Annotated in this window: 35 protein-coding genes and 2 tRNA genes (1 of these 37 cut by a window edge); 21 read left to right on the top strand and 16 right to left on the bottom strand. The window is 44.3% G+C overall.

Annotation, left to right across the window (positions count from 1 at the left end):
• Window positions 1-111: 111 nt before the first annotated feature.
• Complete coding sequence (locus Xenpb_RS00915; protein ID WP_187652673.1) at window positions 112-960, bottom strand: DMT family transporter; 849 nt, start codon at window positions 958-960, stop codon at window positions 112-114.
• A gap of 206 nt (window positions 961-1,166) precedes the next feature.
• Between Xenpb_RS00915 and nhaA the strand changes: the two genes are divergently transcribed.
• From nhaA to Xenpb_RS00895, 4 genes are all read left to right on the top strand, one after another.
• Entirely contained in the window at window positions 1,167-2,336 is a 1,170-nt protein-coding gene (gene nhaA, locus Xenpb_RS00910) for a Na+/H+ antiporter NhaA (RefSeq protein WP_187652672.1), read from the top strand.
• A gap of 207 nt (window positions 2,337-2,543) precedes the next feature.
• The gene (nhaR, locus tag Xenpb_RS00905) at window positions 2,544-3,485 is read left to right on the top strand and encodes a transcriptional activator NhaR (RefSeq protein WP_187652671.1); all 942 of its coding nucleotides are present in this window, start codon (window positions 2,544-2,546) and stop codon (window positions 3,483-3,485) included.
• Between the two features lie 735 nt (window positions 3,486-4,220).
• A complete protein-coding gene (locus Xenpb_RS00900) occupies window positions 4,221-8,321 on the top strand; it encodes a non-ribosomal peptide synthetase (RefSeq protein ID WP_187652670.1) in 4,101 nt (1,366 codons plus the stop codon).
• On the top strand, window positions 8,318-14,320 hold the full coding sequence (locus Xenpb_RS00895; RefSeq protein ID WP_187652669.1) for a non-ribosomal peptide synthetase: 6,003 nt from the start codon (window positions 8,318-8,320) through the stop codon (window positions 14,318-14,320). Before Xenpb_RS00900 ends, Xenpb_RS00895 begins: the two co-directional genes overlap by 4 nt.
• 209 nt (window positions 14,321-14,529) lie before the next feature.
• On the opposite strand, the gene rpsT is transcribed toward Xenpb_RS00895, so the two are convergent.
• Entirely contained in the window at window positions 14,530-14,790 is a 261-nt protein-coding gene (rpsT, locus tag Xenpb_RS00890) for a 30S ribosomal protein S20 (protein WP_045968728.1), read from the bottom strand.
• A gap of 348 nt (window positions 14,791-15,138) precedes the next feature.
• On the opposite strand from rpsT, the gene ribF reads away from it, so the two are divergent.
• The 5 genes from ribF to ispH all read left to right on the top strand — a co-directional run bounded on the left by ribF (window position 15,139) and on the right by ispH (window position 20,980).
• Window positions 15,139-16,083: a bifunctional riboflavin kinase/FAD synthetase gene (gene ribF, locus Xenpb_RS00885; protein ID WP_187652668.1), complete on the top strand. Its 945-nt coding sequence runs from the start codon at window positions 15,139-15,141 to the stop codon at window positions 16,081-16,083.
• A gap of 26 nt (window positions 16,084-16,109) precedes the next feature.
• Window positions 16,110-18,923, top strand: coding sequence for an isoleucine--tRNA ligase (ileS, locus tag Xenpb_RS00880; protein ID WP_187652667.1), 2,814 nt, complete (start codon window positions 16,110-16,112; stop codon window positions 18,921-18,923).
• A complete protein-coding gene (gene lspA, locus Xenpb_RS00875) occupies window positions 18,923-19,429 on the top strand; it encodes a signal peptidase II (RefSeq protein ID WP_187652666.1) in 507 nt (168 codons plus the stop codon). Before ileS ends, lspA begins: the two co-directional genes overlap by 1 nt.
• A 146-nt stretch (window positions 19,430-19,575) precedes the next feature.
• Window positions 19,576-20,046, top strand: coding sequence for an FKBP-type peptidyl-prolyl cis-trans isomerase (gene fkpB, locus Xenpb_RS00870; protein WP_187652665.1), 471 nt, complete (start codon window positions 19,576-19,578; stop codon window positions 20,044-20,046).
• Entirely contained in the window at window positions 20,027-20,980 is a 954-nt protein-coding gene (gene ispH / locus Xenpb_RS00865; protein WP_187652664.1) for a 4-hydroxy-3-methylbut-2-enyl diphosphate reductase, read from the top strand. The genes fkpB and ispH overlap by 20 nt, the downstream gene beginning before the upstream one ends.
• A gap of 149 nt (window positions 20,981-21,129) precedes the next feature.
• On the opposite strand, the gene Xenpb_RS00860 is transcribed toward ispH, so the two are convergent.
• On the bottom strand, window positions 21,130-21,786 hold the full coding sequence (locus Xenpb_RS00860) for a GNAT family N-acetyltransferase (RefSeq protein WP_187652663.1): 657 nt from the start codon (window positions 21,784-21,786) through the stop codon (window positions 21,130-21,132).
• A 448-nt stretch (window positions 21,787-22,234) separates the two neighbouring features.
• On the opposite strand from Xenpb_RS00860, the gene dapB reads away from it, so the two are divergent.
• The gene (gene dapB, locus Xenpb_RS00855) at window positions 22,235-23,056 is read left to right on the top strand and encodes a 4-hydroxy-tetrahydrodipicolinate reductase (protein ID WP_187652662.1); all 822 of its coding nucleotides are present in this window, start codon (window positions 22,235-22,237) and stop codon (window positions 23,054-23,056) included.
• 113 nt (window positions 23,057-23,169) lie between these two features.
• Here dapB and Xenpb_RS19815 read toward each other — a convergent pair whose 3' ends face one another.
• Window positions 23,170-23,295, bottom strand: a complete 126-nt coding sequence (locus Xenpb_RS19815) for a hypothetical protein (protein WP_255522983.1) — start codon at window positions 23,293-23,295, stop codon at window positions 23,170-23,172.
• A gap of 197 nt (window positions 23,296-23,492) precedes the next feature.
• Between Xenpb_RS19815 and carA the strand changes: the two genes are divergently transcribed.
• From carA to Xenpb_RS00840, 3 genes are all read left to right on the top strand, one after another.
• The gene (gene carA / locus Xenpb_RS00850; protein ID WP_187652661.1) at window positions 23,493-24,653 is read left to right on the top strand and encodes a glutamine-hydrolyzing carbamoyl-phosphate synthase small subunit; all 1,161 of its coding nucleotides are present in this window, start codon (window positions 23,493-23,495) and stop codon (window positions 24,651-24,653) included.
• An 18-nt stretch (window positions 24,654-24,671) separates the two neighbouring features.
• Window positions 24,672-27,896 (top strand): carbamoyl-phosphate synthase large subunit, encoded by a 3,225-nt coding sequence (gene carB, locus Xenpb_RS00845; RefSeq protein ID WP_187652660.1) that lies wholly within the window; start codon window positions 24,672-24,674, stop codon window positions 27,894-27,896.
• A gap of 193 nt (window positions 27,897-28,089) precedes the next feature.
• On the top strand, window positions 28,090-28,770 hold the full coding sequence (locus Xenpb_RS00840) for a tyrosine-type DNA invertase (protein WP_145956913.1): 681 nt from the start codon (window positions 28,090-28,092) through the stop codon (window positions 28,768-28,770).
• A gap of 374 nt (window positions 28,771-29,144) precedes the next feature.
• On the opposite strand, the gene Xenpb_RS00835 is transcribed toward Xenpb_RS00840, so the two are convergent.
• The 5 genes from Xenpb_RS00835 to Xenpb_RS00815 all read right to left on the bottom strand — a co-directional run bounded on the left by Xenpb_RS00835 (window position 29,145) and on the right by Xenpb_RS00815 (window position 33,122).
• Window positions 29,145-29,723 (bottom strand): TerD family protein, encoded by a 579-nt coding sequence (locus tag Xenpb_RS00835; RefSeq protein WP_187652659.1) that lies wholly within the window; start codon window positions 29,721-29,723, stop codon window positions 29,145-29,147.
• A gap of 80 nt (window positions 29,724-29,803) precedes the next feature.
• On the bottom strand, window positions 29,804-30,832 hold the full coding sequence (locus tag Xenpb_RS00830) for a TerC/Alx family metal homeostasis membrane protein (protein WP_187652658.1): 1,029 nt from the start codon (window positions 30,830-30,832) through the stop codon (window positions 29,804-29,806).
• A gap of 27 nt (window positions 30,833-30,859) precedes the next feature.
• Window positions 30,860-31,315: a tellurite resistance TerB family protein gene (locus Xenpb_RS00825; RefSeq protein WP_187652657.1), complete on the bottom strand. Its 456-nt coding sequence runs from the start codon at window positions 31,313-31,315 to the stop codon at window positions 30,860-30,862.
• 65 nt (window positions 31,316-31,380) lie between these two features.
• On the bottom strand, window positions 31,381-32,538 hold the full coding sequence (locus Xenpb_RS00820; RefSeq protein WP_187652656.1) for a TerD family protein: 1,158 nt from the start codon (window positions 32,536-32,538) through the stop codon (window positions 31,381-31,383).
• A complete protein-coding gene (locus tag Xenpb_RS00815; RefSeq protein ID WP_187652655.1) occupies window positions 32,538-33,122 on the bottom strand; it encodes a TerD family protein in 585 nt (194 codons plus the stop codon). Before Xenpb_RS00815 ends, Xenpb_RS00820 begins: the two co-directional genes overlap by 1 nt.
• 444 nt (window positions 33,123-33,566) lie before the next feature.
• On the opposite strand from Xenpb_RS00815, the gene Xenpb_RS00810 reads away from it, so the two are divergent.
• The 5 genes from Xenpb_RS00810 (at window position 33,567) to Xenpb_RS00790 (ending at window position 38,156) form a co-directional block, all read left to right on the top strand.
• Entirely contained in the window at window positions 33,567-34,736 is a 1,170-nt protein-coding gene (locus Xenpb_RS00810) for a phosphoribosyltransferase domain-containing protein (protein ID WP_187652654.1), read from the top strand.
• The gene (locus Xenpb_RS00805) at window positions 34,729-35,517 is read left to right on the top strand and encodes a hypothetical protein (RefSeq protein ID WP_187652653.1); all 789 of its coding nucleotides are present in this window, start codon (window positions 34,729-34,731) and stop codon (window positions 35,515-35,517) included. Before Xenpb_RS00810 ends, Xenpb_RS00805 begins: the two co-directional genes overlap by 8 nt.
• Complete coding sequence (locus Xenpb_RS00800) at window positions 35,514-36,593, top strand: cysteine protease StiP family protein (RefSeq protein WP_187652652.1); 1,080 nt, start codon at window positions 35,514-35,516, stop codon at window positions 36,591-36,593. Before Xenpb_RS00805 ends, Xenpb_RS00800 begins: the two co-directional genes overlap by 4 nt.
• Complete coding sequence (locus Xenpb_RS00795; RefSeq protein ID WP_187652651.1) at window positions 36,593-37,531, top strand: HpcH/HpaI aldolase/citrate lyase family protein; 939 nt, start codon at window positions 36,593-36,595, stop codon at window positions 37,529-37,531. Before Xenpb_RS00800 ends, Xenpb_RS00795 begins: the two co-directional genes overlap by 1 nt.
• A gap of 139 nt (window positions 37,532-37,670) precedes the next feature.
• A complete protein-coding gene (locus Xenpb_RS00790) occupies window positions 37,671-38,156 on the top strand; it encodes a tellurium resistance protein TerW (RefSeq protein ID WP_187652650.1) in 486 nt (161 codons plus the stop codon).
• A gap of 58 nt (window positions 38,157-38,214) precedes the next feature.
• On the opposite strand, the gene Xenpb_RS00785 is transcribed toward Xenpb_RS00790, so the two are convergent.
• The 3 genes from Xenpb_RS00785 to Xenpb_RS00775 all read right to left on the bottom strand — a co-directional run bounded on the left by Xenpb_RS00785 (window position 38,215) and on the right by Xenpb_RS00775 (window position 39,744).
• Window positions 38,215-38,709: a TIGR00645 family protein gene (locus Xenpb_RS00785; protein ID WP_187652649.1), complete on the bottom strand. Its 495-nt coding sequence runs from the start codon at window positions 38,707-38,709 to the stop codon at window positions 38,215-38,217.
• Between the two features lie 200 nt (window positions 38,710-38,909).
• A complete protein-coding gene (rimI, locus tag Xenpb_RS00780) occupies window positions 38,910-39,365 on the bottom strand; it encodes a ribosomal protein S18-alanine N-acetyltransferase (protein ID WP_187652648.1) in 456 nt (151 codons plus the stop codon).
• Window positions 39,334-39,744 (bottom strand): DNA polymerase III subunit psi, encoded by a 411-nt coding sequence (locus tag Xenpb_RS00775; RefSeq protein ID WP_187652647.1) that lies wholly within the window; start codon window positions 39,742-39,744, stop codon window positions 39,334-39,336. Before Xenpb_RS00775 ends, rimI begins: the two co-directional genes overlap by 32 nt.
• Window positions 39,745-39,886: 142 nt before the next feature.
• Here Xenpb_RS00775 and rsmC point away from each other — a divergent pair, with 142 nt between their 5' ends.
• The 3 genes from rsmC (at window position 39,887) to Xenpb_RS00760 (ending at window position 41,307) form a co-directional block, all read left to right on the top strand.
• Entirely contained in the window at window positions 39,887-40,900 is a 1,014-nt protein-coding gene (rsmC, locus tag Xenpb_RS00770; RefSeq protein ID WP_187652646.1) for a 16S rRNA (guanine(1207)-N(2))-methyltransferase RsmC, read from the top strand.
• Between the two features lie 187 nt (window positions 40,901-41,087).
• Window positions 41,088-41,174, top strand: a tRNA-Leu gene (locus Xenpb_RS00765).
• Window positions 41,175-41,220: 46 nt separating this feature from the next.
• Window positions 41,221-41,307, top strand: a tRNA-Leu gene (locus Xenpb_RS00760).
• A 125-nt stretch (window positions 41,308-41,432) separates the two neighbouring features.
• Here the strand turns inward: Xenpb_RS00760 and phoA are convergent.
• From phoA to Xenpb_RS00740, 4 genes are all read right to left on the bottom strand, one after another.
• Window positions 41,433-42,869 carry an alkaline phosphatase gene (phoA, locus tag Xenpb_RS00755; protein WP_187652645.1) on the bottom strand — a complete coding sequence of 479 codons (1,437 nt, stop codon included), beginning with the start codon at window positions 42,867-42,869 and terminating at the stop codon, window positions 41,433-41,435.
• 238 nt (window positions 42,870-43,107) lie between these two features.
• A complete protein-coding gene (locus Xenpb_RS00750) occupies window positions 43,108-44,601 on the bottom strand; it encodes an aldehyde dehydrogenase family protein (RefSeq protein ID WP_187652838.1) in 1,494 nt (497 codons plus the stop codon).
• Between the two features lie 15 nt (window positions 44,602-44,616).
• Window positions 44,617-44,997: a cupin domain-containing protein gene (locus Xenpb_RS00745; protein WP_187652644.1), complete on the bottom strand. Its 381-nt coding sequence runs from the start codon at window positions 44,995-44,997 to the stop codon at window positions 44,617-44,619.
• Between the two features lie 65 nt (window positions 44,998-45,062).
• On the bottom strand, window positions 45,063-46,355 hold the 3' portion of the coding sequence (locus tag Xenpb_RS00740) for an FAD-binding oxidoreductase (protein WP_187652643.1). The gene runs 12 nt beyond the window's last position; the window shows 1,293 of its 1,305 coding nt (coding positions 13-1,305); its start codon lies off the right edge, out of view — the gene reads right to left on this strand; the stop codon is at window positions 45,063-45,065.

Here is a 46,355-nt window from a genome sequence, read left to right as displayed (position 1 = left end):
AGTTGTTGCAATGTAATTCGTTCAGGCTCAGAAAGTGTTATCTTCGATTTCATAAGAACAGGTGGAAAATCGGGTTATCGGGTTATTGATTATAACAGTAATGCAGATAATTTATCTTATTAACTTAGTACTAATAATTCCAATAATAATCACAACACAGGCCAATAATCGCATTTTGCTAAACGGTTCCCGCAAGATAAAAACTGACAATAACATGGCAAACAGCACACTGGTTTCACGCAATGCAGCCACCTGCACAATAGGAGCATGGCTCATTGCCCAAATAACAATGCCATAACTCAATAATTGCATCAGCCCTCCCATCAAACCCTGCTTCCAGTATTGACGAATACTTTTTCCAGCCGTATTCCAATACTTGAAATACATAATCACACCCATTACCCAACCATTAATAGTAAATAGCCACAAAATATAGGTTAAGGCATTATCGCTGGTACGGGAGCCGACACCATCAGACAGGGTATAACCAGCAGTAAATGCTGATGTAATAATTGCTGCAACCAATGTCTTGCGATCCAAGTGAAAAGATTTTTTCCCTTGTGGAAACGCAATCAAAATGATCCCTACAATGATTAACCCTACCCCTAACATGGTGATGGGAGGTAACGCTTCCCGCAGAATTAACCAACTCAATAAGGCAGCCATGAGCGGTGCACACCCTCTGGCAATCGGATATACCTGGCTTAGATCGCCTGAGGCATAAGAACGGCTTAAAAACAGACAATAACCGGTATGCAGAATGGCGGATAATATCAACCACGGTAGAGATGAGAATGCCGGCAACCCTACCCAAAATAATCCTGATGTTGAAATCAACCCGGCAAAAAAGACGATAATTGAAATACCCAAAAATCGATCAGCGCTAATCTTCACTAAAGCATTCCAACTAGCATGCAATAAAGCTGCGCAAAGGACAAACAAGAAAAGTACAGTCGTCATGAAGTATTTTGTTTAATTATTAACATAACAGGTGATAAAAACATCATCTATTATCTAATGCAATTTATCAATATTGAAAAGTATGTTACTTTCACAAAGTTATGATTCGTCTTTATCGATTTATTTGGCACAAATAATCTACTTTTTCCGATATCATGACTGACATAACATTAGCGTTTTGATCCATCTCTATAGGTTATCTATTCATGACTGCAATCATTCGCCAATTCTTGAAATTAGAGGCAGCAGGAGGAATTATCCTCATCATAGCGGCCATCATTGCGCTGGCTATGGCGAATACGCCATTGCAGGGTATTTATCATCAATTTCTCAACCTTCCTGTCGCAGTGCAGTTCGCGGCGTTGGAAATCAATAAGCCATTATTACTATGGATAAATGATGGATTAATGGCAGTGTTTTTCCTCATTGTCGGGCTGGAAGTAAAACGTGAACTCATGGAAGGCTCACTTGCGGGTCGTGATAAGGCAATTTTTCCGGCCATTGCTGCCCTTGGAGGTATGCTGGCTCCCGCTTTGGTCTATTTACTGTTTAATGGTAGTGATGACATCGCGCGGCAAGGTTGGGCGATTCCCGCTGCAACAGATATCGCCTTTGCGCTTGGCATTATGGCGTTATTGGGAAGACGTGTTCCTACCGCGTTAAAAGTATTTTTGCTTGCGTTAGCAATTATTGATGATTTAGGTGTCATCATTATCATCGCTCTGTTCTATACCAAAACTGTTTCTTTAGGCGCATTAGGTCTGGCTGCTGCTATGATTGCACTTCTGGCTTGGATGAACCGGAAAGGAGTAGCCAAAACATCCGCTTATCTGGCTGTCGGTGTTGTTTTATGGATTTGTATCTTAAAATCCGGTATTCATGCCACGCTGGCCGGGGTCATCGTTGGGTTCCTGATCCCTCTGCGTGATAAAAAAGGTGATTCACCTTCCGAAACGCTCGAGCATGAACTACATCCGTGGGTCGCTTATTTAATTCTGCCACTGTTTGCTTTTGCCAATGCGGGTGTTTCATTGCAGGGTGTCACTTTGGATGGCCTGATAAGCATGCTGCCTGCGGGCGTTGCGCTCGGCCTGTTCATCGGCAAGCCATTGGGAATTTTCCTGTTTAGCTGGATTTCAGTAAAACTGGGAATGGCTAAGTTACCGGAAAAAATTGGTATGAAACAAATTTTCGCGGTTTCTGTCTTATGCGGAATCGGATTTACCATGTCTATCTTTATTTCCGGCCTGGCATTCGAAGGTCTAAATGACGCTTTCAGTACCTACTCTCGTCTGGGTATTTTGATTGGCTCTACAACCGCCGCCATCGTCGGTTATGGATTATTAAACATACTATTACCGAAGAAAAAAACGTAGCCAAAAGCAAATGAATAGACTAATTTAAACACAAAACCAGAAGTAATTTCCGAAGTAATTCATCCTCTTAATATTCGCGGTATAGCAGTTGAACATGTTGTGTCGCAAATATTTCATATCAAAAAAATAGGGGAACGCCATAATCTGGCGGCTTAAAATGTTGGTCACGGCTGTTGTACAGATGTGAGGCAATACAAGGATAAATATATGCGGGTTTCACATTTAAACTTTAACCACCTTTACTATTTTTGGCATGTTTGTAAGGAAGGCTCTGTTGTAGGTGCAGCAGAAGCGCTGTACCTAACACCACAGACCATTACCGGGCAAATCAAGGCGTTGGAAGAGCGCTTGGAGGGGAAGTTATTTAAACGTCAAGGAAGGGGCCTGGTGCCCTCTGAACTAGGGCAGTTGATTTTCCGCTACGCGGATAAAATGTTTACACTCAGTCAGGAAATGCTGGATATCGTCACCTACAGCAGGGAATCAAACCTACTGTTTGATGTCGGTGTCGCTGATGCTCTGTCTAAGCGCTTAGTCAGCAAAGTGTTGGAAACCACAGTGGTAGAGCATGAGAAAATCCACTTACGTTGTTTTGAATCAACCCATGAAATGTTGCTTGAGCAACTCAGCCAGCATAAGTTGGATATGATCTTATCAGATTGCCCGGTTGACTCCACCCAGCAGGAAGGGTTGTTTTCTGTCAAGTTGGGAGAATGTAGCATTAGTTTTTACTGCCGCGCGCCAATCCCAGAAAAACCATTTCCTGAATGTCTGGAAGAGCGCCGTCTGTTGATCCCCGGACGCCGTTCAATGCTGGGCAGGAAACTGCTGACATGGATACGCAATAAAAACCTGCAAGTTGAAGTATTGGGAGAATTCGACGATGCAGCATTGATGAAAGCATTTGGCATGTACCATAACGCCATTTTCATCGCCCCCTCTTTCTATGCCAATGATACTTTCGCTGACAGCGATATTATTGAGGTAGGCAGATTAGATTCAGTGCAGGAAGAGTATTACGTTATCTTTGCAGAGCGGATGATCCAGCATCCCGCCGTTCAGCGCGTATGTAACAAAGATTTTTCCGCGCTGTTTAATGCGCCTCTTCTCCATTCCCCTTCTAAAAGTCATCCTGAACAACTTTTGTAAGTAAAAAATAGAAGTAAAAAACCCCCTTCATAGAAGGGGTTAATGAAAAAAACAAAAACATTATTTTCAACGGGTTGCCAGTATCTTTTTTTATTTTTATTTTACTCCTAATAAAATATATTTTGAATTATGTTTTTATTTTTAGTTCCGATATTCTGTGCCTCACTCTTTATTTTTATTGCTGAATTGGGACGGAATTTCGATTACACAATGTTTAATCAATAATATTTGTTGTTATTCGAATAATGATATAGGTTCTCTTTATTATTATTCGTTATTATTCCTTATCCTCTATCCGATGTATTTATAATGGGACTAACGCATGAGCATTCATTAAATAAACCACATGATTCTGCCTCATCCATCAAAGATAAATGCGCTTCTTTGGTGTGTTTAATATAATAAACCCTTATTATTTAATTCACACATAAAGAAAAAGAAAAAAAGCTCATGCGTTAGCCTTAGTGTTTATAATAAATCAGGAGCATAAATTAAAAAATATATCGGCTAGTACAAATGGACTAATTGTTGAAGATTCAATTATGCTTGGTCAATTTGGATAAAAGATTAAGAGTGATTAATGACCGAGGAGTGAATGATTTTTATATCGATGCTGATACATTAAAAAATATGTCGGCTATTCTCTGCGATGCAACTTGAAAGCTCTGGGGTATATGATACTTAACAATAAAACATCTCTAATAAGGTATAATAAAAATCGTTTAAAGGTGATATATGAAAAATGCAGCACAAATGTTCAAAGAAGCGGGTAATCAAGGCATTAAATTATTTATTGACAATGGACGATTAAAATACGAAACCAGCCGTGACAGCATTCCATCAGAATTATTCAGGGAATGGATAAATAACAAAAAAAAATTAATCGACTTCCTCAGTCAATCTCATCAAAAAGAAGAAACACAATATATAATTTTGGAAAAGAGGCGGGATTATTGGCAGAAACAATTATCAGGCATTTCTCTATTACACCATTTTCCTTTGGATAACCCACGCCCAGAAAAACAAAGCTTCGAAAAGTGTACACGTCAGCAACGCATCCCAAAGAACCTCATACAAGAAATAAGCGTGTTGTGTACCAGACATGAAGTGACATTATTTACGTTTCTGGAAACCGCTTTTGCTGTGCTGCTAAGCCGTTACAATAATGAAAAAGATATTCTGATTGGAACACTAATTACAGAAAGAAAGCATTATGATATTGAGTCCTTAATTGGTTCTTTCGCAAACTTACTGGTTATCAGAACAGATTTATCCGGTCACCCCACTTTCAGTGAATTGTTAAAGCAAAATAACCATACTATTTTGAATGCCTATGCACATCAGGATCTTCCTTTTGAGATGTTGCTGGAAGAAATAAATCCGAATCGAAATTTAAATTATAATCCTATCTTTCAAATCGCTTTTACTCTGGAAACTTCTACTCTGGAAAAGAGCCGCCAACAAAACACGGCTTTGAAGCAAGATAATCACATTGATCGCAAAGAATATCTGTCTTTAAAAAATCGGCTGGATTTAGACATTCGGGTTTATGAAGAAGATACAGGTGAATTATCTCTTTTATGGAATTATGACACTGACCTCTTTGAAGGCGTTACGATTGAGAGATTAATTGCCAATTACGAAACCCTGCTTGCCAATACCGTTGATGCGTTAACACAACATATTAGTGGAGTGTCGGAGCCTTCTGTTCATCACATCCCACTTTTATCTGATGCTGAAAAGCATACGTTATTGTATGAGTGGAATGGCCCTCAGAAAGATTATCAACCAGCGCGTTGTTTCCACGAATTGTTTGAAGAGCAGGCCGTGCGGACACCTGAGAAAACAGCACTGATTTTTGGGGATGATTCGCTGAGTTATCAGGAACTCAATGAACAAAGCAACCAGCTAGCACACTATCTGATTGAACAGGGGGTTGAACCTGATACGCTGGTTGCACTTTTTATACCGAGATCATTACAAGCGATAGTAGCGCTGTTAGGTATTCTTAAAGCAGGCGGGGCGTATGTACCATTAGATCCCACTTACCCGCAGGCTCGTCTTCAATATATGCTGGAGCACAGCGAAGTTGAGCTGATCTTGACTGAAACCCATCTGGTCGAAAAATTGCCTGTCAGTCAGCAAAAAGTGATTTATCTGGATACGCAGGACCTACGGTCACACCTGCAAACACGGCCAACAAAGAATATCACTGACCGCCCGATGCCTCTGACAGAAGAGCATCTGGCCTATGTGATTTATACCTCCGGTTCGACGGGCAAACCGAAAGGCGTGATGGTGAAACATCAAGGCTGGGTTAATTTGGCATTATCGCAGGCGGCACTATTTGGGCTTGATACAAACAGCCGGGTATTACAGTTTGCCTCCTTGAGCTTTGTTGCCATGACCATAGAAATGGCGATGTCTTTTCCTTGTGGCGCAACGCTGTGTTTGATTTCAGAAAAACAGCAACATACTCCTGAACTGCTGGATGATGTGGTTGAACAATACCAAATCACTCATACCATGTTGCCGCAAGCACTATTACCTCATCTGAACTTCGATAAATGGCGTTCTGTCTCAGCCTTATTGTTGGCGGGAGAGGCGCTACCACCACAAATAGCAACTCGCTGGAAACCGGGCAGAAAACTCTTTAACGCGTATGGCGCTACAGAGACCTCTTCCATGGTAACCGCAGGATTATTAACTGATGACCGGGTTACGATTGGCAAACCCTTACCTAACATCGTGGCCCGTATTTTTGATCCGGAACGAAAACTGGTTCCTATAGGAGTCATTGGGGAACTGCATATCGGGGGAAGTCAGTTGTCACGAGGTTACCGGAATGCACAGGAAATCACAGAAAAGCAGTTTATTCGCGATCCCTATGCGGATGACAATGCCAAAAACAGGCTCTACCGGACGGGGGATTTAGCCCGCTGGACATCAGATGGTCAATTGGAGTACATCGGTCGTACCGATTCATTGGTCAAAATTCGTGGTTATCGCGTTGAATTGGGTGAAATTGAAGATACCCTGAACCGGCATGATGCTTTAAGTAGTGCTGCTGTGATCGCATACGGTGAAGACAATGAAGATAAGAGACTGATTGCTTACGTTTGTCCGAATGAACAGTGGATGGGGGAAAGGGCGGCAGAATTTAATACAGCCAACATTGAAAGCTGGACAGAAATCTTTGATGAACAATACCGCCAAAGCCTCGCTGACGACTCAGCACCATACGACAGTGATTTCACTGGCTGGGTGAGCAGCTATACCAAACAACCGATTGCCCGTGAGCAGATGGAAGAGTGGCTGGCTGGCACCATGCACCGAATTAACGCACTACAGCCGCGCCGGTTATTGGAAATTGGTTGTGGTACAGGTTTACATCTGTATCGCTATGCTGAACAGTGTGAATATGTACTGGCCAGCGATATTTCGGCTGAAATTTTGGACCGGCATCAGAAAATCCTGCAACAACGCGGCTGGCAGCATGTCCGGTTAAGAAAGGGGGATGCGCTTAACTTAGGCGCTTTGGACACCGATAAGTTCGATACTGTCATCATTAACGCCGTTGCTCACTGTTTCCCCAATCGTCAATATCTGGAAAAAGTGCTTGAACAGTTAATGTCGGCTATCTCTGAAGGTGGAAAAATCCTGTTGGGAGATATCCGCAACTTAGATCTGTTAACCGCCCATGCAACCGCCATAGAACAAAGCCAGTTGGATGGGCAGGGTATTCAGGTGGGGGCATTGGCAAACCGCATTCAGCGCCGTTTGCAACAAGAATCAGAGCTTTTACTCAGCCCGGCCTATTTTGCCCAATTGCCTGAACATTACCCAGAGATAGACAGAGTCGATATTCTGGTGAAACGTGGTGTGGGCGATAACGAAATGCTGCGTTACCGTTATGATGTCATCTTATATAAACGGAGTGAAAATACGCAATCTAGCAGCAATTTGCCCTTAATTTGGTGCGATTTTTCTTCCTTTGAAAACCTGCGTAATTTGTTGCATTCGGGTGTGAACGACACTTTTGGTGTTTCTGGTATACCCAATGCCCGCGTGAAAGATGATCTGACTTTGGCGGAGGGGCTACACCATTGGCCGACAAATCAGATGATATCGCCGACAGAGTATGCTGGCAGCTTTTCCCCACAGGCAGCAAAACAGGTTCAGGAATTCGAATCTCTGCTTCAATATGCGCAGCAATGCGGTTATCAGTGTGGCGTAACATGGTCACAAAAACAATCGGACATGCTGGATGTGATTTTTAGCCGTGATGAAATGCCGCCTGTGCAGGCCCGTCATAGCTATAATCAATCTCAACTGACTAACTATCCGCAAATCTCTGCCGTCGGCGGCGAACTTTCAGAATTACTCAAATCTTTCCTGAAAACGCAATTGCCGGAATATATGGTTCCCAACCTCTATCTCCTGCTGGAACGAATGCCACTCACACCTAACAACAAAGTGGATAAAAAAGCGCTTCTCACCCCCAATGAAGAGGATTTTCATCGCAAAACATATGTTGCGCCGAGAGATGAAGTAGAGCAAAAAATCAGTCAGTTATGGCAAAAATTATTGAATGTCAGTCAAGTTGGTATTGATGACAACTTCTTTACGCTGGGCGGGCATTCATTACAAGCCACACGCCTTATCAGTTCAATACGCAATGAGTTGAAGATCGAAGTACCGTTAATAAGCATTTTTGAACACCCGACGCTTGAGCAGTTGTCACAAGTCATCACAGTTCATCTCATCAAAGAAAAAAGAAAAAATTTCCCGACTGAGCAAAACACAATGCTGGAACTATTGGAAGGTGATATATGAGAAATGCAGCACAAATTATTAATGAAGCTTTAAATCAAGGAATTACTCTATTTGTTTCTGGTAATAAATTGAGATACAGAACTCAACGCGACAGTATTCCCCCTGAGCTGCTCAGTGAATGGAAACACCATAAACAAGAGCTGATCGATTTTCTGAATCAGCTTGATGCAGAAGAAACCAGTACACAACAGTTGCCGGATATTCCGCGTTATAGTCATGCAGAACACTATCCACTCTCCTACGCCCAACAACGTTTATGGCTGATTGACCAACTGGCTGACGGCAGCCCGCAGTACAATACTTCGGGGGCTTTCAGGATACAGGAGGTTTTGAATATCAAGGCGTTTGAGGCGGCAGTAAAAACCCTGCTTGAACGCCATGAATCTTTACGCACTCATTTTAAAATGATTGATAACGAACCACGGCAGGTTATCACTACTTCCTACGACTTGCCGATTACACAATATGATCTGTCTGTACTCTCAGAGAACGAGAAAGAATATCAAGTAAAACAACTTGGCAAAGAAGAAATACAACAAGTTTTTAACCTCAGAACAGATCTGATGTTGCGTATCCGATTGATAAAAATGGCCGAAGAGGATTATGTCATACTCTATACCATTCACCACATTGCCTGTGACGGCTGGTCAGTGGAGATATTTTTCAGAGAGCTTCTTACGCTATACCGGGCTTATTGTCAGAATGAGGAAAATCCGCTGCCACCATTAAAAATCCAATATAGTGATTACGCCCGGTGGCAACAGGAGTGGCTGCAAGGGGATATTCTGGAAAAACAACTCAATTACTGGCAGAACCAATTAGCCGGTATTTCTCCGGTTCACCGTTTTCCATTAGATAACCCACGCCCGGAAAAACAGAATATTGAAGGGTATGCCCATTTACAGCGTATTTCAAAGCGTCTGACACAAGAAATCAGAGCATTATGTGCCAAACATGGAGTAACTTTGTTTATGTTTCTGGAAACGGCGTTTTCGGTATTGCTCAGCCGTTACAGTAATGAAAAAGATATTTTGGTTGGCACCGTACTGGCAGGAAGAATGCACCGTGACGTTGAGCCGCTCATTGGACTCTTTGTCAATATGCTGGTTATCAGAACAGATTTATCCGACCAACCGACTTTTAGTGAACTGTTAAAACAGAACAGTCGCACCATTCTGGATGCCTATACCCATCAGGATCTGCCCTTTGAGGCATTGGTAGAAAAAATCAGTCCGGAGCGGGCGTTAAATCATAACCCTATCTTCCAGATAGTCTTTGCCGGGCAAAATAACCAACAAAATACAGAGTTGGAACACTCTAACTTTATTACCTCCGTTATTACCACTAAAGAGGGTGCGCTTCTGGCCCCCCGGTTTGATTTGGAAGTCCATGTTTATGAAGATGAACATGAAGGTGGGTTATCCATTGTATGGATCGCGGACACCCACTTATTTAAATACGAGACGATTGCCCGGTTACTCACCAATTATGAAACACTGCTTGCCAACATTGTCAATATACTGAAACGTCCTGCTGGCACTGTAGAACCCTCTGTCCATGATATCCCGCTCTTGTCTGCTTCTGAAATGCACACTTTAATTCATGAGTGGAATGGGCCGCAGGATGATAGCCAACGAGGGCGTTGTTTTCATGAGTTATTTGAAGAGCAGGTCGTTCGGCATCCTGAAAAAACGGCACTGAATTTTAATGATAATGCCTTAACTTACCGGACATTAAATGAGCAAGCAAACCAACTGGCACACTATCTGATTGAGCAGAAGATTAAACTCGACACACCAGTTGCACTCTGCATTCCGAGATCATTACGAGCGGTTGTGGCATTGTTGGGTATTTTGAAAGCGGGCGGGGCGTATGTGCCACTCGATCCCGATTACCCGGAAGAACGTTTGCAATATATGTTAGAGCACAGCGGAGCGCAATTTATCCTGACCGAAACCCATCAGGTGGAAAAGTTGCCTATCGGCCAGCAAAAGGTGTTTTGTCTGGATACAGAGGAATTACAGTCATACCTACAAAATCTGCCCACAGAGAATATCACTGAACGTCCGATTCCCTTGATGGAAAATCATCTGGCCTATGTGATTTATACCTCTGGCTCTACAGGCAAACCAAAAGGTGTAATGTTGGAGCATAAAGGTTGGGTCAATCTGGCACTCTCACAAGCGGCTATATTTGGTGCTGACGAAAACAGCCGGATATTGCAGTTTGCCTCCTGGAGCTTTGATGCCATGATCTTAGAGATGTCGATGTCATTGGCCTATGGCGCAACATTGTATTTGATTTCCGAAACCCAGCGGCGGATCCCTGAACTACTGGATGATTTTGTCGAAAAATATCAGATTACCCATGCGGTATTGCCACCAGCACTACTGCCTCATTTGAACTTCGAACAGTGGCGTTCAGTCTCAGCCTTACTGCTGGCAGGCGAGGCTGTACCCCCGACAATAGCGGTTCATTGGCAACAAGGCAGAAAATTGTTTAACGTGTACGGCCCTACAGAATGCACCTCCATTGTCACAGCCAGTTTATTAACTGATGACCGGATTACGATTGGTAAACCATTGCCTAACGTCGTAATACGTATTCTTGATCCAAAAGGAGACCTAGTCCCGATTGGTGCTATCGGAGAGCTGCATATCGGTGGCGTTCAGTTGGCACGTGGTTACAGGAATTCACCAGAAATCACCGAAAAGCAATTTATCCGCGATCCATTCGGTGATCCAGAAGACAGACTTTATCGGACAGGCGATTTAGTCCGTTGGACACTGGATGGTCAATTGGAGTTTATTGGTCGTATAGATTCTCAAATCAAAATTCGCAGTCACCGTATCGAGTTAGGTGAAATAGAAACTGCCTTGAGCAGACATGATGCCTTAAGCAGTGCCGCCGTGATCGCCTATAGTCAAGACAATGAGGATAAAAGACTCATTGCCTATGTCACGCCAACCGCAGCTTGGTTGGCTGAAAAAGCGGCGGTATATAATGCGGATTATCTGGATAACTGGACAGAAATCTTTGATAAGCAATACCGTCAGGAAACAGCCGAACATGATGAACCTGATGTTGTGATCAATAACCGCGAAGCAGACAGTGATTTCGGTGGCTGGGTGAGCAGTTATACCGAACAGCCGATCGCCCTTGACCAGATGGAAGAGTGGCGGGCCGGTATTATGCACCGAATTGACGCGCTGCATCCCCGCCGTTTATTGGAGATTGGCTGTGGTACGGGATTATTGCTGTATCACTATGCCGGGCAATGTGAATATGTGCTGGCAACCGATATCTCGGCTGAAGTACTAAACCGGCATCAGCAGATCCTACAACAGCGCGGTTGGTCACATGTCCAGTTAAGAAGAGGAGATGCGCTTAACTTAAGCGGATTGACAGACGGTGAATTCGATTCCGTTGTGATCAACTCTGTCGTCCAATACTTCCCTAATCTTCAATATATGGACAAAGTGATTGCACAGCTCATCCCCGCCGTCGAAGCAGGAGGAAAAATCTTACTGGGCGATATCCGCAACTTAGATTTGTTAACGGCGCATGTGACAGCCATCGAACAAAGCCGGTTGAACGGGCAACGTATTGAAGCCGGGATATTGGCAAATCGTATTCAACGCCGTCTGCAACAAGAGCCGGAGTTTTTGCTCAGCCCGACCTATTTTGCTCAATTGCCATCCCGTTATGCGGAAATTAGTCAGGTTGATATCCTGATCAAACGCGGTATCGGTGATAATGAAATGCTGCGTTATCGTTACGATGTCATTCTGCATAAACGAGACAAAAAGGCAGAGTTTTGTCGGGATTTGCCATTAAATTGGTATGATTTTGACACCTTTGATAGTCTGCAAGATCTATTACAGACAGGAGCAGATGACACGTTTGGTGTTTCAGGCATTCCAAACAGCAGAGTCAAGGATGATCTTGCATTGGCGGAGGGGTTACGCCACTGGCCGGCAAACCAGGTCATATCCCCATCAGAGTATGCTGGCAGTTTCTCTTCAGAAGCGATGGAACAGGTTCAATCATTTGAATCACTGCTTCAATACGCTGAACAATGTGGCTACCAGTGCGGCGTGACTTGGTCACAACAGCAGCCTGATTTGCTGGATGTGATTTTCAGCCGGGGTGAATTGCCACCCGTGCAGGCCCGTCATGACTATAACCAAACCTACCTAGCCAATTACCCGCAAATCTCGACTATTGGCAGTGAACTTTCAGAACTCCTTGAATCCGCGCTGAGAAAGCAATTGCCACTATATATGCTGCCTAGCCTTTATATTCCGCTGGAGCGAATGCCGCTCACATTGAATGATAAAGTGGATAAAAAAGCGCTGCCTGTTCCGGAAGAAAGTGACTTACACCAGAAAAATTACGTTGCACCAAGAGATGAAATTGAAGAAAAACTTTGTCAATTATGGCAAGAACAATTGAAAATTAATCGAGTGGGTATTCATGATAATTTCTTCGCACTGGGAGGGCATTCACTCTTAGCTGCTAAGGTTACGGCAACCATTAAAAATAGTTTGAACTGTAATTTCAGTATGCATCAATTATTCACCAACCCGACCATCACTCAAATTGCAGATATCATTAAGAGCACTAAAGAATCTGAAATATCGACACTAAACTCATTACACACTGCTTTTGATGGGAAAATACCGCTCTATAATTGTCAAAAAGCATTTTTGCCGTTGACGCAAAAAGGGATAATAGAACGATGCTTTCATGTACCAATTGCTTTAATGATAAATGGAAAAGTTGACAGCAATGCTTTGAAAAAAAGTTTGAATACTCTTTTAGGACGGCATGAAAGTTTGCGCTTAAAATTCTATCAAGAAAATGAGCAGATATTCGTACAACCTGACAATGATATGACAATTGATTTTCAGCTTATTGCATTACAGCCAAAAGGAATAGGAAAAGAACAATTATTCAATGAAATTAAAGCATTTTGGAAAGAGGAACAGAAAATACCTTTTGATATTTATCATGACCCATTAATCAGAGCATTCTTTTTTCCTATTTCGGAAACAAATGCTGCATTATTGTTTGATATTCACCATATGATTTTTGATGGTTGGTCAATCAATATCTTTATGAAAGAGTTTTTACAATTGTATGCGTTCTATTCACAAGGAGAAACCCCCATACTTCCACCCGTTGCCATGCAATATTCTGAGTACATTTATGCTTCGCAAGAACGTCATAAAGCAGAAAAATGTCAAAAACAGCTTAAGTTTTGGCAAAACCAGTTTGCTGGTTTCAATATGAAGTCTGATTTTCTGGCTGATTTCAGTACACATGCAGCGTCAAAAGGTCACTTTAATGTTCGATATATCAATATACCCAATTCATTAAATAAAGTGGTTTCACCATATTGTGAAGTTAATAAAATTACGCCATATATGCTATTTATGGCCCTGTTCCATACTTGTATTTTTATGCATACAGGTGTGTCACAGATAATGACTTCTTCACCACAATTTGAACGCGATAGTATAGAAAGCCAGCAAGTAATAGGATTGTTTTTGAATGCCGTGCTCGTCAAATCCAGCCTTAATAAGGAAATGAGCTTACATGATATCATTCAACAAATTAGCCAGGCTACCTACAATGCGCTGGAAAACTTAGATGTTCATATGTCGATGGTTATTGATTCTGTCGGTGAAAAAGCAAGGGATGCTATGTTTAACATTGTCTTTAACTATATGGATAACTATCTGGATGTAGTTAATGACGAAAAGGAATTATTAGAGAACCTCGGCATAGAGCCAATAATGATTGATCCGACTCCTTTCGAATCACTTGGGATGTATCTTCTCAACAAGCCAAAAAATATCATATGTGGGCTTGAATATAATACAGAACTGTACTCTGAAGAAACTATTGATAGCTTAATCAAATATTATGAACGGTTAATGGATGTCATCATAACGGGTCGGGAGAAAGAAAGTATTAGTCATTTTTATCACTGATATCAGACCGCTGGTAACCTCTGTTGAAAATCGCGCCAACGCGCTAAGTAGTATAGAAAGGAGTCGTGTGGAAAGGGTCTTACATCCGAGCCAGAATGTTGATGAGAACAGGCCTTGACGGAATACTGGATAAAAAAACAACCACATCGACAACAACCTGAAAAAAAACCGGCTTTAAGCCGGTTTTTTCAGCATAACCAAAACAATAATTACATTGCTTTGATTTGCGCTGACAGAGCAGATTTATGACGTGCTGCTTTGTTCTTGTGGATCAGACCCTTACAGGCGTGACGATCAACAATTGGTTGCATGTCATTAAATGCTTTCTGTGCAGCTTCTTTATCGCCAGCAGCGATAGCCGCGTATACTTTCTTGATAAAAGTACGCACCATAGAACGACGGCTTGCATTGTGCTGACGGCGTTTCTCAGACTGTACGGCGCGTTTCTTAGCTGATTTGATATTAGCCAAGGTCCAACTCCCAAATATATTCTATCGAGGACAATTCAAAGGCCGAGGAATATGCCTGTTCAGCCTTCTTTTGTCAATGGATTTGTGCAAATAAGCGTCGCTGTACAACGACGCTGGTTACGTTGTGATGGGGCAGGATTTTATCAGCTTACTGAAAGGGAATACAGTCTTTCGCAATAAAAAACTGAATGAATCACAGAGAAATGCGATAAATTAAATATTTTTCGGGCATCTAGCCTATTTTTATTGTATGAATCAGGTTATTAATTAAAACCCTTTGTGATCGTGGGTTAACCTTGTGCTTTGTACAAGGTATAATCCGGCAATTTCCACGGTATTGAGCCAGCTATGGAGCTAATTCGCGGTATACACAATATCCGGGCGCGTCACCATGGTTGCGTGCTGACGATTGGTAATTTTGATGGTGTCCATCGCGGGCATCAGGCTTTATTAAAGCACTTGAAGCAAGAAGGGCTGCGCCTCGGGTTACCGACGATGGTCATGATTTTCGAACCGCAGCCTCTGGAAGTTTTTGTTGCAGATAAAGCACCAGCCCGCCTGACACGGCTGAGAGATAAAGTAAAATATCTAGCCCGGAATGGCGTTGATTATCTGTTGTGTGTGAAATTTGACAGGCACTTTGCAGCCAACTCACCTGAAGCTTTTGTTTCACAGTTGCTCGTTGAAAAACTGGGTGTTAAGTTTCTGGCAATAGGAGATGATTTCCGTTTTGGCAAAAATCGCCTCGGAGATTTCCACTATTTGCAGCAAGCAGGTAAAGAATACAATTTTGATGTTGCCAGCACCGACAGTTTTTGTGACAGCGGTCTTCGGATCAGCAGTACAGCCATTCGCCAGGCATTGCAAAACGATGATCTGGCCTTGGCGGAAACCTTACTGGGTCATCCATACAGCATAAGTGGCAGAGTCGTTCATGGTAACCAATTGGGACGTACCATCGGGTTTCCCACGGCCAACATCCCATTGAAACGTTTGGTCACCCCTGTTAAGGGCGTTTATGCTGTTGAAGTCCATGGATTGGGCCATAAACCCTTACCGGGCGTTGCCAATATAGGCAACCGCCCCACAGTTGCGGGTCAGGGCCAGCAACTGGAAGTGCATTTGATTGATACCCAAATGGATCTGTATGGGCATCATATCGATGTGGTATTACGCAAAAAATTGCGTGATGAGCAGCGATTTGCTTCGCTTGATGCGCTAAAACAGCAAATCGCAAATGATGTGGTTGCTGCGAGGAATTATCTCTTGCAGCGATCCGAGTCATGTATCTAGCGGAAAATTGGAACTGAGAATCTATAATGAGTGACTATAAAGACACCCTGAACTTACCGGAAACAGGGTTCCCGATGCGCGGGGATTTAGCCAAGCGCGAACCAGATATGTTAAGACGTTGGTACAAAGAAGGTTTGTACCAAGCAATTAGAAAAGCAAAATCTGGCAAGAAATCGTTTATTTTGCATGATGGCCCTCCTTACGCAAATGGCGATATTCATATTGGTCACTCAGTTAATAAAATTCTCAAAGATATTGTTATTAAGTCCAAAGGATTATCAGGCTACGATTCGCCTTATATTCCTGGTTGGGATTGCCATGGTTTGCCAATTGAGCTCAAGGTTGAGCAAATTATCGGTAAGCCCGGGGAAAAATTTTCCGCTGCTGAGTTCCGTGCTGAGTGCCGAAAATATGCGATGACTCAGGTCGAAACACAGAAAGCGGGCTTCAAACGTCTGGGTGTACTGGGTGACTGGGATAAACCTTATTTGACGATGGACTTCAAAACTGAAGCCGACATCATCCGTGCATTAGGCCGCATTATCAAAAATGGGCATTTGCTAAAAGGGGTGAAACCGGTTCACTGGTGTACGGATTGTGGTTCCTCCCTTGCTGAAGCAGAAGTGGAATACTACGACAGAACCTCCCCTTCCATTGACGTGCGCTTTACGGCCATTGATGCAGATGCCGTTTACGCTAAATTTGATGTACAACCGCAGGGGCTGCCGGTCTCTCTGGTTATCTGGACAACCACTCCATGGACATTGCCTGCTAACCGTGCAATTGCATTGGGTGCGGAAATTACCTACCAGTTAGTCAAAGTCAATAATGAATGCCTGATTCTGGCGGCTGAATTAGTCGAGCAGGTCATGCAGCGTGCAAATATTACGTCATGGGAAGTCATGAGTGATTGCACTGGCGCCGATCTGGAATTGATGCGCTTTAACCATCCATTTATGGGCTTCGATGTTCCAGCCATTCTTGGTGATCACGTAACGCTCGAAGCGGGTACCGGTGCGGTGCATACTGCGGGTGGTCACGGCCCTGATGACTACTCCATCAGCCTGAAATACGGCCTTGAGATTGCGAACCCTGTTGGCCCGAACGGTTGCTATATCTCTGGTACCTATCCTTCACTGGATGGTCAGTTTGTTTTCAAAGCGAACGATATCATCGTTGAGCTGCTGAAAGAAAAAGGCGTTCTGCTCAATCTGGCCAAAATTCAGCACAGCTATCCTTGCTGCTGGCGCCATAAAAAACCGATCATCTTCCGTGCGACGCCACAGTGGTTTATCAGCATGGATAAGAACGGTCTGCGTACCCAGTCAATGAAAGAGATCAAAGACGTACAGTGGATCCCAGGCTGGGGACAAGCGCGTATTGAGTCGATGGTCGAAAACCGTCCTGACTGGTGTATCTCCCGTCAGCGTACATGGGGTGTACCAATGTCTCTGTTTGTTCATAAAGAGACACAAGAACCACATCCTCGTACCGTTGAGTTGATCGAAGAAGTTGCCAAGCGTGTTGAAGTTGATGGTATTCAGGCGTGGTGGGATCTGGACGCAACAGAATTGCTAGGCGGTGAAGCGGCTGATTACACCAAGGCTCCAGATACACTGGATGTTTGGTTTGACTCAGGAAGCACCCACTCCTCCGTTGTTGATGCGCGCCCAGAATTCAACGGCAATTCAGCCGATATCTATCTGGAAGGCTCTGACCAACACCGGGGCTGGTTCATGTCTTCACTGATGCTGTCTACCGCAATCAAAGGCAAAGCACCTTACCGTCAAGTGCTGACTCACGGCTTCACCGTTGATGAGCAAGGACGTAAGATGTCCAAATCCATCGGCAATACTGTCAGCCCACAAGACGTAATGAACAAACTGGGCGCAGATATTCTGCGTTTGTGGGTAGCAGCCACCGATTATACCAGTGAAATCGCAGTTTCTGACGAGATCCTGAAACGCTCTGCTGATGCTTACCGCCGTATCCGTAACACGGCTCGCTTCCTGCTGGCAAACCTGAACGGTTTCAACCCAGAACAACATAAGGTGAAACCAGAAGATATGGTTACTCTGGATCGCTGGGCGGTAGGTCGCGCTCAGGCGGCTCAGGCTGATATCCTCAAATACTATGACGAATATGATTTCCACTCCGTAGTTCAGCGCTTAATGCAGTTCTGCTCCGTGGAAATGGGCTCGTTCTATCTGGATATCATTAAAGATCGCCAATACACCGCGAAAAGCGACAGTCTTGCTCGTCGTAGTTGTCAGACTGCATTATTCCATATCGCAGAAGCATTGGTTCGCTGGATGGCTCCAATCCTATCGTTCACTGCTGATGAAATCTGGAATGAACTGCCGGGCAAACGTGCTCAATATGTCTTCACTGAAGAGTGGTATGACGGGTTATTTGGTCTGGCAAACGGCGAAAATATGGACGATACTTTCTGGGCTGATCTGCTGGCTGTACGTGGTGAAGTCAACAAAGTTCTGGAACAGGCTCGTACTGACAAACATATCCGCAGTTCACTGGAAGCGGCTGTCACGCTCTATGCAGATGAAACTCTGGCAGCAAAACTCAACAAGTTGTCCGACGAATTGCGTTTTGTCCTGCTGACTTCTCAGGCGGAAGTTGCGGCCTATACAGCCGCAGGTGATGATGCGCAGCAAAGCGAGCTTGCCGGCCTTAAAGTGGCCTTCCGCAAAGCGGATGGAGAAAAGTGCCCTCGTTGCTGGCACTATACTCAAGATGTGGGCTTGGTGGCGGAACATGCAGAACTTTGCGGCCGCTGTGTGACTAACGTTGTCGGTAACGGTGAAGAGCGTAAATTTGCCTAATGAATAAACCCATTTGTTCCACGGGACTCCGTTGGCTTTGGCTGGTTGTCGTGGTATTGATACTGGATTTGGGAAGCAAGTACTTCGTGTTGCAAAACTTCACTTTGTACGAATCCATGCCATTGATACCTTATTTCAATCTGACTTATGCTCAGAATTTGGGGGCTGCGTTCAGCTTTCTGGCTGACAAAGGCGGCTGGCAGCGTTGGTTTTTTGCATTGATAGCCATTGCTATCACGGCAGTCCTGCTCGTGATGATGTATCGCTCCAGTGCTAAGCAAAAACTGAGCAATATTGCCTACGCTTTAGTGATTGGTGGGGCATTGGGAAATTTGTTCGATCGGCTGGTGCATGGCTTTGTTGTCGATTTCATCGATTTTTACGTCGGAGAATGGCACTGGCCTACCTTTAACATTGCAGATTCCGCAATCTGCATCGGTGCAGCTCTCATTATCATCGAGAGCTTTATCAGTCCGAATGACAAAAAAGCAGCACCAAAAACATAATCTGTTAAAAATATAGTCATGAAAAAACAGTCATTGAAAAAATGATAATAAACCAGCCCCAGTGAACTAAACTGGGGCTGATAAATTTCATCCATACCCGATAACGGTATACTTGCAATCATTTTTAAGTAAAAGGTTTGAGCAACATGTCAACGCAGGTGCAAGCGCACAGTGCAGTTTTATTACACTTCACTCTAAAGCTGGATGATGGCTCAACGGCAGACTCGACTTATAGTCAGGGTAAGCCCGCATTATTCCGTCTCGGTGATGGTAGCCTCTCATCCTCATTGGAACAGCAACTTCTCGGTTTAGCCGTTGGCGATAAACATCAGTTCACGCTGGCGGGGGAAACCATTTTCGGCAAACACAATCCTGATTTAGTCCAATATTTCACTCCCCGTGATTTTTCCGACGCGGGTACCCCTGAAGTAGGAACTATCATGTTATTTACCGCCATAAACGGTAGTGAAATGCCAGGGCTTATCAAAGAAGTCGCCGAAGGTTCTATCACTGTTGATTTTAATCATCCACTGGCTGAACAAAACATCACTTTTGATATTGAAGTGTTGGAAATTGACCCTCAGTTGGAGGAAACCCATGCAAATATTGCTGGCTAACCCACGTGGTTTCTGCGCTGGTGTTGATCGTGCCATCAGCATCGTAGAGCGAGCACTGGAATTATACGGTGCTCCCATTTATGTCCGTCATGAAGTGGTACATAACCGCTATGTGGTTGACAATCTTAGAAATCGTGGCGCTATTTTTATTGAGGAAATATCAGAAGTCCCTGATGGTGCTATTCTGATCTTCTCTGCACATGGTGTTTCCCAAGCCATTCGTGCAGAAGCCCGCTCCCGTAATCTGACCATGCTGTTTGATGCGACCTGTCCGCTGGTCACTAAAGTCCATATGGAAGTGGCAAGGGCGAGTCGCAAAGGTAAAGAAGCGATTTTGATCGGACATGCCGGCCATCCTGAAGTGGAAGGCACAATGGGGCAATACAATAGCCCTAAAGGTGGCATGTATCTTGTAGAATCGCCGGAAGATGTGTGGAAACTGCAAGTTAAAGATGAAAACAACCTCTGCTTTATGACACAAACAACACTTTCTGTTGATGACACATCAGAAGTAATTGATGCCCTTAACGCAAGGTTCCCCAATATCGTCGGCCCACGCAAAGATGATATCTGCTATGCCACAACTAACCGTCAGGAAGCTGTCCGTGATTTAGCGTCAGGTTCTGATATCGTTTTAGTCGTTGGTTCTAAAAACTCATCAAATTCAAATCGGCTGGCTGAACTGGCACAACGTGTAGGAAAGCCCGCTTATTTGATTGATTCCGCAGATGATATCAAAGAAGAATGGATTAACGGCGCGAACGCAGTAGGTGTAACAGCGGGGGCATCAGCACCGGATATTTTGGTGCAGCAAGTTATTGAACGCCTGAAAACTTTTGGTGCAGAAACAGTTAATGAATTGCATGGGCGAGAAGAAAACATCGTTTTCGAAGTACCAAAAGAGTTACGAGTTGAAGTGAAAGAGGTTAATTAACTTAAGCCCAACGCTTTCAAAATTAAGCAAATTCAAACTCGGCTTTTTCAGGTTGGAAGATGGGTTGGGAAGGATAAGAAATTAATCCCGACCCGATCTCCCACAAAAATCCGAATACATTACGATGTCTTGAGTACTCTGTCTGAAATTTAGCTAAACATATATCTATAAGTCTTAGTTGCCTCATTATATATCCATTTGTCATTTCTCTCAGGATGTAATTCCATGTGAGATTCTATCTCAACAAATCCCATATCCAAATATGCCCGTATAGCTTCACGTAATGGATCAAGTTGTAGATTACCCTTCTTCCCCCATTTTTGTGATTTATTTACTGCCTGTTCAATCAGTAAAACCCCACAACCTCGAATACCGCAATGAGTTGCTAAATAAATAACTTTAGGAAAAGCAGGGACGTAATTATCTCCCGGGGAAAGCTGCAACCCCCCTATAGGAATCCCCCTGAAATAAGCAACAAAAAATGACACTCCCGATTCTTTTGTACGTAGTGTTGCATTAAGTAATATACTCCCCAATACTCCACACGCCTTAGTAAACCGGCTATTCCATTTTTTTTGCTCATCATCACAACTTTCTGAATCAACAAGACATCCCCAGCCATTATTATTCATGTCTGTTCTTACTCTTGTCACTGCACTTAATGCTTCTTCTGGACTAACTTCGTTAACGGTTATGGATGCTCTTATATTAACTGAGCTTGGCCACTTCCCCGAAAAAGATTGAGCCCGGATTAAAGAGCCAGATGCTAAAGGTTGATGAATATTAAAAGATTTTGATCTGAACATAATGTTATCTCCAATGAATAAAATTATTTAATCACCAAATAAAAATCTAAAAATATAACGCCATTTTTACAATGAGTTTCTATCTATCCTTTTATTACATTAATAAACATAATATTTTCGCTTAAATTGTTTAATTAATAATATGAATAGAAATATATTCTCGATAACGACTCAACTATATTAAGTGAGAAAATAGCCCCAAGGTAGCACTTTTTTTACAGCAATTTAATTCTGATTACCATGCTCCTTGTCATTCTGATTATCTACTCAGAGAAATAACGCCATGTAGCACGGTATCTGCTGTTCAGTATTTTTTATAACTGACTGTCTGATCGCTGTTTTTCTAATGACCTTTATCTAAGTCTGGCACAACCGTCTCCTGACAGTTAAGCTGTAAAACAATTTTCTTTGTCACCCCCAATTAAAAACGATTTACAGAGAGGGTTTTATGGCTGATACAGATATTCGCGTGGCTATCGTAGGTGCAGGTGGTCGCATGGGACGCAACCTTATTCAGGCTGTTCAACAACTGGATGGTGTTACACTTGGCGCAGCATTGGAACGTTCCGGTTCCTCTTTAGTGGGAAGCGATGCCGGAGAATTAGCGGGTATCGGTAAGAATGGAATTGCGATTAGTGACGATCTGCATCACGTCATTGAGCAGTTTGATGTACTGGTCGATTTTACCCGTCCTGAAGGCACATTAATGTACCTCGCTATTTGTCGGCAGTACCGCAAGTCAATGATCATTGGCACAACCGGCTTTGATGATGCCGGTAAGCATGCCATTGAAGAAGCCTCCCGTGAAATCCCGATTGTTTTTGCTGCTAATTTTAGTGTTGGAGTTAATTTGGTACTGAAATTGCTGGAAAAAGCTGCCACGGTTATGGGGGAATATGCGGATATCGAAATTATTGAAGCTCACCATCGCCATAAAGTGGATGCCCCGTCAGGAACAGCACTCGCAATGGGAGAATCTATCGCCAATACGTTAGGCCGGGATCTTAAAACCTGTGCAGTCTATGCCCGCGAAGGCTATACCGGAGAGCGAGATCCGAAAAGCATTGGGTTTGCCACCCTACGAGCAGGAGATATTGTTGGAGAGCATACTGCAATTTTTGCAGATATTGGTGAGCGTGTAGAGATAAGTCACAGGGCTTCAAGCCGCATGACTTTCGCTAATGGTGCAATTAAGGCAGCAATATGGATAAAAGGTAAAAATTCCGGGCTTTATAACATGAAAGACGTACTTAATCTCGAAAATATTTAATATAAAAAAATCTATAACCTACTGTAATTACGTGATTATTTTCCATAAAATTACGTAATTACAAGTAAAGAATAATTTTATATAAAAACAAACCTTATCCTATGTTTTCATAGTTATAATTTACCTTTTTGTTGCCTTTCTTCCATCAACGTGGAAAAAGTCACACTTTTTTCCTGTTTTTCAGTTTTCTCTCGTACTAATCGAATATCTCCCCCTCTTTCCTTATGCTTTTCAGCCATATTGGCTCAATGTAAGGCTAAGAGTTGTAAAAAAAACAATAAAAATGCCATTTTTTATAGACAAGCCCCCCTCTCATCATTAGAATGCGCGCAATTTGCCAAAATTTTGATAAAAATCATGATTGGCATTGATTTTAAGGATTAATTCTGAATTAATATGCAGTGGATGCGATTTATTATTCATTCTGGAGGGCGTTTTGATTAAGTCAGCTATATTGGTTCTAGAAGATGGAACCCAATTTCACGGTCGCGCCATTGGTGCAGAAGGTGTGGCTGTTGGAGAAGTGGTCTTCAATACCTCAATGACCGGATATCAAGAAATACTTACCGACCCTTCCTATTCCCGCCAAATTGTTACTCTCACTTATCCTCATATTGGTAATGTCGGCATCAATGCCGCTGATGAAGAATCCCCCGCCATTCAAGCCCAAGGCTTAGTCATTCGCGATTTACCCTTAGTAACTAGCAACTTCCGCAGTGAAGAGAATCTGTCTGATTACCTGAAACGTCACAATATTGTAGCCATCGCTGATATTGATACACGCAAACTGACCCGTCTATTGAGAGAAAAAGGGGCGCAGAACGGCTGTATCATCGCGGGTAATGAGGCAGATGCCCAAGTTGCACTGGAAAAAGCAAAAGCATTCCCCGGCTTGAAAGGCATGGATTTAGCAAAAGAGGTTACAACAGCACAATCCTATCAATGGATACAAGGAAGCTGGACACTTGAAGGTGGCTTGCCTGAAGCGCGCAAAGAACAAGAATTACCTTACCACATCGTGGCCTACGATTTTGGTGTTAAGCGCAACATCCTGCGTATGCTGGTCGATCGCGGTTGCCGCGTTACTGTCGTTCCGGCAAAAACTTCTGCTGATGAAGTACTGAAAATGGCGCCAGATGGCATTTTCCTGTCCAATGGTCCCGGCGATCCAGAGCCATGTGATTATGCTATTGAAGCAATCAAAACTTTCCTGAATACCGAAATTCCTGTATTTGGCATTTGCTTAGGGCACCAATTACTGGCACTGGCCAGTGGTGCAAAAACCGTGAAAATGAAATTTGGTCATCACGGTGGCAACCATCCGGTTAAAGATCTGGATCGTGATGTCGTCATGATCACGGCGCAAAACCACGGCTTTGCTGTTGATGAAGACTCATTACCAGCCAATCTGCGCGTAACCCACAAGTCTCTCTTTGATGGCACATTGCAAGGCATTCACCGTACTGATAAGCCAGCATTCAGTTTTCAGGGGCACCCTGAAGCCAGCCCTGGCCCGCATGAAGCCGCTTCACTGTTCGATCACTTTATCGAGTTAATTGATCAACATCGCCAAACCAACGTTCAGAGCACTAAATAATCAGGAGAAAAAGAAAAAATGGCAAAACGTACTGATATTAAAAGTATTCTGATTTTAGGTGCTGGCCCGATTGTTATCGGTCAGGCTTGTGAGTTTGATTACTCCGGTGCGCAGGCGTGTAAGGCGCTAAGGGAAGAAGGCTATCGCGTCATTCTGGTGAACTCTAACCCTGCAACCATTATGACCGACCCGGAAATGGCGGATGCAACTTACATCGAGCCAATCCACTGGGAAGTTGTACGCAAAATCATTGAAAAAGAGCGCCCAGATGCAATTTTGCCAACGATGGGTGGACAAACTGCCCTGAACTGCGCATTGGAACTGGAACGTCAGGGAGTTCTGAACGAATTCGGCGTCACCATGATTGGTGCAACTGCGGATGCAATTGATAAGGCCGAAGATCGCCAGCGTTTTGACAAGGCGATGAAAAAAATCGGCTTGGACACAGCACGTTCTGGTATTGCTCACACCATGGAAGAAGCGTTGGCGGTAGCTGAAGAGGTTGGCTTCCCTTGTATTATCCGCCCTTCTTTCACCATGGGCGGAACTGGCGGCGGTATTGCCTACAACCGCGAAGAATTTGAAGAAATTTGTGAACGTGGTTTAGATCTCTCTCCAACCAATGAACTGCTGATCGATGAATCCCTGATTGGCTGGAAAGAGTATGAAATGGAAGTGGTGCGTGATAAAAACGATAACTGCATCATCGTCTGCTCCATTGAAAACTTCGACCCAATGGGCATCCATACCGGTGACTCCATCACCGTTGCACCTGCACAAACACTGACCGACAAAGAATACCAAATCATGCGTAACGCATCGATGGCAGTCTTACGTGAAATCGGTGTAGAAACCGGGGGTTCAAACGTACAATTTGCGGTGAATCCGAAAAATGGTCGTTTGATCGTCATTGAAATGAACCCCCGCGTATCCCGTTCTTCGGCGCTGGCCTCCAAGGCAACAGGTTTCCCAATTGCGAAAATCGCAGCAAAACTGGCGGTGGGCTATACCCTTGATGAGCTGATGAATGACATCACGGGCGGACGCACTCCGGCATCTTTCGAACCTTCCATTGACTATGTTGTGACGAAAATTCCTCGCTTCAACTTCGAGAAATTTGCTGGCAGCAATGATCGTCTGACCACTCAGATGAAATCTGTTGGTGAAGTGATGGCGATTGGTCGTACATTCCAGGAGTCTTTGCAGAAAGCCCTGCGCGGTCTGGAAGTCGGTGTGACCGGATTCGATCCTAAAGTCAATCTGGATGATCCACAATCTCTGACCAAAATTCGCAGCGAGCTGAAAAATGCAGGCGCTGAGCGTATTTGGTATGTCGCAGACGCATTCCGCGCTGGCATGTCTGTTGATGGTATCTTCAACCTGACCAACATTGATCGCTGGTTCCTGGTTCAGATTGAAGAATTGATCCGTCTGGAAGAACAAGTTGCAGAACAAGGCGTTAACAGCCTGACTTTTGATTTCCTGCGTCAGCTCAAACGCAAAGGTTTTGCCGATGCACATTTGGCGAAACTGGTAGGTATCTCTGATAAAGAGATCCGCAAATTGCGTCATGACTATAACCTGTACCCCGTGTACAAGCGTGTTGATACTTGTGCAGCAGAATTCGCCACCGATACCGCTTACATGTACTCCACATACGAAGACGAATGTGAAGCGAATCCGAACAGCGATAAGCCAAAAATCATAGTATTGGGTGGTGGCCCGAACCGTATCGGACAAGGCATTGAATTCGATTACTGCTGTGTCCATGCTTCACTGGCCCTGCGTGAAGACGGTTATGAAACTATCATGGTGAACTGTAACCCTGAAACGGTTTCCACCGATTACGATACGTCAGATCGTCTCTATTTTGAACCGGTGACACTGGAAGACGTACTGGAAATTGTACGTGTTGAACAGCCAAAAGGCGTGATCGTTCAGTATGGCGGCCAGACGCCACTGAAACTGGCACGTGAGCTGGAAGCCGCAGGTGTACCTATTATCGGCACCAGCCCTGATGCCATTGACCGCGCAGAAGATCGTGAACGTTTCCAGCAGGCCGTTAATCGCCTTGGCCTGAAACAACCCGCGAACGCCACAGTTACAACTATCGAACAAGCGGTTGAGAAAGGTAATGCACTGGGTTATCCACTGGTTGTTCGTCCATCTTATGTATTGGGCGGACGCGCAATGGAAATCGTGTATGACGAATCTGACCTGCGCCGTTACTTCCAGACTGCGGTTAGCGTATCCAATGATGCACCCGTCCTGCTGGATCGCTTTCTGGATGACGCAGTTGAAGTAGACGTAGATGCCATCTGTGATGGTGAGCGCGTTCTGATCGGCGGCATCATGGAACACATCGAACAAGCAGGTGTTCACTCTGGTGATTCTGCATGTTCTTTGCCAGCTTATACTTTAAGCAAAGAAATTCAGGATGTTATGCGCCAGCAAGTTGAAAAACTGGCCTTTGAACTGCGTGTCCGTGGCCTGATGAATGTTCAGTTTGCGGTGAAAAACAACGAAGTTTACCTGATTGAAGTCAACCCACGTGCAGCGCGTACCGTGCCATTCGTTTCCAAAGCGACAGGTTTGCCGCTGGCAAAAGTCGCGGCACGCGTCATGGCAGGTCAATCCCTGCTTGAGCAAGGTGCAATTGAAGAAATCATTCCACCTTACTACTCCGTAAAAGAAGTGGTTCTGCCATTTAATAAATTCCCGGGCGTTGACCCAATCCTGGGGCCAGAAATGCGTTCTACGGGTGAAGTCATGGGCGTAGGCCGTACCTTTGCGGAAGCCTTCTCAAAAGCCATGTTGGGCAGTAACTCCACCATGCGCAAAAAAGGCCGTGCATTGTTGTCAGTACGTGAAGGTGATAAAGAACGTGTGGTCGATTTGGCGGCTAAGTTGCTTAAACATGGTTTTGAACTGGATGCGACTCACGGTACGGCAGTCGTCTTAGGTGAAGCAGGGATCAACCCACGTTTAGTCAATAAAGTTCACGAAGGACGCCCACATATTCAGGACAGAATCAAAAACGGTGAATATGACTATATCGTCAATACCACCGCAGGCCGTCAGGCAATTGAAGATTCAAAACTGCTGCGTCGTAGCGCACTGCAATATAAAGTGCACTATGACACAACCCTGAACGGTGGCTTTGCAACTACCATGGCACTGAGCGCAGATCCTACTGAACAAGTTATTTCTGTACAGGAAATGCACGCAAAGATTGTCAAATAATATACCGTCATTCTTGACAGTATTCGCTTAAAAAACGGCTTCCCCAAGGTTGGAAATCCAACGAGTCAGGAAGCCGTTTTATTTGGCGTTTTATTTATTAATGATGCTTAATATTGCAGTCTGTGAATAATCAGCAACAATCATAGTAGGCATCTTTGATAATCATAGGGAGTCGAATACTGTGTCAAACATCATGTTAAAGCGTAAATATTTAACCCACTCGGAAATTGAAGTATTGCTAAAGGAATTGGAAAAACACCCTCACGCAGATCGCAACATCTGCATGATATTTATGGGTTTTATCCACGGTTTCCGGGTGTCTGAATTACTGGGTTTGAAACTGTCTGATATCGATTTGGAGGGCAAAAAACTACGGGTACAACGATTAAAGAACGGTTTTTCCACGATCCATCCAATGGTAGCGCGGGAAATTCAATTAATACGGAAATGGCTTTCACTGCGTCAGCGCTATAAAAACAGTGATCAAAGTGATTGGTTATTCTTGTCACGAACCGGGGCGCGCATGTCACGCCAACAGTTCTATAAGATCATCCGGCAAACCAGTTTAAAGGCTAATTTAGCGGTTTGCGCGAATCCGCACATGTTACGACATTCTTGCGGCTATGCGCTGGCGGACAATGGTGTGGATACCCGCTTGATTCAGGACTATTTAGGCCATCGAAACATTCGCCATACAGTCCGCTACACCGCGAGTAATGCAGGCCGCTTCGAGACGATATGGCAAGAAAGAGGGAAACGAAAATTGTCGACAATTAGTACCAAACTGTTAACCAATAAATTTTCCCACTTTTTCAACACTATTTATCTTCACGTCTTTCGCAAGAACCAAAATAACTCTTTGATTCAAGCTTAAAAAATCCCCCTTCTATCCGAACCTCACACTTTGTTTTTTCCTTATCAAAATATTCCTTTTTTGCTATCTCGTTTAACAAAAATTTAAATTGCTCGACATCGAAAGCTGTATAAATTAAAACCACCATTGATGTTGGAGTAATAAACCAAAATAATATTCAAACTAAGTTTAATCATCCTGGGTTAACAGTTTGGTACTAAATGTTAACCCATGAATTCTATTCTTAGAGCCTATTTGGATAGGCTCTAAGTTATATAACCTGTTTGAAGTTTAGAAAATAAAAAACCCTGCCGATATCATCTAAGCAGGGCTTTTAATCTCAGTGTGCTGATTTTACTCTTCACACTGAAGTTTTATATCAATTAATGCCTAAATTAGGCAGCGTTAATGCCGTACTGAGCACAAACAGAAGCCAGACCACCAGCGTAACCCTGACCTACTGCGCGGAACTTCCATTCTGCATTGTGACGATACAGTTCACCGAACAGCATTGCAGTTTCAGTAGAAGCATCTTCAGTCAGGTCATAACGAGCTACTTCAACTTGAGTGTCATCGTTAACCAGACGGATGAAGGCACCGGAAACCTGACCAAAGCTCTGGCGACGGGTTTGTGCATCGTGGATAGTTACCACAAATACAACTTTATCTACGTCAGCAGGAATTTGATCCAGTTTGATTTTCAGTGATTCGTCATCGCCATCCCCTTCACCGGTACGGTTGTCGCCAGTGTGCATAATGGAGCCGTCAGCCGATTTCAGGTTGTTGTAGAAAATGAAATCTGCATCACCGCGTACTTTACCGTTCGCTGCCAGCAGGAAAGCTGATGCGTCGAGGTCAAAGTCTTGTCCGTCAGTTGCACGAGCATCCCAACCGAGACCGATCAGAACGTTTTTCATGCTTGGCGCTTCTTTGCTCAGAGAAACGTTACCGCCTTTAGAAAGAGATACACCCATTATTATTTCCTCATTTATTACTATTACGTTTTACGTTTGTATTAATTGGTTATACCCGATAGTTTTTTAACTCACCGGATTTAGCTTGCGCTTTCTTTTTGTGGGAATAGCAGGCTGGCAAGAATACCGGCTGCCAGTACCCCGATTACCACAAGCAGGCTAGTCGTTGCCGAAATTGAATAACCGTGGTGGAAAATGTGCTCAGAGGCATTCAGTCCCAATTTAATGGCGATGAAGAACAGCAAAACGATGACTGCCTTTTCCAAATGCACCAGATACTTTTTCAATGCTTCAAGCACAAAGTAGAGCGTCCGCAGACCCAAGATAGCAAACATCATGGCACTGTACACAATTAAAGGTTCCCGGCTGACTGCAATAACCGCAGGTACAGAGTCAAAGGCGAACATGACATCAGACAGCTCAACCACTGCTAAACACAGCATCAATGGCGTAGCATAAAGCGCTGCTTTACCAGTACGGCCCATTTTCACATCGGCATTTTCCGGTTTAGCCAGTTCCGCATCTACTTCCTTCTGGTTCAGCATAAAAGCATGACCGCGCAGTTTCGGCCAAATCGGGAAGAAACGCTTCACCAGACGGTAGGCAAGGTGCTGTGAATAGTCTTCGATTTCATCATCATCATCGCCGCTTTTCAGCATCATAACGGCTGTCCAGCCCACAATGACAGCAAACACTATCTCAACCCACGGCCCAAGTGCCAACAGGCTCGTTCCGATGGCAACGAAAATACCACGGAAGACGATGGCACCAATAATTCCCCAATACAGGACACGGTGACGATAGCGGTCGGGAACAGCGAACCAGGAGAAAATCGCCATGATGACAAACAGGTTATCGACAGAAAGCACTTTTTCCAGTGCGTAACCGGTCACAAACAGGCTGGCTGTTTCTGCTCCGTGATGCACATACAGGAATCCCGCGAAAACAAATGCAATTGCGATCCAAAAAATAGACCAAAGAGCGGCACTGCGCAGCGAAACCGGCTTATCATGACGATGCATAAAGAGGTCGATAAAGAGCGCACCAACCGACAGAATAATAAATACAGCAACGGTTTCCATCGGAAAACCAATGTGCGTGGATACCATGAAGTAAGCCTCTTAAATTATCTGTAATTACAGTTCGAAATCAGCCGGTGTAAAGCCAAGGGCTGTGCAAATTTCACGGGCAGCATTCTTTTCGTTATTGTCGAAGTCACCATCACTTTTGGCGACGGCGATCCCTACACGTAAAGCAAGCTGTGCCGCTTCCGGTTGTTGCTTCAGCGCTATAATGAATTTCATGGCTTCACCTTTACCAATGTCAGCATCAAATTCATAGCTGCTGACCAGTTTGTTAAAGAATTCGATAATTTCAGCGGTATCGAAGACTTTCAGTTCGGGGGAGTTTTTAATGAACCCGATCATTTTTTGCTTTTCTTCTGCACTGACACCGTCGCTTGCCATTGCAACGTGCGCACATACTGCCACCGTGCCTTCCATGAATTTTCTGTTCTTGAAGCGGCTAACCTGGTTAGTCAGTTCGTCACGTCCTGCGTTGAACGCTGATTTGATTTTGTTTAAAAAGGACATAAGCCCCTCCATTTGTATAAAACTCTTATGTAATAAGTGATCGTGTTATTTAAAAATCCAAAGCATTATTTTCTGCCGGATTCCCAGCTAAAGCCCCATCCCAACGCTCTGTCCATCTCTTGATGCCCGTTGAAGTATTGATTGATACGTTCTACTTTGATGGAGCCGTTTTCGTTGACAAGGCGGGCAATGGCACACATGTTTTTGTGGTTGTAGCCTTCTGTCATACGCGTTTCAATTGGCGGTTGATCAGGGACATAGATCGTGACAACACCGTCGGTTTTGTCCCAGCTTGGCGCACCTTCGTAGATAAAGGCGTAGATTAAAACTTCGCTGATGTTTTTCCACTCAAGGCCATTGATATGAAGCCATTCACCGCCAGCTACATTACCGGTGCGATCATCGCCCTGTAATTCTACGTAGGGTTCATAGCGGTAATCACCAAAGCGATTCCCCAATGCCTGTACAACGTCTTTATATCCATTTTGCAGCCGGATAAACGCACCGAGATCAAGGTCTACGTTTTTGTTTGAACCAAACATACCTTGCAGTATGCCTTTTGAAGCAGAGGGAGTTTGGTTCCAGTTCAGGTTAACGCGAATTTCACCGAAGTTATCGCGTTTACTCAGGCTGATAGCTGGTTTTTCTTTGGTCAGAGAAACCTTGCTCAAATTAACGTTAGTAGGTGCGGGTGTTGTGGATGCAGGTGTGGAAGTTGGTGCGCCATCATCAATGATATCCACGCCAAAATGCTCCGCCAGAGGCTTGAGGCCGCCGTTAAAGCCCTGGGCAATAAAGCGGAATTTCCACTCACCATTACGACGATACAGTTCACCGAGAATCAGGGCAGCTTCTGGACGCCCTTGTATTTCAACATCACCCTGTAAAATTACGCTGCTGTTCAGTTCAACCCGAATGGTAAGGCTACGCAGGCTGGAAATCGTTTGGTTGCCGTCGCAGGTTGCGGTGAATGCCACTTTCTGGACATCCTGACCTAATGCAGGCAAGTTGACGAAAAATGAGGTATTGATGTTGCCACCCGCCAGACGAATAGAGTTGTCATCATTGACGGGCTGACCGTAGAACACCATATCGGGATCGCCTTTAACTTTGCCATCGGAATACAGACGGAAAGCAGAGACATCAACGGCTGAACCTGACAAAACCCGCACGGTGAGTGTTTGGTTGGCAACGGGGGCATTACCCCCAGGCGTCAGATTCATTAGCTTATCACCGTCTCAACGATCTGCGGATACATCGCATCAATGGTACGCCCAACGCAGGGAACACCATGTGCAGTGAAATCCCATTGACCGCCGTTGCGGCGCAGGGAGGAGATGATAATGCCGGTATGGGAGCCCTGCTCATTCAGTTGATAGCGAGCCAGCTCTTTGCCGTTTTGGTCAATGACACGGCAGAAGGCATTTTCAACATCATTGAAGTTTTGGCCACGGAAGCTGTTAACGGTAAAAGCAAGATATTCGACATTAGCAGGCAACTTGACCAAATCGACACAGATAACTTCATCATCCCCATCACCTTCACCTGTCAGGTTGTCACCAGTGTGGAGGATAGAACCGCATTTTGATTTTAGCTGACCGAACCACACGGTATCGATGGCATTGCCGGATTTATCAAGCAGGATGCAGCTTGCATCCAGATCAATTTCATCACTGCTGCCAAATAAACTCGCCAGAAAGCCTTTTTTCTTGGTTACGGGATCCCATCCCAGACCAAAATTCACTTTAGCCAGTGAAGCGCTCTGTTTGGTGAGCGAAACTGACTGGTTTTTGCTTAACGAAACCATTAATGGCACCTCTATATCTGTTTGTCGGTGAATTACGGTAATTTCACGCATTAAAAAATCATAATATGAAAAATAGATAGCCGATATCTGTCATATTATGATTCCCATAAACAGTATTTCTGGTTGTTAACTTCATGATAGAAAACAATCTAGCTTCATTTTTTATCATTTCTTTTTCGTGCGGAAAAGTCAAACAAATTTTGGAATAAAAAATCATAATATGATTGACATGTGGTGATTATCAACTCTAGACTGCGACGCATATTCCGTCCAATTGAGAAAGGATGCTGCACATAGCCACGTTGACTGTCGGCAATTTAACAATTGTTTCTGTCAGAACAACGAAATTTGATTTACGAAAAGATAATTTGATTTATGAGATAAATAGTTACCGCATTTATCAGCCATCCCAAGTGATCTGAAATTTTTTTTAAAAGGCATTACATGACAGCATTAAGTAACACCTGTATTTATCAAGAACAGGTTTATCAAAAACAGATTTACCAAAAAAAGTTGAACAGTGGGACGTTGACGGTAACGGCAACTCATGATTTTGCATCTCTGGAAACACTGTTTGATATCGCTGAACGCCGTAATCCCAAAAGAGCATTTTTGTTTGTCAGTAAGGTATTGGGGCGGCATATTCCTGTCAGTCCATCTACCATGCGTTCGGTCTATCGACAGTTGTCTGAACGGTTCCCTGTCAATCTTCCTGGCCCGGTTTTGTATATTGGCATGGCGGAAACGGCGGTCGGGCTTGCTGCCGGTGTGTTTCAGGAAACAAAAAGCAAGGTGGATGCCCCCGTGTTTCTGACTTCGACACGCCATCCTGTTGATGGTGATTTGTTGTGTGAGTTTAAGGAAAACCACAGTCATGCAACGGATCATCTGATTTATTGGCCAGCAGAAAGCCGGTTACGTCAACGGGTGATAGCTGCACGTACTTTGGTCTTGATTGATGATGAAGCAACGACTGGCAACACTTTTCTCAATTTATTGGCGGCGTTGCGTGAGGCAGGGCTTAAGCATATTGAACATATTGTCACGGTAACGTTGACAGACTGGAGTGGGAAAGCAGTTGTACAACGCAGTCCATTACCGGTTTCTACGGTGTCCCTGATTGAAGGGCATTGGCAATGGGATGCAGATATAGCCGCTCCGGTTCCGGTTATGCCTCAAGTCAATGTTACCGCCCGGGGAGAAATCGGCATTATCGGTCGCCAGAATTGGGGACGTCTGGGATCAGATGAAAGCCAATGTGAGATTGGTGCCGATATTCATGTCAGGGCAGGTGAGAAAGTGTTGGTATTGGGTTCCAGCGAATTTGTCTGGCAGCCGTTCCTGCTGGCTGAACGACTTGAGCAAGAAGGAGCATCAGTCAAGTTTGGCTCAACAACCCGCTCTCCTATTTCCTGCGGTCATGCTATTCAGTCTGTGATGGCTTTCACTGATAATTACGGGCTTGGTATCCCGAATTTTCTTTACAATGTCGCTCATCAGAAGTTTGATCGTATCTTGCTCTGCCTCGAAACGCCGAGAACGTCGGTTGATCAGGCGCTGATGGCACAGCTTGCCCATATTGCTCCGGTTGTAGAGATTGTTGGTTATGATTAAACCTGTCTTGCTGACCGATCTTGATGACACGCTATTTCAGTCACGCCGGAAGATAAAGAGTGCGTCGGCTAGCTCAACTTTTCGCGTGGGGGCTTTGGATCGAAAAAGTTCTCCTCACAGCTATATGACGGAAGAACAATCCATGCTGGTTGATTGGCTGTTGGCTCATGCAGAATGTATTCCCGTCACAGCCAGAAATACAGAACAGCTCAGCCGCGTACAGATCCCTTTTAATTCCTGGTGCATTGCCTCTCATGGGGCAGTGCTTCTCACCCCAGAAGGTGTCGTTGATGAGCATTGGCAATCACATATGTTGCGGGAGTTAATGTCATATCGGGAGAAATTGCAGGCGTTGGAGCGTTTGAGTCATCACCTGATTGCGTCTTATGGTATGGATGCGTGGGCACGCCTTGATTATGAATATGGTGATGTACCTGTTTTCCTGATCATTAAACATCGGGATCATGGCAGGTTAAATCAGCTTAATCTGCTGGCTGAAACCCTGGTTAAAGAAAACCATTTTTATTTCCACCAACACTTTTATATACACCAAAACAATAACAATCTTACTTTGCTGCCAAAGTGTGTTGACAAGGGACTGGCAACTCGTCACCTTTTGCAAAGACTTCGTGCTGAGAGAGGGGTTTTTCCGGTCATTGGCTTAGGAGATAGTCTGAGCGACTACCGTTTCATGCACATGTGCGATTGGTTTGGTATGCCCCGGCAAAGCCAATTTGCCGATACATTAATGACTGCTTTATTTGGAGCTGTAAATAAATGAATAACTTTCCTCCTTTTTCTGGAAGTTATGCCTCTGATGATGTTCAATTTTTGCTAAAACCAATCCAAATGGAGATGACACCTGTCGATGTTAAGGAACAGTTGATTCAATCTGGTGCGCGCCATTATTCGGATATGTTGAGTCAGGAACCGGAGCCAACCCCTTATCACCTTGAGCTGTTTGATAAAGCACTCGAACAGGGTGCCGTTCGGCTGGCAACAGAAGTGGTGATGCTTGCTAAGGCACTGGTATCGCGCTTTGGGGATACGCCGATTGTGTTGGTCAGCCTGGTCAGGGCTGGTGTCCCTTTGGGGGTAATGCTGCATCAGGCACTCAGGAAAATGGGTAAGCGTTCTTATCATTATGGTATCAGTATCATTCGGGATCGTGGCATTGACAGCACGGCACTATCGTATATTGAACAACAACATGGCACGGATGGTTTGGTGTTTGTCGATGGTTGGACTGGCAAAGGAGCGATTACCGCAGAACTGACGCGATCATTGGCAGGGCGGGTTGGTTATTCGGGAATGCCTCGCTTGGTGGTACTGGCTGATCCCTGTGGTTGTTCGTGGTTGGCGGCAAGTGACGATGATTGGTTGATACCTTTCGGCATTATGGGAGCACCGGTATCGGGGCTGATATCACGTTCTATTTGGCGTGAAGGGGGAGTGCACGGCTGTGTGCAGTGTGATCACCTGACAGAGTTTGATTGCAGTCGCTTGCTGGTGGACACTGTGGCTGATTACTGTGATCAATTGGATTTAGATGCGATACCAGAGGCTGTTTGGCTTCCGCAGGAAAAAACGCCTTTATTGCAATTGAGCAAAGCGGTGATTGTTGACCTTGCTGAAAAATACCAGATTGACAGCATCAATCGCATCAAACCCGGCATTGCTGAAGCAACCCGCGCAGTATTGCGGCGCGTACCAGAACATGTACTTGTACGTTCCCGGAATGATCCTGATGTTGCGTTATTGGTTCATCTGGCACGCCAGAAAGATGTTGTTATTACGGAAGTTGGTGATCTGATAGGTCAGTATCGCGCCGTTACTATTATTAAAAAGGTTGCGTAATGAAATTGATCCCTTCTCCATACCAACTTGGCGCGACGCTGTATATGCCTGCCACTCGTCAGAATATTGCAGAAATTGTGTTACAAAATAAAATCACTGGGTTGCGCTCTCTGGTAATTTGTCTGGAAGATGCAGTCAGTGAGCAGGATATCCCTGCGGCTATTGAGAACCTCAGCCATGTTCTGCAAACATTGGCAGGATCTGATATGGCTTCTTCCGGTGCCTTTTTTTCCGACAAGAAACAACATCGCCCTCTGATTTTTATCCGTCCGCGTAACAAGACAATGGCGAAGCACCTGATCGCCAGCATTAACCTCAATATCATTGATGGGCTGGTCTTGCCCAAATTTACCCATGCTTCGTTGCCCGATTGGTGGGATATTATTCGTTCAACGCATCTTTGCATTATGCCGACACTGGAGACTGAAGAAGTCTTTGATATCCAGAAAATGAATCAGCTTGCTGACACGCTTAAAAATCATCCTTGCAAAGAACGCATCATTGCCCTGCGTATTGGTGGCAACGATCTGATGAATGTGATGTCCTTACGACGTTCCCGTGATTTCACACTGTATGACGGGCCAATGGGATATGTCATTAAAATGCTGGTTGCCGTTTTTGCGGCGCGGAAGTTTGCTCTGACAGCCCCGGTTTGTGAGCACATTGATGATTTGGAACTCCTTGAGAAAGAGTTGGCATTGGATATTGCCCACGGTTTAGTGGGAAAAACAGCCATACATCCAAAACAGATTGAATGTATTCAGCGGGCGATGAGAGTCAGTTCCCACGATTATGCTGACGCATTGAATATTCTCACCTCAAACCAAGCTGTCTTTAAATCTCAGGGGGTGATGTGTGAACCTGCTACTCATCAACGGTGGGCGGTCAATATTCTTGAGCGGGCTGAATATTACGGTATCGGGCCTGAGACAGCATAAAGACTGAAACCAGAGAAAAGAGGATTAAGGTTTTTAATCTGTTTTATTATTGATTTACCTGTGATAGAAGCTATGCTGAAATTTATTCCCGTGGTTAACAGTAGGGGGTTTTGTTATCCCTGACTTGGTAATTAAAAAGATGCTGCTCAGTCCCAAACAATTTAGAAATTTCAAGTTAACTTTATTACTTTCACATGGCAAACCGGTTAGTAAGGTTAGGATCATTAGCGAGCTCAGTTGTTCTGAGCCGACACTAACACGTGCATTGCGGGAATTGAGGGATCTTTACTGTGCTGATATTCGTTTTAGCAAAATGGGGAATACTTATCAATTAGTTGATAGTGGAGCGTTGACCAAGAAAGACGTGAAAAGGATCGAAGAGCTGCTTGCTCAGCATCTCAGCCTGAAAGCCGAAGAGTCCACCAGTCATGTTTTCCTTGATAAAGAGAAGAAAAAGCCTATTTCTCTCTCTTTGAGAATGTCCGTTATCAGAAAAATTGATGGTCTGGCTAATCGGCTTGAAACGACCAGAAGTGAAGTGGTTGAAATGGTTGTAGACAGGTGCATTGAGACGCTCATGAAAGAAACCCTGCACAGCGAATTACCAAAACGACGAGTCCCGTAATGCCAGCCGGTTGAATTCAACTGGCATCAGGGGGAGGATGATTGGCTCGATGGGTTGCTTAGTGGTTGTGGCGTGTGAGTTTATCAAGATATCCCATCACAAAGGCGGACAAAACGAAGGTAAGGTGGATAATGACATACCACATTAGTTTATTGTCCGGTACATTTTTGGCATCCATAAAGATACGCAGCAGGTGAATGGAGGAAATAGCGACAATTGAGGCTGCAACTTTATTTTTGAGTGAGGTTGCGTCCATTTTCCCTAACCAGCTCAGCTTCTCTTTACTTTCGTGAATATCCAGGCTTGAGACAAAATTTTCATAACCTGAAAACATCACCATCACCAATAACCCACCCACTAAGGCCATATCAATCAGAGAAAGCAGTGTCAGGATCAGGTCTGACTCTGCAAGCGAAAATATATTCGGCAGGATGTGCGTGATTTCCAGAAAGAATTTAATCGCAAGAGCAAATAGCGCTAATGATAAACCGAAATAGACCGGTGCAAGCAGCCAGCGCGAGGCATACATAGTGTTTTCGAGAAAGCGTTCCATGGTGTTTTTATATGTTACAAAAGGGGCGATAGTATAGATCAAGAGTGTGAAAGCTATGAAATAGTTATCAGTCAGACCTTCATCCAGGCATAGATAAGCTTTTATCGCGGTTCATAAAGATATTGATGGCGATGCAAAAGCGCTTACTGGGTGCATAACTAATCATAGAGCCAGTGCCCTGCTACGAACGAATACCACCTTTATGAGAATCCACCAAACAATGGCAACGCCATAATAATGGCATCTTCCTTTCCCGTCGCAGTCGGGTAATAATTCTTACGGATGGAAACCTCATTGAAACCCAGATCTTCATATAACCGGATAGCGGATTGATTGGAACGCCGTACCTCAAGCCATAGGGTATTTATCTGTTTTTCAGGCAATCTATCGATGAGATGGTTCAACAATGCCCTGCCATATCCCCTTGATTGATATTCAGGATCAATGGCGATATTAAATAGCGTGGCTTCATCCATCACATATTGCGTTATCGCAAAACCGATAATCTGGTCATTCAACGTTATTTTATAGTTGAGATAACGCTCTCCCTGATTGGAGTAAAACGTTTTTTCACTCCAAGGAAATGCGTGGCTGGCCTGTTCTATTTGAAATGCTGTGGAAAGATCAACGGGAGTTAATAGAGAAATATTCTTCATAATGGTAAATTTGTTGCCAAAGAGAGCGTTTTGCATTCCCATCAAGAGATAAGTCATTTAATGCCGGGCTTCTCAAAGAAATCCCTTGTATTGATAGGGTAATATCAACCCCCAACAGCCAGTATGGGCAGTGGATTGATTCCGAAAGTAGCTCAACATCTTTTGTCGTGATGCAATATACCGATGAGGCATCAATCCCCATGGCTGTAAAAATATCAGCAAATAATGAATGACTTAAGTCAATATGATCATGGGTAATGATCAATAGACGGGTTGAATCAGGGATGAGGACAGATAATTCACCTTGCAAGGCCATCGGGCTACGCAAAACCCATTGAGTGATCCCCAACTGGGAGAGTAATCTGTCACGCTTCGTCATCGTGTTTTATTCCATCTGCCATAAAAAAATAACGGGTAATATATTATCAGAGGGCTTATCTCTGCGCCAACTAACACGGCATTCCAATACTGCCCACTGATATTTATACTTGGATAAAAGATTTATAAGGAGCTATTCATAGATGTCAGCATTAACCCCGGCCAGCGAAGTTATCCTGCGCCATCATGAGCAATTCCGCTCCCATCATCTGCTTTTTGCCGGTGATCTTCAGGACAATCTTGCAACGGAAATCGAAGCTGCAAGTGTACGGGTGCATACTAATCAGTATCATCATTGGCAATCCCTGATTCGTCAACTCGGTGACAATGCTTACTTTGGCCTTGTGGCAGACAGCACATTTATCAAAGAGTGTGATACGCTGATTTATTACTGGCCAAAAAGCAAGCATGAAGCACGTTTTCAGCTACGTAATCTGTTTTCCGTTCTGTCTCCCAACACTGATATTTTCATTGTGGGGGAAAACCGCAGTGGCGTGCGTAGCGTTGATAAGTTGATGGAAGGTATAGCTCCTTTCCATAAAATTGATACTGCCCGCCGTTGCAGTCTGTTTTATGGTCAATTGAAAAATCAGGTTCAGTTTGATCAAAATAACTGGTGGAACAGCTATCAAGTGGGCGATGTCATTGTTAATACACTGCCCGGCGTGTTTAGCCAGGATGATCTGGATGTAGGCAGTCGTCTGCTGCTTTCGACTTTTGATGCTCCCATCTCCGGTAGTCTGTTGGATATGGCCTGTGGCTCAGGCGTACTGGCAACCGTACTGGGTAAGAAAAACCCTGATTTGGCGTTGACATTAAGTGATGTCAATGCTGCCGCAATCACATCCAGTAAAGCAACGCTGAAAGCCAATAAGTTGGAAGGCAATGTCGTCACCAGCAATGTATATTCTGCCATTGAAGAAAAATTCGACTGGATCATTTCTAATCCACCATTCCATGATGGCTTGAAAACTAATTTGGCAGCGGCTGACGATATGATCCGTATGGCACCAAACTATCTGAAACCGGGAGGTAAGTTGCGGATCGTTGCAAACGCTTTCTTACCTTATCCTGCGCTGTTAGATAGTGCCTTTGGCAAACATGAAGTTCTTGCACAAACAGGCAAATTCAAAGTGTATCAAGCAACAAAGAAGTAGCTTAAGCTTTAAACTCGCTCCCCGTTTTGCCTGCTCCAGCTTAACGAGCAGGCAATTTCACCAAAACATCAATATGCTGTTTTTTACACCAATCACTCTTTTTTCCACTAAATAATGATTGACGCCAGCCATAAAATCTCTAGAATGCGCCTCCATGCTATTCGTTTAAGTAATAGTGTCTGAATATGCGAGGGTGGCGGAATTGGTAGACGCGCTAGCTTCAGGTGTTAGTGTTCTTACGGACGTGGGGGTTCAAGTCCCCCCCTTCGCACCAAATCAGATGACTATCGGTTAAACAAATGGGATAAATGGCAGTACCTGCGAGGGTGGCGGAATTGGTAGACGCGCTAGCTTCAGGTGTTAGTGTCCTTACGGACGTGGGGGTTCAAGTCCCCCCCTTCGCACCACTGTTCCATTTTCCTTCTCTTTATCTTTCTTTGCTTTTCTGTTTTATGCCCCTGCCCTTATTGTTCAAATCTCTTATCAAACAATAAGTTGTTTCAAAAATATCCCAACATAACGGTAATAACAATTATTTCAAGTCCATCGCATCACGTAAGGTAAAATAGAGATCCGTCTGATCGGTTAGTCCAACAACATTGGCAGCATGTGGGCCATAAGCAGCAACCCGTAACTGTGCCCCTGTATGTTCCTGGCTATCTCCTTCCGAATTCCCGTAGTTTACTGTCATGACAGCCCCGTCTTTAGTAATCAATGAACGCGTCAAACCCGGCGATTTTGCACCAGGCTCAATGATCTGGCTGGAATGCGCATGATCAGCAGTCACAATCACTAACGTATCACCCTGTTCTTTCGCAAATTTAAGCCCCACTTGTACCGCCTTATCTAAAGCGACAGTTTCACCAATTTGCGCACAAGGATTGGCATTATGATCCTGTTTATCAATCGAAGCGCTTTCGACTTGCAGGAAAAAGCCATTTTTATTTTCTTTCAGTAAATCAATCGCTTTTTCTGTCATTTGTTGCAAAGTCGGGGCGTTAGAATCTAATTTAGAATTTACGTCGCACTTCACAGGCTTTTCATTGATATTACCGTGATAAACCGCCTTTGGTCCTGCCCAAGCGACATCCATATTTCCGTCATGGAACAAACCTAACAAGGGCTTTTGTTGATTGGCTTCTTTGACGGCAGCTAACGACTGAGCATCGGTTACCCATTGATATCCCTGACTCAATGCCTGTTGTTGTAATGTTTTTCCTTTATTGATGCCGGATACTGATTGTTGGGTAAATGATTTCGCCCCGCCCCCCAAAGTTACATCAGCGCGTGCTGCCAGTAATTGCTCAGTGATGGAGCCTTTACCGCCATTTTCTAACGCATCAGTGGGACATTTTTTTGATGTTTCTTCTGGGCCATAGCATTTACGGTTTGTGATATGTGCATACAGGGCCGCTGGAGTTGCATCCTGAATTTCAGACGTCGTCACATTTCCCGTTGCTTTACCGTTCTTTTTGGCTAATTCCAAAAGGGATAAGTGAGCGTTACCAAAAACATCAATGCCTAATGCCCCGTTATAGGTTTTCACTCCTGTTGTCCAGGCGGTAGCAGACGCCGCTGAATCTGTTACATAGTTGGGTTTTTGTGTTTTCTTATCCAGCGAGTAGTGAGTATATTGTCCGGTAAATGGCAAAGCGTCGATCCCTTTAAAGAATCCACCAGCGCCTTCTGCATAATTACGCGCAATGGTAATCTCAGAGTCCCCCATGCCATCGCCGATAAACAAAATCACATTCTTCGCTTTGTTGTTACTCAGGGCCGCCTTAAGTGCCTCAGTTTGATCTTGAGTCAAACGGCGGGCACCACCAAATGCAGTCATATTACCTTGCGCTGCGCGCTGTTGCGCCATAATGTGATTTGAATTGCTAGCTGCCCATGCAGGCATAGCAGCTCCTGACATCAATACAGTAATGGCAGCAGCAAGCAGCTTTTTTTCATAATTACGCGACATAGGTTTTTCCTTGCAGTCAGATAAATATACCCGCCGTCTTTCAAGTGTAGCCTTGCTGGCTTACCTTAAAATCCATTGGGTAAAAGATGAAAAATCATCATGTTGAGTTGCCCGGATAATAGATATGTTATATGACAGCTATTTGAACCTATGACGACATTCTGATGACAGGAGGGTTTGCTGAAAGATAAAAAGCGCCACAGCAGCCAAAGGCCGGATGGCGCCCTATCAATATAAATTAATAGCGCATGATGACCGACTTCAATTCCGTATAGTGTTCAATGAATGCACTGCCAAATTCACGCCCCATCCCAGAGGATTTCACGCCACCAAATGGAACAGCAGGATCGAGGAACGTGTGCATGTTGATCCATAGTATTCCCGCTTCAACGCGAGATGTCATACGCATCGCTTTGCTTAAATCGTTAGTCCATAAACTGGCAGATAAGCCAAACGGCGTCGCATTCATCATGGCAATCAGCTCTTCCTCATCGTTATAGCTGAGGAAAGTACCAATTGGCCCGAATGTCTCCTCTTTCATTAGCGTGTCTTCAGCACTATTGGCTCTAATGATTGTAGGAGCGACAAAAAATCCCGCCCTTTCCAGCGCATGGCCGCCATATACGATTTCACTCCCCTCCTGACGCGCTTTCTCAAACAAAGACAGAATTTTTTCATAATGCTCTTTATTTGCCAAAGGCCCCATTTCCGTCGTTTCATCAAGGGGAGAGCCAATTTTCATCGCAGACAAGCGCTCAGAAAGTAATTTCAAAACCGCATCCATATGAACAGAAGGAATATAAAAACGTTCCGCAGCCGCACAGATTTGCCCCTGATTCATATAACCAGCTTCCAAAACCCCGTCAACAATCTTCTCAACAGGCATATCCGACAGGAAAGCAGCAGCATTTTTACCGCCTAACTCCAGCGTTGCACGGAACAGCCCATGTTCCATGACAGATTTGCCAATGAGCTTTCCTGTAGGTACTGAACCCGTAAAAGTGACCTTGGCACACAGAGGATGGGTGAGCAGGTGCGTCCCAACACCCGCCCCAGACCCATTGACGATGTTAATCACACCATCAGGAATTCCGGCTTCTTTCGCCAGTTCAGCGACACGCAGCATGGTCAAGGGGGTATATTCACTGGGTTTCAGCACAACGGTACAACCACTGGTCAGCGCGGCCCCTAATTTCCAGATAGCAATCATGATGGAGAAATTCCACGGAATAAGACCAACCACTACGCCTATCGGTTCACGGCGGGTAAACGCAGTATATTTCTCTCCTTTCAATGAGGGCAATGAAACATCCAGTGTTTCTCCGCTGATTTTGCTCGACCATCCGGCAAAATAGCGTAAATAATCGGCAGATGCCCCCACATCCAGCATGCGGGATAACTGGATGGGTTTGCCTGAACATAAGCTTTCCAGTTGTGCCAGTTCTTCACTATTTTTCAGCAATAAATCAGCCAGCCGATTCAGGCAATTCCCTCGTTCCATAGGTGAAGTTTCTGCCCATACACCGTGAAAGGCGGTTGATGCCGCCTGCATTGCCTGATTAACTTCGGTTTCTCCTCCTTGATTGACTATAGCTATCGTTTCACCCGTCGCAGGGTTAACGACAGAGAAAGTTTCATTTTCCTGACCAAGAATAGAGACTCCATGAATATAATGACCGTGAGAACGTCGCAGAAAAGCGGTAACAGACTCCAGCAAATTAATTTCACTCATCATCTCTTCCTCAGTCTAGCCAGACACTTGTCCGTTTATGCAGGCCATGTAATGTTTGACGAAACGTTCGCTGGTGATTTCCCACAGTACTTCAGTCCCTTTTGCCGCAAACCACGAGTCACCTTCATGATATTCAACCGTAACCCCAGTTTTGGCATCCGTCAGTTTTATTGAGCCTTCATGCACTGTTGCCATTTCATCAAAGGGGTAGACCATTTTAAATTTGCCTTTGGTACAGGCAAAAATACCGCAAGTCAGATTATCCGATGGTGCTCCATAGATCATGGCTGCACTCACCTGCGGATCTCCCTCTACCACAACAGAACCAAGATTAGTGACACTGCCAATGGGCATTAATTCAGGAAGGGCTTTATCTAATAATAATGGCTTGATCATGACTTTTACCTTTTAACAGTTACCGTTCAAAAAAATCGTGGGAAAAATGCTAAACAGAAATCCGACTAACAACGTCCTTTCCAATAACCCGAAGTTTGGTGCCAAATTTTGCCGCCAGAGAGCAATACATTCCTAAAGCTGTCTTTCCCAATAACATCAAGATGTGGAATAGAGCTCAATAGTGAATAACGATCGGAGCCTTCGCTCATTCCTTCAGCAAGAATTTTGCAAATAATATGGCTTGGGGTTACACCAAAGCCTGAGTACCCCTGAACATAGAACACATTTTTATGCTTAGGCAGGGAACCAATTTGCGGGAACAAATTAACACTGCAACATAATGGCCCGCCCCATGCCAATTCTATTTTCACGTCTTTCAGGTAAGGGAAGGTTTTCAGCATGATATGGCGGTTCCATGCTTTTAAATCGGAAGGCATATATTCAAAAAACTGTGTCGCACTACCATATAGCAGACGGTTTTCTTTAGTGACACGGTAATAATCAATGACGGGGCTGATATCGCTGTATGCACCGCGAATCGGGCTTATTCGTTCAATCAAATCTTCGGGCAGTTCTTCTGTCATCAATTGGAAAGCATACGTATTGATCGTTTTTCTGTAGATAGTGGGTTCAAGCTCCTCATCCAAGAAGCCATTACATGCCCACAACATCTTGCTGGCACGAACTGAGCCGGTTGCTGTACGCACCGTAACCCGTGGGCCATATTCGACATTCAAGACCTGACTATTTTCAAAAATCTTAACACCGTATTCGGAGACAGCCTTCGCTTCGCCTAAAAGCAAGTTGAGTGAATGAACATGACCGCCACCCATATGTTTCAATGCACTGGTATAGCGCTCTGATCCAATGACTTTTTTGACATCAGATCCTGTATAAAGCTCGATTTCCTCATCAGGAGAAGCGGCACGGAAGCCTTCCAGCCAGCCCCGCAGGGTTTTATCATGCCGTGAATTCCAACCAAGATAAGCATAACCCCGACAAAAATCTGCCTTAATATCATATTTGGCAATCCGGTCACGAATAATGCCCGCTCCCAGGCTGCTGATTTTGAATATTGTTTCCAGGCCTTTCTCACCAACATGGCGTTTGATCTTATCCAAGTCATGACCGATACCTGTCATCACTTGCCCGCCATTACGACCGGTCCCCCCAAATCCCAGAGTCCGGCCTTCCAAAATAGCAATATTGGTGATCCCTTTTTCAGCAAGTTCTAATGCCGTATTGATACCAGAGAATCCCCCGCCAATGATAACGACATCAACATCCAAATCTTCTGTCAGCATTGGAAAACGGAGATCATATTTCTTAGTTGCCGCATAGTATGTTAATGAATCAAG

The organism is Xenorhabdus sp. PB62.4, from assembly GCF_014467285.1.
Classification (GTDB): Bacteria; Pseudomonadota; Gammaproteobacteria; order Enterobacterales; family Enterobacteriaceae; genus Xenorhabdus.
The sequence above is the reverse complement of the archived record's forward strand: the minus strand, read 5'-3'. Positions and strand labels throughout refer to the sequence as shown.

What these genes read in the sequence shown, in the direction of transcription:
- Xenpb_RS00915 (WP_187652673.1), bottom strand. Translation starts at nt 960, where the DNA reads ATGACGACTGTACTTTTCTTGTTTGTCCTTTGCGCAGCTTTATTGCAT.
- nhaA (WP_187652672.1), top strand. Translation starts at nt 1,167, where the DNA reads ATGACTGCAATCATTCGCCAATTCTTGAAATTAGAGGCAGCAGGAGGA.
- nhaR (WP_187652671.1), top strand. Translation starts at nt 2,544, where the DNA reads ATGCGGGTTTCACATTTAAACTTTAACCACCTTTACTATTTTTGGCAT.
- Xenpb_RS00900 (WP_187652670.1), top strand. Translation starts at nt 4,221, where the DNA reads ATGAAAAATGCAGCACAAATGTTCAAAGAAGCGGGTAATCAAGGCATT.
- Xenpb_RS00895 (WP_187652669.1), top strand. Translation starts at nt 8,318, where the DNA reads ATGAGAAATGCAGCACAAATTATTAATGAAGCTTTAAATCAAGGAATT.
- ribF (WP_187652668.1), top strand. Translation starts at nt 15,139, where the DNA reads ATGGAGCTAATTCGCGGTATACACAATATCCGGGCGCGTCACCATGGT.
- ileS (WP_187652667.1), top strand. Translation starts at nt 16,110, where the DNA reads ATGAGTGACTATAAAGACACCCTGAACTTACCGGAAACAGGGTTCCCG.
- lspA (WP_187652666.1), top strand. Translation starts at nt 18,923, where the DNA reads ATGAATAAACCCATTTGTTCCACGGGACTCCGTTGGCTTTGGCTGGTT.
- fkpB (WP_187652665.1), top strand. Translation starts at nt 19,576, where the DNA reads ATGTCAACGCAGGTGCAAGCGCACAGTGCAGTTTTATTACACTTCACT.
- ispH (WP_187652664.1), top strand. Translation starts at nt 20,027, where the DNA reads ATGCAAATATTGCTGGCTAACCCACGTGGTTTCTGCGCTGGTGTTGAT.
- Xenpb_RS00860 (WP_187652663.1), bottom strand. Translation starts at nt 21,786, where the DNA reads ATGTTCAGATCAAAATCTTTTAATATTCATCAACCTTTAGCATCTGGC.
- dapB (WP_187652662.1), top strand. Translation starts at nt 22,235, where the DNA reads ATGGCTGATACAGATATTCGCGTGGCTATCGTAGGTGCAGGTGGTCGC.
- Xenpb_RS19815 (WP_255522983.1), bottom strand. Translation starts at nt 23,295, where the DNA reads ATGGCTGAAAAGCATAAGGAAAGAGGGGGAGATATTCGATTAGTACGA.
- carB (WP_187652660.1), top strand. Translation starts at nt 24,672, where the DNA reads ATGGCAAAACGTACTGATATTAAAAGTATTCTGATTTTAGGTGCTGGC.
- Xenpb_RS00840 (WP_145956913.1), top strand. Translation starts at nt 28,090, where the DNA reads ATGTTAAAGCGTAAATATTTAACCCACTCGGAAATTGAAGTATTGCTA.
- Xenpb_RS00835 (WP_187652659.1), bottom strand. Translation starts at nt 29,723, where the DNA reads ATGGGTGTATCTCTTTCTAAAGGCGGTAACGTTTCTCTGAGCAAAGAA.
- Xenpb_RS00830 (WP_187652658.1), bottom strand. Translation starts at nt 30,832, where the DNA reads ATGGTATCCACGCACATTGGTTTTCCGATGGAAACCGTTGCTGTATTT.
- Xenpb_RS00825 (WP_187652657.1), bottom strand. Translation starts at nt 31,315, where the DNA reads ATGTCCTTTTTAAACAAAATCAAATCAGCGTTCAACGCAGGACGTGAC.
- Xenpb_RS00820 (WP_187652656.1), bottom strand. Translation starts at nt 32,538, where the DNA reads ATGAATCTGACGCCTGGGGGTAATGCCCCCGTTGCCAACCAAACACTC.
- Xenpb_RS00815 (WP_187652655.1), bottom strand. Translation starts at nt 33,122, where the DNA reads ATGGTTTCGTTAAGCAAAAACCAGTCAGTTTCGCTCACCAAACAGAGC.
- Xenpb_RS00810 (WP_187652654.1), top strand. Translation starts at nt 33,567, where the DNA reads ATGACAGCATTAAGTAACACCTGTATTTATCAAGAACAGGTTTATCAA.
- Xenpb_RS00805 (WP_187652653.1), top strand. Translation starts at nt 34,729, where the DNA reads ATGATTAAACCTGTCTTGCTGACCGATCTTGATGACACGCTATTTCAG.
- Xenpb_RS00800 (WP_187652652.1), top strand. Translation starts at nt 35,514, where the DNA reads ATGAATAACTTTCCTCCTTTTTCTGGAAGTTATGCCTCTGATGATGTT.
- Xenpb_RS00795 (WP_187652651.1), top strand. Translation starts at nt 36,593, where the DNA reads ATGAAATTGATCCCTTCTCCATACCAACTTGGCGCGACGCTGTATATG.
- Xenpb_RS00790 (WP_187652650.1), top strand. Translation starts at nt 37,671, where the DNA reads ATGCTGCTCAGTCCCAAACAATTTAGAAATTTCAAGTTAACTTTATTA.
- Xenpb_RS00785 (WP_187652649.1), bottom strand. Translation starts at nt 38,709, where the DNA reads ATGGAACGCTTTCTCGAAAACACTATGTATGCCTCGCGCTGGCTGCTT.
- rimI (WP_187652648.1), bottom strand. Translation starts at nt 39,365, where the DNA reads ATGAAGAATATTTCTCTATTAACTCCCGTTGATCTTTCCACAGCATTT.
- Xenpb_RS00775 (WP_187652647.1), bottom strand. Translation starts at nt 39,744, where the DNA reads ATGACGAAGCGTGACAGATTACTCTCCCAGTTGGGGATCACTCAATGG.
- rsmC (WP_187652646.1), top strand. Translation starts at nt 39,887, where the DNA reads ATGTCAGCATTAACCCCGGCCAGCGAAGTTATCCTGCGCCATCATGAG.
- phoA (WP_187652645.1), bottom strand. Translation starts at nt 42,869, where the DNA reads ATGTCGCGTAATTATGAAAAAAAGCTGCTTGCTGCTGCCATTACTGTA.
- Xenpb_RS00750 (WP_187652838.1), bottom strand. Translation starts at nt 44,601, where the DNA reads ATGAGTGAAATTAATTTGCTGGAGTCTGTTACCGCTTTTCTGCGACGT.
- Xenpb_RS00745 (WP_187652644.1), bottom strand. Translation starts at nt 44,997, where the DNA reads ATGATCAAGCCATTATTATTAGATAAAGCCCTTCCTGAATTAATGCCC.